This window comes from Bacillus sp. EA-CB0995 (assembly GCF_055814245.1).
Map to the genome: position 1 here is coordinate 1,805,325 of NZ_CP169269.1, position 57,671 is coordinate 1,862,995.

At 37.6% G+C, this 57,671-nt stretch carries 39 protein-coding genes, 13 pseudogenes and 1 riboswitch (2 of these 53 cut by a window edge); all 52 genes and pseudogenes read left to right on the forward strand.

Annotated elements, in window-relative coordinates; translation table 11 throughout:
* Nucleotides 1-650: the 3' portion of a succinate--CoA ligase subunit alpha gene (gene sucD, locus ACEWFJ_RS09515; protein ID WP_473691821.1), read on the forward strand. 253 nt of this gene lie to the left of the window's left edge; 650 of the gene's 903 nt are visible here — the last part of the coding sequence; its start codon lies beyond the left edge, outside the window; its stop codon occupies nt 648-650.
* An 89-nt stretch (nt 651-739) separates the two neighbouring features.
* A pseudogene (dprA, locus tag ACEWFJ_RS09520) lies at nt 740-1,610 on the forward strand (DNA-processing protein DprA).
* A 202-nt stretch (nt 1,611-1,812) separates the two neighbouring features.
* Nucleotides 1,813-3,890 (forward strand): annotated as a pseudogene (gene topA, locus ACEWFJ_RS09525) (type I DNA topoisomerase).
* 51 nt (nt 3,891-3,941) lie between these two features.
* Entirely contained in the window at nt 3,942-5,246 is a 1,305-nt protein-coding gene (trmFO, locus tag ACEWFJ_RS09530) for an FADH(2)-oxidizing methylenetetrahydrofolate--tRNA-(uracil(54)-C(5))-methyltransferase TrmFO (RefSeq protein ID WP_253630206.1), read from the forward strand.
* A 65-nt stretch (nt 5,247-5,311) separates the two neighbouring features.
* A pseudogene (xerC, locus tag ACEWFJ_RS09535) lies at nt 5,312-6,216 on the forward strand (tyrosine recombinase XerC).
* Between the two features lie 43 nt (nt 6,217-6,259).
* Entirely contained in the window at nt 6,260-6,802 is a 543-nt protein-coding gene (gene hslV, locus ACEWFJ_RS09540; protein WP_253630204.1) for an ATP-dependent protease subunit HslV, read from the forward strand.
* A gap of 15 nt (nt 6,803-6,817) precedes the next feature.
* Nucleotides 6,818-8,221: an ATP-dependent protease ATPase subunit HslU gene (gene hslU, locus ACEWFJ_RS09545; protein ID WP_473692415.1), complete on the forward strand. Its 1,404-nt coding sequence runs from the start codon at nt 6,818-6,820 to the stop codon at nt 8,219-8,221.
* 76 nt (nt 8,222-8,297) lie between these two features.
* Nucleotides 8,298-9,077, forward strand: coding sequence for a GTP-sensing pleiotropic transcriptional regulator CodY (gene codY / locus ACEWFJ_RS09550; RefSeq protein WP_090912755.1), 780 nt, complete (start codon nt 8,298-8,300; stop codon nt 9,075-9,077).
* Nucleotides 9,078-9,442: 365 nt separating this feature from the next.
* Nucleotides 9,443-10,128: pseudogene (rpsB, locus tag ACEWFJ_RS09555) on the forward strand (30S ribosomal protein S2).
* Between the two features lie 81 nt (nt 10,129-10,209).
* Nucleotides 10,210-11,097 (forward strand): translation elongation factor Ts, encoded by an 888-nt coding sequence (tsf, locus tag ACEWFJ_RS09560; protein ID WP_429707420.1) that lies wholly within the window; start codon nt 10,210-10,212, stop codon nt 11,095-11,097.
* A 65-nt stretch (nt 11,098-11,162) separates the two neighbouring features.
* Nucleotides 11,163-11,879: pseudogene (gene pyrH / locus ACEWFJ_RS09565) on the forward strand (UMP kinase); the annotation flags it as partial.
* Between the two features lie 7 nt (nt 11,880-11,886).
* Nucleotides 11,887-12,444 carry a ribosome recycling factor gene (frr, locus tag ACEWFJ_RS09570; protein WP_098309690.1) on the forward strand — a complete coding sequence of 186 codons (558 nt, stop codon included), beginning with the start codon at nt 11,887-11,889 and terminating at the stop codon, nt 12,442-12,444.
* Between the two features lie 85 nt (nt 12,445-12,529).
* Complete coding sequence (locus ACEWFJ_RS09575; protein ID WP_098309691.1) at nt 12,530-13,306, forward strand: isoprenyl transferase; 777 nt, start codon at nt 12,530-12,532, stop codon at nt 13,304-13,306.
* A 17-nt stretch (nt 13,307-13,323) separates the two neighbouring features.
* The gene (locus ACEWFJ_RS09580; protein ID WP_230573488.1) at nt 13,324-14,112 is read left to right on the forward strand and encodes a phosphatidate cytidylyltransferase; all 789 of its coding nucleotides are present in this window, start codon (nt 13,324-13,326) and stop codon (nt 14,110-14,112) included.
* Between the two features lie 23 nt (nt 14,113-14,135).
* Nucleotides 14,136-15,278: a 1-deoxy-D-xylulose-5-phosphate reductoisomerase gene (gene dxr, locus ACEWFJ_RS09585; RefSeq protein WP_473691825.1), complete on the forward strand. Its 1,143-nt coding sequence runs from the start codon at nt 14,136-14,138 to the stop codon at nt 15,276-15,278.
* A gap of 18 nt (nt 15,279-15,296) precedes the next feature.
* Nucleotides 15,297-16,553 carry an RIP metalloprotease RseP gene (rseP, locus tag ACEWFJ_RS09590; protein WP_473691827.1) on the forward strand — a complete coding sequence of 419 codons (1,257 nt, stop codon included), beginning with the start codon at nt 15,297-15,299 and terminating at the stop codon, nt 16,551-16,553.
* Between the two features lie 15 nt (nt 16,554-16,568).
* On the forward strand, nt 16,569-18,266 hold the full coding sequence (locus ACEWFJ_RS09595; RefSeq protein ID WP_473691829.1) for a proline--tRNA ligase: 1,698 nt from the start codon (nt 16,569-16,571) through the stop codon (nt 18,264-18,266).
* Nucleotides 18,267-18,350: 84 nt separating this feature from the next.
* Nucleotides 18,351-22,654: pseudogene (locus tag ACEWFJ_RS09600) on the forward strand (PolC-type DNA polymerase III).
* A gap of 340 nt (nt 22,655-22,994) precedes the next feature.
* The gene (rimP, locus tag ACEWFJ_RS09605; protein WP_154711812.1) at nt 22,995-23,465 is read left to right on the forward strand and encodes a ribosome maturation factor RimP; all 471 of its coding nucleotides are present in this window, start codon (nt 22,995-22,997) and stop codon (nt 23,463-23,465) included.
* A 17-nt stretch (nt 23,466-23,482) separates the two neighbouring features.
* Entirely contained in the window at nt 23,483-24,583 is a 1,101-nt protein-coding gene (nusA, locus tag ACEWFJ_RS09610; RefSeq protein ID WP_429707429.1) for a transcription termination factor NusA, read from the forward strand.
* Between the two features lie 11 nt (nt 24,584-24,594).
* Nucleotides 24,595-24,866: pseudogene (rnpM, locus tag ACEWFJ_RS09615) on the forward strand (RNase P modulator RnpM).
* Nucleotides 24,867-25,178: a YlxQ family RNA-binding protein gene (locus ACEWFJ_RS09620; RefSeq protein WP_020059149.1), complete on the forward strand. Its 312-nt coding sequence runs from the start codon at nt 24,867-24,869 to the stop codon at nt 25,176-25,178.
* 4 nt (nt 25,179-25,182) lie between these two features.
* A pseudogene (gene infB, locus ACEWFJ_RS09625) lies at nt 25,183-27,248 on the forward strand (translation initiation factor IF-2).
* Nucleotides 27,245-27,526, forward strand: a complete 282-nt coding sequence (locus ACEWFJ_RS09630) for a DUF503 domain-containing protein (RefSeq protein WP_154711815.1) — start codon at nt 27,245-27,247, stop codon at nt 27,524-27,526. Before infB ends, ACEWFJ_RS09630 begins: the two are co-directional and overlap by 4 nt.
* Before the next feature lie 15 nt (nt 27,527-27,541).
* Nucleotides 27,542-27,898, forward strand: a complete 357-nt coding sequence (gene rbfA, locus ACEWFJ_RS09635; RefSeq protein ID WP_018764703.1) for a 30S ribosome-binding factor RbfA — start codon at nt 27,542-27,544, stop codon at nt 27,896-27,898.
* A gap of 130 nt (nt 27,899-28,028) precedes the next feature.
* Complete coding sequence (gene truB / locus ACEWFJ_RS09640; protein WP_473691832.1) at nt 28,029-28,952, forward strand: tRNA pseudouridine(55) synthase TruB; 924 nt, start codon at nt 28,029-28,031, stop codon at nt 28,950-28,952.
* A 43-nt stretch (nt 28,953-28,995) separates the two neighbouring features.
* The gene (gene ribF / locus ACEWFJ_RS09645) at nt 28,996-29,967 is read left to right on the forward strand and encodes a bifunctional riboflavin kinase/FAD synthetase (protein WP_429716084.1); all 972 of its coding nucleotides are present in this window, start codon (nt 28,996-28,998) and stop codon (nt 29,965-29,967) included.
* A 100-nt stretch (nt 29,968-30,067) separates the two neighbouring features.
* Entirely contained in the window at nt 30,068-30,337 is a 270-nt protein-coding gene (gene rpsO, locus ACEWFJ_RS09650) for a 30S ribosomal protein S15 (RefSeq protein WP_020059143.1), read from the forward strand.
* Nucleotides 30,338-30,497: 160 nt separating this feature from the next.
* Complete coding sequence (pnp, locus tag ACEWFJ_RS09655) at nt 30,498-32,645, forward strand: polyribonucleotide nucleotidyltransferase (protein ID WP_473691834.1); 2,148 nt, start codon at nt 30,498-30,500, stop codon at nt 32,643-32,645.
* 256 nt (nt 32,646-32,901) lie between these two features.
* Nucleotides 32,902-33,800: pseudogene (locus tag ACEWFJ_RS09660) on the forward strand (polysaccharide deacetylase family protein).
* Nucleotides 33,801-33,888: 88 nt separating this feature from the next.
* Nucleotides 33,889-35,132 (forward strand): annotated as a pseudogene (locus ACEWFJ_RS09665) (M16 family metallopeptidase).
* Between the two features lie 279 nt (nt 35,133-35,411).
* Nucleotides 35,412-35,663: a YlmC/YmxH family sporulation protein gene (locus ACEWFJ_RS09670; protein ID WP_429707437.1), complete on the forward strand. Its 252-nt coding sequence runs from the start codon at nt 35,412-35,414 to the stop codon at nt 35,661-35,663.
* Nucleotides 35,664-35,833: 170 nt separating this feature from the next.
* Nucleotides 35,834-36,736: a dipicolinic acid synthetase subunit A gene (gene dpaA, locus ACEWFJ_RS09675; protein WP_098309707.1), complete on the forward strand. Its 903-nt coding sequence runs from the start codon at nt 35,834-35,836 to the stop codon at nt 36,734-36,736.
* A complete protein-coding gene (locus ACEWFJ_RS09680; protein ID WP_230573505.1) occupies nt 36,733-37,332 on the forward strand; it encodes a dipicolinate synthase subunit B in 600 nt (199 codons plus the stop codon). The genes dpaA and ACEWFJ_RS09680 overlap by 4 nt, the downstream gene beginning before the upstream one ends.
* A 149-nt stretch (nt 37,333-37,481) precedes the next feature.
* A complete protein-coding gene (gene asd, locus ACEWFJ_RS09685; RefSeq protein WP_098309709.1) occupies nt 37,482-38,528 on the forward strand; it encodes an aspartate-semialdehyde dehydrogenase in 1,047 nt (348 codons plus the stop codon).
* 22 nt (nt 38,529-38,550) lie between these two features.
* Nucleotides 38,551-39,783, forward strand: coding sequence for an aspartate kinase (gene dapG, locus ACEWFJ_RS09690; protein ID WP_473691837.1), 1,233 nt, complete (start codon nt 38,551-38,553; stop codon nt 39,781-39,783).
* 11 nt (nt 39,784-39,794) lie between these two features.
* Nucleotides 39,795-40,673 (forward strand): 4-hydroxy-tetrahydrodipicolinate synthase, encoded by an 879-nt coding sequence (dapA, locus tag ACEWFJ_RS09695; protein ID WP_098309711.1) that lies wholly within the window; start codon nt 39,795-39,797, stop codon nt 40,671-40,673.
* 485 nt (nt 40,674-41,158) lie between these two features.
* Entirely contained in the window at nt 41,159-42,829 is a 1,671-nt protein-coding gene (locus ACEWFJ_RS09700; RefSeq protein ID WP_473691840.1) for a ribonuclease J, read from the forward strand.
* A 103-nt stretch (nt 42,830-42,932) separates the two neighbouring features.
* Complete coding sequence (locus ACEWFJ_RS09705) at nt 42,933-43,682, forward strand: ClpP family protease (protein WP_473691842.1); 750 nt, start codon at nt 42,933-42,935, stop codon at nt 43,680-43,682.
* Nucleotides 43,679-43,885, forward strand: coding sequence for a YlzJ-like family protein (locus ACEWFJ_RS09710; protein ID WP_154711829.1), 207 nt, complete (start codon nt 43,679-43,681; stop codon nt 43,883-43,885). Before ACEWFJ_RS09705 ends, ACEWFJ_RS09710 begins: the two co-directional genes overlap by 4 nt.
* A gap of 359 nt (nt 43,886-44,244) precedes the next feature.
* Nucleotides 44,245-46,614 (forward strand): DNA translocase FtsK, encoded by a 2,370-nt coding sequence (locus ACEWFJ_RS09715; protein WP_440602743.1) that lies wholly within the window; start codon nt 44,245-44,247, stop codon nt 46,612-46,614.
* Between the two features lie 365 nt (nt 46,615-46,979).
* Nucleotides 46,980-47,082: riboswitch (purine riboswitch) on the forward strand.
* A 236-nt stretch (nt 47,083-47,318) separates the two neighbouring features.
* Nucleotides 47,319-48,044 (forward strand): GntR family transcriptional regulator, encoded by a 726-nt coding sequence (locus tag ACEWFJ_RS09720; protein ID WP_473691844.1) that lies wholly within the window; start codon nt 47,319-47,321, stop codon nt 48,042-48,044.
* Between the two features lie 89 nt (nt 48,045-48,133).
* Nucleotides 48,134-49,215 (forward strand): annotated as a pseudogene (locus tag ACEWFJ_RS09725) (BMP family lipoprotein).
* A gap of 81 nt (nt 49,216-49,296) precedes the next feature.
* A pseudogene (locus ACEWFJ_RS09730) lies at nt 49,297-50,828 on the forward strand (ABC transporter ATP-binding protein).
* Complete coding sequence (locus ACEWFJ_RS09735) at nt 50,821-51,879, forward strand: ABC transporter permease (RefSeq protein ID WP_098309719.1); 1,059 nt, start codon at nt 50,821-50,823, stop codon at nt 51,877-51,879. The pseudogene ACEWFJ_RS09730 and the gene ACEWFJ_RS09735 overlap by 8 nt, the downstream one beginning before the upstream one ends.
* Nucleotides 51,880-52,838 (forward strand): annotated as a pseudogene (locus ACEWFJ_RS09740) (ABC transporter permease).
* Between the two features lie 131 nt (nt 52,839-52,969).
* Complete coding sequence (gene yfmF / locus ACEWFJ_RS09745; protein WP_473691846.1) at nt 52,970-54,244, forward strand: EF-P 5-aminopentanol modification-associated protein YfmF; 1,275 nt, start codon at nt 52,970-52,972, stop codon at nt 54,242-54,244.
* Between the two features lies 1 nt (nt 54,245).
* Entirely contained in the window at nt 54,246-55,532 is a 1,287-nt protein-coding gene (gene yfmH / locus ACEWFJ_RS09750; RefSeq protein ID WP_473691848.1) for an EF-P 5-aminopentanol modification-associated protein YfmH, read from the forward strand.
* Between the two features lie 21 nt (nt 55,533-55,553).
* Nucleotides 55,554-56,267 (forward strand): elongation factor P 5-aminopentanone reductase, encoded by a 714-nt coding sequence (ymfI, locus tag ACEWFJ_RS09755; RefSeq protein ID WP_440602748.1) that lies wholly within the window; start codon nt 55,554-55,556, stop codon nt 56,265-56,267.
* 108 nt (nt 56,268-56,375) lie between these two features.
* Nucleotides 56,376-56,621, forward strand: coding sequence for a DUF3243 domain-containing protein (locus ACEWFJ_RS09760; RefSeq protein ID WP_429707465.1), 246 nt, complete (start codon nt 56,376-56,378; stop codon nt 56,619-56,621).
* A 152-nt stretch (nt 56,622-56,773) separates the two neighbouring features.
* Nucleotides 56,774-57,559 (forward strand): DUF3388 domain-containing protein, encoded by a 786-nt coding sequence (locus tag ACEWFJ_RS09765; RefSeq protein ID WP_473691850.1) that lies wholly within the window; start codon nt 56,774-56,776, stop codon nt 57,557-57,559.
* Nucleotides 57,560-57,580: 21 nt separating this feature from the next.
* Nucleotides 57,581-57,671, forward strand: partial view of a helix-turn-helix domain-containing protein gene (locus ACEWFJ_RS09770; protein ID WP_440602750.1) — the 5' portion only. Its footprint extends 797 nt past the window's final position; only the first 91 of its 888 coding nucleotides appear in the window; its start codon is at nt 57,581-57,583; the stop codon falls past the right edge of the window.

Consider the following 57,671-nt stretch of genomic DNA (forward strand, 5'->3'; position numbering starts at 1 on the left):
CTGTTGATGCAGAGCTTGATTTAGTAGTATGTATCACAGAAGGTATCCCTGTATTGGATATGGTAAATGTTAAGAAATATATGCAAGGCAAAAAGACACGTCTTCTTGGACCAAACTGCCCAGGTGTTATTACGCCAGATGAGTGTAAGATTGGTATTATGCCAGGATACATTCATAAAAAAGGTCATGTTGGTATCGTATCTCGTTCAGGTACGTTAACATATGAAGCTGTACATCAATTAACACAAGAAGGAATCGGTCAATCAACTGCAGTAGGTATCGGTGGTGACCCTGTAAATGGTACAAACTTCATCGATGCAATAAAAGCATTCAATGAAGATGAAGAGACACATGCGGTTATTATGATTGGTGAAATTGGTGGAACAGCAGAAGAAGAAGCTGCTGAGTGGGTAAAAGCGAACATGACGAAACCTGTTGTTGGCTTTATTGGCGGTCAAACAGCACCTCCAGGGAAACGCATGGGCCATGCTGGTGCGATTATTTCTGGCGGTAAAGGTACAGCTGCTGAAAAGATTAAAACGATGGAAGCTTGCGGTATTAAAGTTGCTGAAACACCAGCTGTTATGGGTGAAACTTTAATTTCTGTTTTAAAAGAAAAAGGTTTATTTGAAACTTGTAAAAATTATTAATAGTTTAGAAAGACACCTTCTGTAAAAGAGGGTGTCTTTTATACCTTCGATTGTTTACATAATATTAATTATGGGTAAGGAGAATGAATATGAAACGTGAAAGATTGTTACATCTTCATTACTATTTGGCGGATCAGTGGAAAGTACTCCGGCGTTTACTAGCTATCGATCCTCAGTTAACCGATATTTATTCCTTTCAAGCTCCTCAAATTGAAAAACATCTTGGGCTGCCTATGCAAAAAGCCTCTGCACTTGTTTCGTATCTTCAAAAAACGTCCCCTTCTTTCTATATTCAAAAATTACAAGATGAACACATTTTTTATATAACGATATGGGATGATGACTATCCGAGTTTATTGCGCGAAATTCCTGATCCTCCGTTTGTTTTATATGGAAAGGGAAGAAAAGAATTGCTACAATGGACAAAAAAATTAGCCGTTGTGGGAACGAGAAATCCGTCTTTATACGGAAAAGGAAGCATACAATCTATTTTACAACCGCTTATGAAAAATGAATGGTTAATTGTGAGTGGGCTTGCAAGTGGTATCGATTCAATTGCGCATGAAATTGCAGTAGAGCACCGCTTTGCGACAATTGCAGTATTAGGACACGGCTTACAATATATGTATCCCAAAAAAATCAATCTTTTTATGAAAAATGGAAAGAACAAATCGTACTTGTAACGGAGTATCCCCGCATTATGCACCGCAAAAATGGTATTTTCCGAGGCGAAACCGTATTATAAGTGGACTTTGTCAAGGTGTTCTCGTGGTAGAGGCGAATGCTCGGAGTGGTTCTCTTATTACAGCGGACTTTGCTTTAGAACAAAATAGAGAAGTATTTGCCTTACCAGGTCCTAACTATATTGAGAGTGCTGTGGGAACGAATCAGCTCATCCAACAAGGAGCGAAATTAGTTCAATGTGCAAAAGATGTGATAGAAGAACTTTCAAATTGCTAGTATATTTTATATTTTTATTAAACAATTATTGACAAATAGTAGATTGTCACTGTATGTTATATTCATTGTTGATTGACAAAAACGAGAGAAATCAATAATATTAGTCAATAATCCATCCAAAAAAGTTTTAAGAACTTTGTGGAAGGAGCATTTGTGTGAATAAAGATGAAGACTTGAATCCACCTCTTAAGGAGGCACTAGCATGTCAGATTACCTTGTAATCGTGGAGTCGCCTTCTAAGGCGAAAACCATTGAAAAATATTTAGGGAAAAAATACAAAGTAATCGCGTCTATGGGCCATGTTCGCGATTTACCTAAAAGCCAAATGGGAATAGAAGTGAAAAACAATTTTACCCCAAAATATATTACCATTCGTGGTAAAGGTCCTGTTTTAAAAGATTTGAAGACAGCAGCAAAAAAAGCAAAAAAAGTCTATCTTGCAGCCGATCCAGATCGTGAGGGAGAAGCGATTGCTTGGCATTTAGCAAATACGCTGAATGTAGATATAGAGTCAGATTGCCGTGTTGTATTCAATGAAATTACAAAAGATGCCATTAAAGAATCCTTTAAACATCCTCGCGCGATTAATATGGATTTAGTGGATGCACAACAAGCAAGACGTGTGCTTGACCGACTTGTCGGTTATAATATTAGTCCTTTATTATGGAAGAAAGTAAAAAAAGGATTAAGTGCAGGTCGTGTGCAGTCTGTTGCAGTACGCTTAATTATAGATCGCGAAAAAGAAATTCAAGCGTTTATACCAGAAGAATTCTGGACGATTAAAACTGAATTTGTAAAAGGAAAAGAGACGTTTGAAGCATCCTTCTATGGAATAAATGGGGAAAAAGTAGAATTAACAAATGAACAACAAGTAAATGAAATCATTGAAAAAATGCAAGAAAATGCATTTTCGGTTGAAAGTGTAACGAGAAAAGAACGAAAACGTAATCCTGCATTACCATTTACGACATCTTCTCTGCAACAAGAAGCTGCGAGAAAATTAAATATGCGAGCAAAGAAAACGATGATGCTTGCACAGCAGCTTTATGAAGGTATGGATATTGGAAAGCAAGGAACGGTCGGATTAATTACATATATGAGAACAGATTCAACGAGAATTTCAGAAACAGCGCAACAAGAAGCACGTTCTTATATTGAAGAAGCGTTTGGGGCAGACTACATAGGGACACAAAAAAAGAAAGAGTCGAAAAATGCAAATGCACAAGATGCGCATGAAGCGATTCGCCCTTCATCTGTCTTGCGTAAACCAGATGAATTAAAAAGCTATTTGAGCCGTGACCAATATCGTTTATATAAACTGATTTGGGAGCGATTTGTTGCAAGTCAGATGGCATCTGCTATAATGGATACCGTTACAGCTACATTGATAAACAATTCTGTTCAATTTCGTGCGAATGGATCTGTTGTGAAATTCCCGGGATTTATGAAAGTATATGTGGAAACAAAAGATGATGGAACAGAAGAGAAGGATAGAATGTTACCTAAGTTAGACATAGGAGAAACGGTCTTTTCTAAAGATGTCGAACCGAAACAACATTTCACTCAGCCGCCACCACGTTATACAGAGGCACGTTTAGTAAAAACGTTAGAGGAACTTGGAATTGGTAGACCATCTACATATGTACCGACGCTAGAAACGATTCAAAAACGCGGATATGTAGGGTTAGACAATAAGAGATTTATTCCGACTGAGCTTGGCGAAATTGTAATTGAACTTATTTTAGAGTTTTTCCCGGAAATTATTAATATCGAGTTTACAGCTAATATGGAGCAAAATCTTGATGAAGTAGAAGAGGGAAAAGCAAATTGGGTACAAATTGTTGATGATTTCTACAAAGAGTTTGAACCGCGTTTAGAGAAAGCGGAGAAAGAAATGCGCGAAGTAGAAATTAAAGATGAGCCTGCCGGAGAAGATTGTGAGTTGTGCGGTAACCCAATGGTTTTCAAAATGGGTAAATTCGGAAAGTTTATGGCTTGTTCTAATTTCCCAGATTGCCGAAATACAAAACCGATTGTTAAAGAAATTGGTGTTACATGTCCAAAGTGTAACGAAGGACAAATTATTGAACGACGAAGTAATAAAAAGAAACGTCTTTTTTACGGCTGCGGTACATATCCAGAGTGCGACTTCGTTTCTTGGGATAAGCCGATTGGTCGGAAATGTCCTAAGTGTGAAGGGATGCTTGTTGAGAAGAAGTTGAAAAAGGTGTTCAAGTACAATGTATTTCTTGTGATTATGAAGAAGAACAACAAATGTGAGCCTACCAGCTCACATTTTTTTCGGGACATGAAAAAAGAAAGGTGAGACAAATGACAACACAAGTAGTAAACGTAATTGGTGCAGGTCTTGCAGGAAGCGAAGCAGCTTATCAAATCGCAAAGCGCGGGGTTCAAGTAAGATTATATGAAATGAGACCAGTAAAACAAACACCAGCTCATCATACAGATAAATTTGCTGAGCTTGTATGTAGTAACTCGCTTCGTGCAAATACATTAACAAATGCGGTTGGTGTAATTAAAGAAGAGATGCGCCGTATGGATTCTGTTATTATTCGTGCAGCAGATGAGTGTTCTGTACCAGCGGGTGGTGCTTTAGCTGTAGACCGTCATGAATTTGCGGCGAAGGTAACGGAATATGTGAAAAATCATCCGAACGTAACGGTAATGAATGAGGAAATCACAGAAATTCCAGAAGGACCTACTGTAATTGCAACAGGACCGCTTACTTCACCAGCGCTATCAGCACAACTAAAAGAGCTAACGGGTGAGGATTATTTTTACTTCTATGATGCAGCAGCACCGATTGTGGAAAAAGAAAGCATTGATATGGAGAAAGTATATTTAAAATCTCGTTATGATAAAGGTGAAGCAGCATATTTAAACTGTCCTATGACAGAAGAAGAATTCAACCGTTTTTATGATGCGTTAATTGCTGCGGAAACAGTGCCATTAAAAGAATTCGAGAAGGAAGTTTTCTTTGAAGGGTGTATGCCTGTAGAAGTAATGGCAAGCCGCGGTCGACAAACATTACTATTTGGACCGATGAAACCAGTTGGATTAGAAGATCCGAAAACAGGGAAAACACCGTATGCGGTTGTTCAATTACGTCAAGATGATGCGGCAGGAACATTATACAATATTGTTGGTTTCCAAACACACTTAAAGTGGGGGCCACAAAAAGAAGTGTTACAATTAATTCCTGGACTAGAAAATGCAGAGATTGTACGTTATGGTGTGATGCATCGTAATACATTTATCAATTCGCCAAAATTACTTCGTCCGACATACCAATATAAAAATCGAAATGATTTATTCTTTGCTGGACAAATGACTGGAGTAGAGGGATATGTAGAATCAGCCGCTTCAGGCTTATTGGCAGGTATAAATGCAGCTCGCCTTGTGAAAGGTGAAGAGCCGGTTGTTTTACCGCCAGTAACAGCAATGGGGAGTATGGCAAATTACATTACAACGACGAATGTGAAAAACTTCCAACCGATGAACGCGAATTTCGGGTTGTTTGCACCGCTAGAAAAGAAAATCAAGAAGAAGCAAGAACGCAACGAAGCGTATGCAAATCGTGCATTAGAAACAATTCAAAATTTTGTAAATATTTAGTCAAATTTCTTGCAAAGGCTACTAAATTGTGATACGATTTAGTAGCCTTTATTGAGGTGAAGAGTATGGATGAACATGTGAATAAAATGTTACAATTATTCGTCGGATATTTACAAATTGAAAGAAATTATTCAAAATATACAGTTGAAAGTTATCAGAATGATTTAGAACATTTTGTACAATTTATGAAGCGAGAAGATATTTCCTCTTTTGCGGATATTACGTATGTTGATGTTCGTTTATATTTAACAACTTTGCATAATGAAAAGTTAGCAAGGAAATCTGTAGCGCGCAAAATCTCGAGTTTACGAAGTTTGTACCGTTTTTTGATGCGTGAAGGATATCGGGAAGATAATCCATTTTCACTTGCGTCACTCCCTAAAAAAGAGTGGTCAATCCCAAAGTTTTTGTACGTTGAAGAATTAGAGCAGTTATTTGAAGTTTCTGATACTGATAAGCCGTTAGGACAGCGAGATCAGGCTTTATTGGAGCTCATGTATGCGACGGGTATTCGTGTCAGTGAATGTGTGAAGCTTCAACTTACCGATATTGATTTTTCAATTGGGACGATTTTGGTGATGGGGAAAGGGAAGAAACAGCGCTATGTTCCCTTTGGGAGTTATGCACAAGATGCTTTACTAACTTACATAGAAAATGGGAGAAAACGATTAGAGAAAAAATCGGAGAAACACTCCCAAATGGTGTTTTTAAATGCGAAAGGGACACCGTTAACAGATCGTGGTGTTCGATATATTTTAAATGAACTAATAAAAAAACTTCCCTTACAATGCATATAAGCCCTCATATGTTAAGACATACATTTGCAACTCATATGTTAAATGAAGGGGCAGACTTACGAACTGTACAAGAGCTATTAGGGCATGAAAATTTATCGGCAACACAAATTTATACGCATGTCTCAAAGGAAAGGTTGCGTTCTGTTTACATGATGCATCATCCTCGCGCATAAATTGCTTTTAAAAGCTATAAAAACAAATAAAGGAGTTTTTTCTATGGGAAATTTCCATGCTACAACGATATTTGCAATTCACCATAATGGAGAATGTGCAATGGCTGGTGACGGGCAAGTTACGCTTGGAAATGCTGTTGTTATGAAGCATACAGCTCGTAAAGTGCGAAAGTTATTTCACGGTAAAGTGTTAGCTGGTTTTGCGGGTTCTGTCGCAGATGCTTTTACGCTTTTTGAGATGTTCGAAGGAAAGCTTGAAGAATACAACGGTAATTTGCAGCGAGCTGCTGTAGAAATGGCAAAGCAGTGGCGGGGAGATAAAATGCTTCGCCAATTAGAGGCAATGTTAATCGTTATGGACAAAAATACGTTATTACTTGTTTCAGGAACAGGTGAAGTGATTGAACCTGATGATGGCATTTTAGCGATTGGATCTGGTGGGCATTATGCACTTGCAGCGGGTCGTGCTTTAAAACAGCATGCGGGTGCTCATTTTACAGCAAGAGAAATTGCGAAAGCAAGTTTAGAAATCGCTAGTAATATTTGTGTATATACGAACGAAAATATCATTGTGGAAGAATTGTAGAACTGTAAGGGAGGCATTTTATATGCATTACATTTTACTCCGCGACAAATTGTAGAGAAGCTAGATCAATATATTATTGGTCAAAAAGATGCGAAGAAAGCGGTTGCGGTAGCGCTCCGAAATCGTTATCGCCGCAGTAAATTAGCAGAAGAACTTCGCGATGAAATTGCACCCAAAAACATTTTAATGATTGGGCCGACTGGGGTCGGGAAAACAGAAGTGGCGAGACGAATTGCAAAGCTTGTCGGTGCTCCTTTTATTAAAGTAGAGGCGACAAAATTTACAGAAGTAGGCTATGTTGGTCGTGATGTTGAATCTATGATTCGTGATCTTGTGGAAACTTCTGTTCGAATTGTGAAAGAAGAGAAAATGGTTCATGTTAAGGATAAAGCGGAAGAGCAAGCGAATCAGCGAATTGTTGAAATTTTAGTACCGTATAAACAAAAAGAATCAGGATTTAAAAATCCGTTAGAAATGTTATTTGGTGGGTATCAAAATCAAAATACAACTTCAGCGTCGGAACAGCAGGATGAGCGGGAAGTTGAACAGAAACGAAAAGAAGTAGAAAAACAGCTTGCAGCAGGTTTAATAGAAGATGAAGCGATTACAATCGAAGTGACAGAACAACAATCATCTATGTTTGATATGCTTCAAGGTACAGGGATGGAACAAATGGGTATGAATTTTCAAGATGCGCTTGGAAGTTTTATGCCGAAAAAAACGAAGAAACGTAAACTTTCTGTAAAAGAAGCGAGAAAAGTCTTGACAAATGAAGAGGCACAGCGCTTAATTGATATGGATGAAGTTACACAAGAGGCTGTTTATCGTGCTGAACAGCTTGGAATTATTTTTATTGATGAGATTGACAAAATTGCTGGTAAACAATCGAATAGCGTTGATGTATCACGTGAAGGCGTACAGCGGGATATCTTACCGATTGTGGAAGGATCAACTGTTGTGACAAAGTATGGACCGATAAGAACGGATTACGTTTTATTTATTGCAGCGGGCGCTTTCCATATGTCAAAGCCGTCAGATTTAATTCCAGAACTACAAGGAAGATTCCCGATTCGAGTAGAGTTAACGAAATTGTCAGCAGATGATTTTGTGAAAATCCTTGTAGAGCCAGATAATGCTTTAGTAAAACAATATATAGCATTATTGGAAACGGAAGGTATAGAAATTGAATTTTCTGACGAAGCTATTCGTAAGATTGCCGAGATTGCCTATCAAGTCAATCAAGATACAGATAATATTGGAGCAAGAAGGCTTCATACCGTTATGGAAAAACTTCTTGAAGATTTATCGTTTGAAGCATCTGAAATTACGTTAGAAAAGGTAACGATAACACCTCAGTATGTAGAGGAAAAGTTAGCAACGATTGCTAAAAATAAAGATGTGAGCCAGTTTATTTTGTAATAGTATCATCAGGTGACTCGCCCTAGTTTCCAAGAGATTAAAAGTATATGAATAATATGTAGGAGGAAATTTTGAAATGGAATTATTAGCAAAAACAAGAAAGCTGAATGCGTTATTACAGAGCGCAGCAGGAAAACCAGTAAACTTTAGAGAAATGGCTGACACAATGTGTGAAGTAATTGAAGCGAACGTATTTGTTGTAAGTCGTCGTGGGAAATTATTAGGATATGCAATTCACCAACAAATCGAAAATGAGCGTATGAAACAAATGCTTGCTGAGCGTCAATTCCCAGAAGAGTATACAAAGAACTTATTCAATGTAACTGAAACATCTCCAAACCTAGAAGTAAACAGTGAGTATACAGCGTTCCCTGTAGAAAACAGAGAGTTATTTGGTCAAGGTTTAACAACTATCGTACCAATCGTTGGCGGTGGTGAGCGTCTAGGTACATTAGTATTAGCGCGTCTTGGTCAAGAATTTTTAGATGATGATTTAATTCTTGCTGAATATAGTTCTACTGTAGTAGGTATGGAAATTCTACGTGAAAAAGCAGAAGAAATTGAAGAAGAAGCACGTAGTAAAGCAGTTGTACAAATGGCGATTAGCTCATTATCATACAGTGAACTAGAGGCAATTGAGCATATTTTCGAAGAATTAAATGGAACAGAAGGCCTACTTGTTGCAAGTAAAATTGCTGATCGTGTAGGTATTACGCGTTCTGTAATCGTAAACGCACTTCGTAAGTTAGAAAGTGCTGGTGTAATCGAATCTCGTTCTTTAGGTATGAAAGGAACATACATTAAAGTATTAAATGATAAATTTTTACATGAACTTGCGAAATTAAAAACAAACTAATTTCAAAAGACTAAGAGCTCTTCTGTATAGTGCAGAAGAGCTCTTTTTTAGTGTGCTCAGCAGAAAAAATTTCTAATAAGGGGAACGCTTTATCATTAAAATAGCTTAGAAATAAGGGAGAATGGCAATACTGTAATATGATTCGATAGTAAAAATAAGTAACTGAAAAGAAAGTTTCATAATGTCTGTATTTTCGACTTGATTGTGATATTTTGTTGTGATATAGTTGTCAGTGGTGTCAGTACAAAGTACACACGTTCATTGATTTAAGTGTTGGTGCTACAGTTGTAGTTTCGCTTAAAGATGAAGTGAACGGAGGATATCAAAAACCATTTAGGAGGAACTAAATTATGTCAGTAATTTCTATGAAGCAATTGCTTGAAGCTGGTGTTCACTTCGGACATCAAACTCGTCGTTGGAACCCAAAAATGAAACGTTACATTTTCACAGAGCGTAACGGTATCTATATCATCGACTTACAAAAAACTGTGAAAAAGTTGAAGAAGCATTCAACGTAATGAGAGACATCGCTGCTAACGGCGGTAACGTATTATTCGTAGGTACAAAAAAACAAGCACAAGATGCTATCAAAGAAGAAGCAACTCGCGCTGGTATGTACTTCGTTAACCAACGTTGGTTAGGTGGTACGTTAACAAACTTCCAAACAATTCAAAAGCGTATTAAACGCCTTAAAGACATCGAAAGAATGCAAGAAGATGGCACTTTCGAAGTACTTCCTAAGAAAGAAGTTGTACAACTTAAGAAAGAATTAGAGCGTCTTGAAAAATTCTTAGGCGGCATTAAAGATATGAAAGGTCTTCCAGATGCATTATTCATAGTAGACCCTCGTAAAGAGCGTATCGCAGTTGCTGAAGCACGCAAATTAAACATTCCAATCATCGGTATCGTTGATACAAACTGTGATCCAGATGAAATTGATCATGTAATCCCAGCAAACGATGATGCAATTCGTGCTGTAAAACTTCTTACATCTAAAATGGCAGACGCGATCCTTGAAGCAAAACAAGGTGAAGAAACTGTTACTGCGTAACAAATTTGGAAAGGTGATAAGGGGTTCGGCCTTTTATCACCTTTTTAAGGTATAAATACATATTTTAGGAGGATGAAAAGTATGGCAATTACTGCACAAATGGTAAAAGAACTTCGTGAAAAAACTGGCGCAGGTATGATGGACTGCAAAAAAGCTTTAACAGAAACTAACGGCGACATGGAGAAAGCAATTGATTTCTTACGTGAAAAAGGTATTGCAAAAGCTGCTAAAAAAGCAGACCGCATCGCTGCTGAAGGTTTAACTTTCATCGAAACAAACGGTAACGACGGTTTAATCTTAGAATTAAACTCTGAAACTGATTTCGTTGCGAAAAATGAAGGTTTCCAAACATTAATTAAAGAATTAGCTGCTCACTTATTAGCTAACAAACCTGCTAACATTGAAGAGGCTATGGCTCAAACAATTGCAAACGGCAAAACAGTAGAAGAGCACATCAACGAAGCAATCGCTAAAATTGGTGAAAAACTTACACTTCGTCGTTTTGAAATCGTATCAAAAACTGATGCAGATGCATTCGGTGCTTACCTACACATGGGTGGACGCATTGGTGTATTAACAGTTCTTGAAGGTTCTACAGATGAAGCAGCTGCTAAAGATGTAGCAATGCACATTGCAGCAGTTAACCCTAAATACATCGACCGCGATGCTGTAACAGCTGAAGAAGTTGAGCATGAACGTGAAGTATTAACGCAGCAAGCTTTAAACGAAGGCAAGCCAGAGAAAATCGTTGCGAAAATGGTTGAAGGTCGTCTTGGCAAATTCTTCGAAGAGATTTGCTTACTTGACCAAGCATTCGTTAAAAATCCTGATATGAAAGTTCGTCAGTTCGTTGAGTCTAAAGGCGGCACATTAAAAGGATTCGTTCGCTACGCTGTTGGTGAAGGTATTGAAAAGCGTCAAGACAACTTTGCTGAAGAAGTAATGAACCAAGTAAAAGGCAGCAACTAATAAAGATTGGGGGACACATTGTGTTCCCTTTTTTAAAATAAAGATGTAGGCAATGGAGGTTCATTATGAGTAAGCCAAAATATAATCGTGTAGTATTAAAGCTAAGCGGTGAAGCTTTAGCTGGAGATAAAGGATTTGGAATTAATCCGTCTGTTATTAAATCTGTTGCTGAGCAAGTGAAAGAAATTGCTGAGTTAGACGTAGAAGTTGCAGTTGTTGTTGGTGGTGGTAACATTTGGCGCGGTAAGATTGGTAGCGAAATGGGAATGGATCGTGCAACGGCTGACTATATGGGAATGTTAGCAACGGTAATGAATTCTTTAGCTCTTCAAGACAGCTTAGAGAATTTAGGAGTTCAAACACGAGTGCAAACTTCTATTGAAATGCGCCAAGTAGCTGAGCCTTACATTCGTCGTAAAGCAAATCGTCACTTAGAGAAGAAACGTGTTGTAATTTTTGCAGCAGGTACAGGTAACCCTTACTTCTCTACTGATACAACAGCAGCACTACGTGCAGCTGAGATTGAGGCAGATGTTATTTTAATGGCGAAAAATAATGTAGATGGCGTATATAGTGCGGACCCAACAATTGATGAAACAGCAACAAAATACGAATCACTTACATATTTAGATGTCTTGAAAGAAGGCTTGGGTGTAATGGATTCTACAGCTTCTTCTTTATGTATGGATAATGATATTCCGTTAATTGTATTCTCCATTATGGAAGAAGGCAACATTAAACGCGCTATTCTGGGCGAAAATATTGGAACAATTGTGAGGGGAAATAATAATGGGACAACAAGTTTTAAGCAATACAAAAGAAAAAATGGAAAAAGCAACTGCTGCATATTCTCGTGAACTTTCAACAGTTCGTGCAGGACGCGCAAGTGCTTCTGTATTAGATAAAGTACAAGTAGATTACTACGGTGCACCAACACCTGTTGTACAATTAGCAAATATTACAGTGCCAGAAGCACGTTTACTAGTTATTCAGCCATACGATAAGACATCTATCGGTGATATTGAAAAAGCAATTTTAAAAGCTGACTTAGGATTAAATCCTTCTAATGATGGTTCTGTCATTCGTATTGCATTCCCTGCATTAACGGAAGAACGTCGTCGTGAACTTGTGAAAGTTGTGAAAAAATATTCTGAAGATGCAAAAGTAGCTGTTCGTAACGTTCGCCGTGATGCAAATGATGAGTTGAAAAAACTTGAGAAAAACGGTGAAATTACAGAAGATGATTTAAGAGGGTACACAGAAGATATCCAAAAAGAAACGGATAAATATATCGCAAAAGTTGACGATATTACAAAAAACAAAGAAAAAGAAATTATGGAAGTGTAATCGCGAAGCTTTCGCAAATATGACCCTCTTCTTAAGGGGGTCTTTTTACACTTTTAGGCATATGTCTGCTCGTTGGAGGGTTTGAATGATGTTTAAAAAACTTCCTTTTTTTAAAGGCAATAAGATCGCGTCGTTTGATCATCTCGTAGAAGAAGCAAAAAAAGGAGAAATTCCAGCGCATATTGCAATCATTATGGATGGTAATGGAAGATGGGCGAAAAGAAGGGCGATGCCTCGCATTGCAGGTCATCATGAAGGAATGCAAGTCGTAAAGAAAATTACGAAATTTGCTAGTAAGCTCGGTGTCAAAGTACTGACCCTTTACGCCTTTTCTACAGAGAACTGGAAAAGACCGAAATTAGAAGTGGATTATTTAATGAAACTTCCTGAAGAATTTTTAGGTGCATTTTTGCCAGAGCTCATTGAAGAAAATGTACAAGTACGTGTGATAGGACAAAAGGATCGTCTTCCAACTCACACGCGCAGGGCGCTGGAAAAAGCGATTGAAGATACGAAAGATAACACGGGTTTAATCTTAAATTTTGCGTTAAACTATGGAAGTCGTGATGAAATTGTGTCTGCTGTGCAAAATATGGTTAGGGATAGTGAAGAAGGAAAACTTCGTTCTGCAGAAATAACAGAAGATACTATTTCTTCGTATTTAATGACAAGAACATTGCCTGATCCTGATTTACTAATCCGAACAAGCGGTGAAATCCGTATTAGTAATTTTATGCTATGGCAAATTGCTTATACGGAACTTTGGTTTACCGATGTAAATTGGCCGGATTTTACAGAAGAACATTTATTACAGTCTATTACTGACTTCCAAAATAGAGGTCGCAGATTTGGAGGCGTGTAGAAAGAGAGGGTTTGGTAGTGAAACAGAGAATGATTACTGGAGTGATTGCTGCCGCGCTATTCATTCCCATCGTATTTTACGGTGGCGTGCCTTTTACAATTTTAGTGTATGCATTAGCTTCTGTTGGATTATATGAATTAATTCGAATGAATAAGCTAACGATTATTTCTGTGCCAACAGTTTTAGCAGCATTATTGCTGTGGACTATTTTAGTTCCAAGTAATGTAACGGGCGTATTTGAAACAATTGGTTTAACGAAAGTGGACATTACATTTGTAATTGTCTTATTGCTTTTATCATATACTGTCCTTTCTAAGAATACATTTACTTTTGACAATGCTGCATTTTTATTGATGGCAACAACTTATGTTGCAATGGGGTTCTTTTATTTGAATGAAACTCGTATTGCAGGAATTCAATATGTATTTTATGCATTGTTTGTGATTTGGGCAACGGATTCTGGTGCTTACTTTATTGGAAAAGCAATCGGGAAACGCAAACTTTGGCCAGAAATTAGTCCAAATAAAACGATAGAAGGTTCTATCGGCGGTATTTTATGTGGAATTGTTGTTGCTCTTGTGTATAATGTATTTTTACCGGTTCATTCAAATATAAGTGTCCTTATTGCAGTTACAACTGCAATATCGGTATTTGGCCAAATTGGAGACTTAGTAGAATCGGCATTTAAACGTCATTATGGTGTGAAAGATTCAGGTACAATTTTACCAGGACACGGTGGTATTCTCGATCGAACTGACAGCTGGTTATTTGTATTACCGTTATTACATTTCTTACATTTCATTTAATGAACGAACGAGGAGTTGGAGTAATGAAAACCATTAGTTTATTAGGTGCAAGTGGATCAATTGGAACGCAAACATTAGATGTATTGCGCTCGCACCAAGACCAATTCCGTCTCGTTGCTTTTTCTGTTGGGAGAAACATTGAGTTTGCTCAGCAAATGATTCAAGAGTTTTCTCCTGAGATTGTGTCTGTACAACAAAAGGAAGATGCTTGGCGATTACAAACAGTTTGTGGAAATACGAAAATTGTATATGGAGATGAAGGGCTGCTTGAAGTTGCACTTCATCCAGATGCAGAAATACTTGTAAACGCTGTTGTTGGTAGTGTCGGATTACTACCGACATTACGAGCAATTGAGGCGAAAAAAACGATTGCAATTGCAAATAAAGAAACATTAGTAACAGCAGGGCATTTAGTTATGGAAGCTGCAAAAAAGCATAACGTACCTTTACTTCCTGTAGATAGTGAGCACTCTGCTATTTTTCAATGCTTAAACGGAGAAAATGAGAAGCGTATTTCTCGATTAATTTTGACAGCATCAGGTGGAAGTTTCCGAGATAAAACGAGGAATGAACTTCAACATGTGACAGTAGAAGATGCACTTCGTCATCCAAACTGGTCTATGGGTTCGAAAATTACAATTGATTCTGCTACAATGATGAATAAGGGATTAGAGGTTATCGAAGCGCATTGGCTTTTTAATATCCCTTATGAGCAAATCGATGTTGTATTACATAAAGAAAGTATCATTCACTCAATGGTTGAGTTTGAAGATCGCAGTGTAATGGCGCAGCTTGGTACACCAGATATGCGTGTTCCAATTCAATATGCACTTACTTACCCTGATCGTTTTTCACTTTCAAACGCTAAACAGCTGAATTTATGGGAAATTGGAACATTACATTTTCAAACAATGGATATGGAACGTTTCCGTTGCCTTCGATTTGCATATGAAGCTGGGAAAACGGGAGGAAGTATGCCAACTGTGATGAATGCAGCTAATGAAGCCGCTGTAGAAGCTTTTCTGCAAAAGAAAATCAGTTTCTTAACAGTAGAAGACCTCATTGAAAAAGCAATGCACCATCACAATGTCATTGCGCGTCCAAGCTTAGAAGAAATTCAGGAAATCGATGCTGCCACAAGACGATTTGTGATGGAACAAATTTAGCAAAGGTGGTTATGGAACTTGAATACAGCGATTACCTTTATTTTAATTTTCGGTGCACTCGTGTTTTTCCATGAACTTGGACATTTGTACTTTGCCAAACGTGCTGGCATTTTGTGTCGTGAATTTGCCATTGGTTTTGGTCCAAAATTGTTCTCGTTTGAAAAAAATGAAACAGTTTATACAGTTCGTTTACTTCCACTTGGTGGTTATGTACGAATGGCTGGAGAGGATCCAGAAACAATTGAACTAAAACCGGGTACAAAAGTTGGACTTGTGTTAAACGAAAAAGAAGAGGTTACGAAAATTGTTTTGGATAATCGTGAAAAATATCCAAATGTTCGTGTTGTTGAAGTGGAACAAGCTGACTTGGAACATAAGCTAATCATATCTGGATATGAAGAGTATGAAGAAGATTTACAAACATTTCGGGTTTACGAGAAAGCTCGTTACGTTTCAGCAGGAGAGGAGACACAGATTGCGCCGTTTAATAGGCAATTTGGCTCAAAAACGTTAGGACAACGAGCGCTTGCTATTGTTGCTGGTCCAGCAATGAACTTTGTCCTTGCTTTCGTTTTATTTATTATCATTGGTTTTGTACAAGGAATTCCTGTAGATAAACCAATGATTGGAAAAGTGGTATCTGGTAGCGTGGCGCAGAAAGCTGGATTACATGAAGATGACATCGTTACGTCCATTAATAATGAACCAACAAATAGTTGGAAAGATGTAGTGAATATCGTTCGTGAAAATCCTGGAAAAGAAATTACGATGAATGTAACACGTGATAGTCAAAAAGTAACGATACAAGTTACTCCTGCTGCTGAAAAAGAAGGGGACGTTACAGTTGGTAGAATTGGAGTGCAATCGCCTGTTGAGAAGTCTCTATTTGGTTCAATTAAAGCAGGATTTGATGAAACATATAAATGGACAAAACTCATTTTTGGTTCCCTTATGCAGCTAATTACAGGACATTTCTCTATTAATGATTTATCTGGCCCAGTGGGGATTTATAATTTAACAGGTCAAGTTGTAGAGTATGGTACTATTCGTGTTCTTAGTTTAACAGCTGTTTTAAGTATAAATCTTGGTTTGTTTAACTTATTACCTATTCCTGCACTAGACGGGGGACGCCTTTTCTTCTTCTTAATTGAAGCGCTCCGGGGAAAACCGATTGATCGTCAAAAAGAAGGAATGGTTCACTTTATTGGTTTTGCTTTATTAATGTTACTTATGTTAGTTGTGACATGGAATGATATACGGAAGTTTTTCTTATAAAAGAGGTGCTATGAAATGAAACAAAGTATGATATTTAGTCCTACATTGCGTGAAGTACCAGCTGATGCGGAAATTAAAAGCCATCAGCTCCTATTACGCGCAGGATTTATGCGTCAAAATGCTTCGGGTATATATAGCTTTTTACCGCTTGGTCTGAAAGTTTTGCATAAAGTAGAGCATATTGTTCGCGAAGAAATGGAGAAGGCTGGTGCAATAGAATTGTTAATGCCAGCTCTTCAAGCAGCTGAATTATGGCAAGAATCTGGACGCTGGTATTCATATGGTTCAGAATTAATGCGTATGAATGATCGGAATAATCGTGAGTTTGCGTTAGGAGCAACACATGAAGAAGTTATTACGGATCTTGTACGTGATGAAATCAAGTCATATAAAAAATTACCTTTAACACTTTATCAAATTCAAACAAAATTCCGTGATGAACAGCGACCTCGTTTTGGTTTGCTACGCGGAAGAGAGTTTTTAATGAAGGATGCATATTCCTTCCACGCGACGCAAGAGAGTTTAGATGAAGTATATAACCGTCTTTTCCAAGCGTACTCTAACATTTTCACACGTTGTGGTTTAAATTTCCGTGCTGTTATCGCTGACTCTGGAGCAATGGGCGGAAAGGATACACATGAATTTATGGTGTTATCAGATGTAGGAGAAGATACAATTGCATATTCTGATACATCTGATTATGCTGCAAATATTGAGATGGCACCTGTTATTGCTTCTTGTGAAAAGAGCGATGAAGTAGAAAAAGAGCTTGAAAAAGTAGCAACGCCAGATCAAAAATCAATTGAAGAAGTATCTGCGTTCTTAAATATTGAGGCATCAAATTGTATTAAGTCTATGGTCTTTAAAGTAGATGAGAAATTTATTGTTGCTCTTGTTCGCGGAGACCATGAAGTAAACGATGTTAAGGTGAAAAACCTATTCGGTGCTTCTGCTGTCGAACTTGCATCTCATGAAGAAGTAAAAGAATTATTAAACTGTGAAGTTGGCTCTTTAGGTCCAATTGGTGTAACAGGAGTAGAAGTAATTGCTGATCATGCTGTACAAACTATCGTAAATGGATGTTGCGGAGCAAATGAAGAAGGTTTCCATTACGTGAATGTAAACCCAGAACGTGACTTTAAAGTAAGCCAATACACAGATTTACGTTTCATCCAAGAAGGAGACCTTTCTCCAGACGGCAAGGGAACAATTCGCTTTGCTCGCGGTATTGAAGTGGGACATGTATTTAAACTTGGTACACGCTATAGTGAATCTATGAATGCGACATTCTTAGATGAAAACGGTAAAACACAACCAATTATTATGGGTTGCTACGGAATTGGTGTATCTCGTACAGTTGCTGCGATCGCTGAGCAATTTAATGATGAGAATGGCTTAGTTTGGCCAAAGGCAGTTGCACCATTCCATGTACATGTGATTCCAGTAAATATGAAATCTGATGCACAGCGTGAAGTCGGTGAAAATATTTACAATTCATTACGAGAGCAAGGGTATGAAGTATTATTAGATGACCGTGCAGAACGTGCAGGCGTAAAATTTGCTGATGCAGACTTATTTGGTCTTCCAGTTCGAGTAACAGTTGGTAAAAAAGCCGATGAAGGCATTGTCGAAGTAAAAGTACGTGCAACAAATGAATCTGCAGAAGTGAAAGTGGAAGAACTTCACACATACATTGTTAATATTTTAAAATAAGAAGAGGTACCTCGCTATGAGGTACCTTCTCTTGCTATGAGAAGAGCCATGGGAGTTTTTTGATATGATGAAAGGAGGCTGCATATGTCGTTAACAAACGAACAACAAGAGCGTTTTCGAATTTTGCTTGAGCAATTACAAATTCCTGAAAATCTTGTAAATGAATATTTGCAAGGTGGCGGTATTCAAAAATTACTTGTTGATAAAGCGAATAAGAGCTGGTGTTTTTATTTGCAAGTTTCACGTATTTTACCAGCGCAAGTGTATGAATTATTAGAAGCGCAATTGCAAAGGTCATTTTCACATATTGCGAAAACATCGTTTATGTTAGAAACAGAAAATAAGAACTATACAGAAGCAGATGTCCAAGCATATTGGCCAATTTGTACAAATAAAATTACATTTTCTCCAATGTTTGCTTATTTAAAAGAGAAGCCGCCTCAAACGAATGGTGTGAAATTATTATTAGATGTAAATAACGATTTAGAAGCACAGACGGTTAAGAAAAATCTTGCGAAACCAATTGGAGATCAATATGAGGTGTTTGGGTTTCCGCGTTTTCAGCTTGAAACAAATGTAAAGCAAAATGATGAGGAAGTTCAAAGATTTCGTGAGCAAACACAGCAAGAAGATCGTCAGCGTGTAATGCAAGCGATGGAAGAAATGGCAAAACGACAAGCGGAAGAACAAAATGAAATGGTGCATGAGGGACCTATTGTTCTTGGCTACTTGATTAAGCCTGATGAAGAAATTACACCACTTCGTGAAATTCAAGATGAGGAAAGAAGAAAAACAGTACAAGGTTATGTATTTGATGTTGAAACGAAAGAACTGCGAAGCGGGCGTACGTTATTGACATTAAAGATAACTGATTATACCGATTCCATTATGATTAAAATGTTCTCACGCGATAAAGAAGATATTCCGCTTTTGCAATCATTGAAAAAAGGAATGTGGGTAAAAGCGCGTGGATCCGTTCAAAACGATACGTTTGTTCGAGACTTGGTCATGATTGCAAACGATATTAATGAAATAACAGGGCCGTCTCGGAAAGATAAAGCACCTGAGGGAGAAAAAAGGGTAGAGCTTCATATGCATACTCCGATGAGCCAAATGGATGCTGTAACATCTGTATCGACACTTGTAAGTCAAGCGGCAAAATGGGGACATGAAGCAGTAGCGGTGACAGATCATGCTGTTGCACAAGCTTTTCCTGAGGCGTATTCTGCTGGGAAAAAAGCGGGAATTAAAGTGATTTTTGGTGTAGAAGCGAACCTTGTTAATGATGGTGTACCAATTGCGTATAATGAAGAACATCGACTACTTGCTGATGAGACATATGTTGTATTCGACGTTGAGACGACAGGGTTATCAGCCGTATATGATACGGTTATTGAGCTTGCTGCTGTGAAAATAAAAGGCGGAGAAATTATCGATCGTTTTGAATCCTTTGCAAATCCACATCAACCTTTATCAGCAACAATCATCGAATTAACAGGTATTACAGACGATATGTTAACGGATGCACCAGAAGTAGAAGAAGTGTTTAAAAAGTTTGAACAGTGGATTGGTGATCATACACTTGTCGCTCATAATGCAAGCTTTGATATGGGGTTCTTAAATGTTGGATTTAAGAAAAGTGGTCTAGAAAAACGAAAAACCCAGTTATCGATACGTTAGAGTTGGCGCGTTTCTTATTTCCAGAGATGAAAAATCATCGTTTAAATACGTTATGTAAAAAGCTTGATATTGAATTAACACAACATCACCGTGCCATTTATGATACAGAAGCAACTGGTTATTTGCTTGTGAAAATGCTAAAAAGTGTAATCGAAAAAGGATTTGAATATCACGATCAGTTAAATGACAGTATGGGACAAGGTGATGCGTATAAACGTGGACGTCCAAGTCATGTGACGCTGCTTGCAACATCGGATGAAGGGCTGAAGAACTTATATAAACTTGTTTCTTACGCGCATCTTCAATACTTCTACCGTGTACCGCGTATTCCGCGCTCTTTATTAAAGAAATATCGCGAAGGTATATTAGTTGGTACAGCTTGTGATAAAGGCGAAGTATTTGAAGCGATGATGCAAAAGGCACCAGAAGAAGTAGAGGAAGTTGCACAGTTTTATGACTACATCGAGGTTATGCCTCCAGAAGTGTTACGACATTTGGTGGAGCTTGAGCTCGTTCGTGATGAAGGTCAATTAAAAACAATTATTTCCAACTTAGTAAAGTTAGGTGAGACATTAGACAAGCCTGTTGTTGCAACAGGAAATGTACACTATCTAAATCCTGAAGATGCAATGTATCGTAAAATTTTAGTAAGTTCGCAAGGCGGAGCAAACCCATTAAATCGTCATTCATTGCCGCCTGTATATTTCAGAACAACAGATGAAATTTTGGATTGCTTCTCCTTCTTAGGAGAAGAGAAAGCAAAAGAAATTGTTGTAACAAATACGAAAAAAGTCGCATCGATGATTGGTGAAGTGAAGCCTGTAAAAGATGACCTTTACACTCCAAAAATTGAAGGTGCCGATGATGAAACGCGGGATATGAGTTACGAAATGGCGCGGAGTATTTACGGGGATGAACTTCCAGAAATTGTAGAAGCCCGTTTAGAAAAAGAATTGAAAAGTATTATTGGGCATGGATTTGCTGTTATTTATTTGATTTCACATAAGTTAGTAAAGAAATCTCTTGTTGATGGCTATCTTGTTGGTTCACGTGGTTCAGTTGGTTCGTCATTTGTTGCGACAATGATGGAGATTACAGAGGTAAATCCTTTGCCGCCGCATTATGTTTGTCCAAATTGTAAACAATCACAGTTCTTTAATGATGGTTCGGTTGGTTCTGGATTTGATTTACCTGATAAAGATTGTCCAAACTGCGGAACTGCATATAAAAAAGATGGTCATGATATTCCGTTCGAAACGTTCCTAGGCTTTAAAGGAGATAAAGTTCCGGATATTGATTTGAACTTCTCAGGAGAATATCAACCTCGCGCTCATAACTATACGAAAGTGCTGTTTGGTGAAGATAATGTATATCGTGCCGGAACAATTGGTACAGTTGCTGAAAAAACGGCGTATGGTTATGTGAAAGGTTATGCATCAGACCATAATTTAACGATACGAGGAGCAGAAGTGGATCGTCTTGTAGCGGGTTGTACTGGTGTTAAGCGAACGACGGGGCAACATCCAGGTGGTATTATCGTAGTCCCAGATTACATGGATGTCTTTGATTTTACACCTATTCAATTTCCAGCAGATTCTTTAGATGCCGAATGGAGAACAACACATTTTGATTTCCATTCTATCCATGATAATTTATTAAAACTTGATATACTTGGACACGACGATCCGACAGTTATTCGTATGTTGCAGGATTTGAGTGGAGTTGATCCAAAGACAATTCCGACTGATGATCCAGAAGTAATGAAAATTTTCTCAGGTACAGAATCGCTTGGCGTAACAGAAGAGCAAATTAACTGTAAAACAGGTACGCTTGGTATACCGGAATTTGGTACAAAATTCGTTCGTCAAATGTTAGAGGAAACAAAGCCAACGACATTCTCTGAGCTTGTTCAAATTTCTGGGTTATCACACGGCACAGATGTATGGCTCGGAAACGCAAATGAGTTAATCTATGATGGTACATGTACACTGAGTGAAGTAATTGGTTGTCGTGATGATATTATGGTGTATTTAATTTACCAAGGCTTAGAACCATCCTTGGCATTTAAAATTATGGAATCTGTACGTAAGGGAAAAGGTGTGCCTCCAGAGTGGGAAGAAGAAATGCGCAATAATAATGTGCCAGGATGGTATATTGATTCATGTAAAAAGATTAAGTACATGTTCCCGAAGGCCCATGCGGCGGCATATGTACTAATGGCTGTGCGCATCGCATATTTCAAAGTGCATTTTGCGCTCTTGTTCTATGCGGCATATTTCACAGTTCGTGCAGATGATTTTGATTTAGATGCAATGGTAAAAGGTTCAGCATCCATCCGTGCTAAAATTGATGAAATTACTCAAAAAGGATTAGATGCATCGCCGAAAGAGAAAAGTTTACTAACAGTATTAGAGATGACGCTAGAAATGTGTGAACGTGGTTATTCATTCCAAAAGGTTGATTTATATCGCTCCAGTGCAACTGATTTTATTATTGATGGGGATACATTGATTCCGCCATTTAATGCAATACCTGGTCTTGGTACAAATGCTGCACTAAATATCGTAGCAGCACGTAAAAATGGCGAGTTCTTATCGAAAGAGGATTTACAGCAGCGCAGTAAAATTTCAAAAACAATTATTGAGTATTTAGACAGTCAAGGTTGTTTAGGAGAACTACCGGATCAAAACCAGCTATCTCTGTTCTAATAGGCAGGAAAAGTCTTTGCAAAACCGTGGTTGCTATGCTATACTAGTAAGCGAGATAACCATGTCATGTATATTTTTTAAAAAAAGAGTGGGGAAACCCACTCTTTCGTGTTACTATCTATGTTTCTGCGCCGAGATGATAGATGAGGCGCTGCTGTCGTATATACATATTTTGTTACAAGTTTTACTTCTTAAATTTGGTAATACTAAGACAGATATTCCCTGCTTATTGGCAGGGGCTTTTGTTAGCTAACGAGAAAGAATATATAAGCTGCGTTGGTTAACTATACGCAGAGTGAAATCTTTCAGACGGCACATGGCGGCAGAAAGGAGGCTGTTTATGGATAAGAAAGTTACAGAAATTGTTGAAGCACTTGCGCAGCCAATTGTCGAAGAGCTTGGTCTTGAGCTTGTAGATGTAGAGTATGTGAAAGAAGGAAAAGATTGGTTTTTACGCGTATCCATTGACTCTGATACAGGAGTAGATATTGAGGAATGCGGCGCGGTAAGTGAGCAATTAAGTGAAGCTTTAGATAAAGAGGATCCAATTCCTCATCTTTACTTTTTAGATGTATCCTCTCCAGGAGCGGAGCGTCCATTAAAGAAAGAAAAAGATTTCCAGCAAGCAGTAGGAAAACAAGTTGCGATTAAAACATATGAGCCAATCGATGGTGAGAAAATGTTTGAAGGAAAACTACTCGCGTACGATGGAACAACAATCACATTACTATTAACAATTAAAACACGTAAAAAAGAAATCCAAATTCCAATGGATAAAGTTGCCAATGCGCGACTTGCAGTTACGTTTTAGTAAGAAGGGGGATCCTCATGAGCACTGAGTTGTTAGATGCTTTGCTCGTATTAGAACAAGAAAAGGGTATAAGCAAAGATATTATTATTGATGCTATTGAAGCAGCTTTAATCTCTGCTTATAAACGAAATTTTAACCAAGCGCAAAATGTTCGCGTTAGCTTCAACCCTGAAGTTGGAACTATTCAAGTATTAGCGCGTAAAGATGTAGTGGAAAATGTATTTGATCCACGTCTTGAAATTTCTGTTGAAAAAGCGAGACAAATTAATCCAAACTATCAAGAGGGCGATGTATTAGAACTTGAAGTTACGCCCAAAGATTTCGGACGTATCGCAGCACAAACAGCAAAACAAGTTGTGACGCAACGTGTACGCGAGGCAGAGCGTGGCGTTATTTATTCTGAGTTTAGCGATCGTGAAGAAGACATTATGGTTGGTATTGTACAACGTCAAGATGCTCGCTTTATTTATGTAAGTTTAGGAAAAGTAGAAGCGCTTTTACCTGTAAGTGAGCAAATGCCAAACGAACAATATAAACCGCATGATCGCATTCGTGTTTTCATTACAAAAGTAGAGAAAACAACAAAAGGGCCACAAATTTATGTATCTCGTACACATCCAGGTCTTTTAAAGCGTCTGTTTGAAATTGAAGTGCCAGAGATTTATGATGGAACTGTAGAAATTCGTTCTGTAGCACGTGAAGCTGGAGATCGTTCTAAAATCTCTGTGTACTCTGAAAACATAGATGTAGATCCAGTAGGTTCTTGTGTAGGGCCGAAAGGACAACGTGTACAACGCATTGTAGATGAGCTAAAAGGTGAAAAAATTGATATTGTTCGCTGGTCAAATGATCCAGTTGAATATGTAGCAAATGCATTGAGTCCATCACAAGTTGTAAAAGTGCTTGTAAACGAAGAAGAAAAAGCAACCACTGTAATTGTTCCAGATCATCAGCTTTCTTTAGCGATTGGTAAGCGTGGTCAAAATGCACGACTTGCAGCGAAGTTAACTGCCTGGAAAATTGATATTAAAAGTGAGTCTGATGCGAAACAACTAGGACTTTTAACAGAAGAAGATATGATGATCGCATTCGATTCTGCTGAAGACGAAATCGAATAGAGGTGATGAACGTGAGCAATCGAAAAGTTCCGTTACGAAAATGTGTTGTAACACAAGAGATGAAATCAAAACGCGAGCTCATTCGCATTGTTCGTTCCAAAGAGGGAGTCGTGTCTATTGATTTAACAGGCAAACAATCAGGACGCGGTGCATACTTATCAAAAGATAAAGAATGCATTTCTCAGGCGAAAAAAAGAATGTCTTGGAACATCACCTAAAAGCGAAAATTGATGACTCTCTTTATGAAGAGCTAATTGAGCTTGTTGAGAAGGAGTCGAAGTAAGTGTCCAATTGGAAATCGTTTTTAGGGCTAGCTAATCGGGCCCGAAAGATTATATCGGGTGAAGAGCTTGTTTTAAAAGAAGTTCGAGGCGGTAAGGCAAAGCTCGTATTGCTTTCTGAAGATGCGTCAGCAAATACAACAAAGCGTATTACGGACAAAACAACGTTCTACAACGTACCAATGAGAAAAGTCGAAAATCGACAAGAGTTAGGGCATGCGATTGGGAGAGAAGAACGAGTCGTTGTAGCGGTGTTAGATGACGGCTTTGCTAAGAAGCTGCTTAGCATGCTCGATACAACTTACCGGGGGTGAAGGTATGAGTAAAATTCGAGTATATGAATATGCAAAAAAACACAATATCTCAAGTAAAGATATTATTACAAAACTAAAAGAAATGAATATTGAGGTATCAAATCATATGGCGATGTTAGATGATGAAGTAGTAAACAAGTTAGATAATCAATATAATGATGGAGCAGAAAAAACTTCTGTTGCAGATGAGTTTGAAGTAGAGGAAAAAGTTGTTCGTAGCAAAAAGAACAGCAATAAGAATAAGAAAAAGGTAAAGGGAATCAAGACAAACGTCAAGAAAACTTTGCTGGAAGACAACAAACGCAAACGGTAGAAACACCAGATAAAATCACTTTCTCTGGTACACTTGCTGTAGGCGAATTGGCAAAAAAATTAAGTAAAGAGCCGTCTGAAATTATTAAAAAGCTCTTTATGCTTGGAATCATGGCAACAATTAACCAAGATTTAGATAAAGAAACAATTGAGCTGATTGCTAGTGATTACGGTATTGAAGTAGAAGAAGAAGTGATTGTTAGTGAAACAGAATTTGAAACGTTTATGGACGAGCAAGACGATGAAGAAAACTTAAAAGAACGTCCGGCTGTTGTTACAATTATGGGACACGTTGACCATGGTAAAACAACATTACTTGACTCTATTCGTAATTCAAAAGTAACTGCTGGTGAAGCTGGCGGAATTACACAGCATATCGGTGCATACCAAGTGGAAGTAAACGACAAAAAAATTACGTTCTTAGATACACCAGGTCACGCAGCGTTTACAACAATGCGTGCACGCGGTGCACAAGTTACGGATATTACAATTCTTGTTGTGGCAGCTGATGACGGTGTTATGCCACAAACGGTTGAAGCGATTAACCACGCGAAAGCAGCTGGAGTACCAATTATCGTTGCTGTGAATAAAATGGATAAACCATCAGCAAATCCAGACCGTGTAATGCAAGAGTTAACTGAATATGAGTTAGTTCCAGAAGCTTGGGGCGGCGATACAATCTTCGTACCAATCTCTGCCATTAAAGGTGAAGGAATTGACAACTTGTTAGAAATGATTCTTCTTGTAAGTGAAGTAGAAGAATATAAGGCAAATCCAAATCGCTATGCAACTGGTACAGTAATCGAAGCACAGCTTGATAAAGGTAAAGGAACAATCGCGACATTACTTGTTCAAAACGGTACACTTCGAGTAGGAGACCCAATCGTTGTTGGTACATCATTCGGCCGTGTTCGTGCGATGGTAAATGATATTGGTCGTCGTGTAAAAGTTGCTGGTCCGTCTACTCCTGTTGAAATTACAGGCTTAAACGAAGTACCACAAGCAGGCGATCGCTTTATGGCATTTGCTGATGAGAAGAAAGCGCGTCAAATCGGTGAATCACGTGCGCAACAAGCATTGGTTGCACAGCGCGGTGAAAAATCTAAATTAAGCCTTGAAGATTTATTCCAACAAATTCAAGAAGGCGATGTAAAAGAAATTAACTTGATTGTGAAAGCAGATGTACAAGGTTCTGTAGAAGCAATGGCAGCATCACTTCGTAAAATTGATGTTGAAGGCGTAAAAGTGAAAATCATCCATACTGGCGTAGGTGCAATTACAGAATCTGATATTATTTTAGCTTCTGCATCTAATGCAATCGTAATCGGATTTAACGTACGTCCTGATGTCAATGCGAAACGTACAGCTGAATTAGAAAACGTTGATATTCGTTTGCACCGTATTATTTATAAAGTAATCGAAGAAATCGAAGCAGCAATGCAAGGTATGCTAGATCCTGAATTCGTAGAAAAAGTAATTGGTCAAGCAGAAGTTCGTCAAACGTTTAAAGTAACGAAAGTTGGAACAATTGCAGGCTGTTACGTAACTGATGGTAAAATCACACGTGATAGCGGCGTACGTATCATTCGTGATGGCGTAGTTATTTTCGAAGGACAGCTTGATACGTTAAAACGTTTCAAAGATGACGTAAAAGAAGTTGCACAAAACTATGAGTGTGGTATCACAATTGAAAGATATAATGATCTTAAAGAAGGGGACATCATTGAGGCGTACATTATGGAAGAAGTGAAGCGATGATTATCGCTTCACTCTCATTTGAGTGTATGATTTATGATGTGCATTCTTTAAAAGAGAAACGAGCAATTTTACAGCGTATTTTAACTCGTGTGAAACAAAGGTACAATGTATCTGTTTCAGAAGTTGGACACCAGGATGTGTGGCAACGTACAGAAATTGCAATCGTTTCCGTATCCTCAAATCGTGTTGTCTGCGAAAAAGAAATGAATCGTGTACTTGCGTATATTGACTCATTTCCCGAGATTGAACGTACGATAACACAATTGGAATGGTATTGAATGAGGTGATTAGTTATGAAGCTACGTGCAAATCGCGTGGGCGAGCAAATGAAGAAAGAATTAGGCGAAATTATCAGTCGCAAAATTAAAGATCCACGTATCGGTTTTGTGACGGTAACAGATGTGCAAGTAAGTGGGGATTTACAGATTGCTAAAGTATATATTTCTGTTTTAGGAGACGAACAACAGAAAGAAAATACATTAAAAGGCTTAGCGAAGGCAAAAGGATTTATTCGTGCTGAAATTGGGCAGCGTATTCGTCTTCGTAAAACACCTGAAATTACCTTTGAATTTGATGAGTCTATCGCTTATGGACATAGAATTGACACGCTTTTACATGAAATTAATAAAGACGGTAAACGCGAAGAATAATGGATAGACAATTGTCTATCCATTTTTTCAATAGGAAGTAATTTTTGCATACAAGTGCGTGTTCAAAAAGGAGAATATTTACCGAACTTTTTGAACATCCTCTACAACAGTATAACGATGAGGTGAACATATGGAAGGTGTATTGCTATTACATAAACCAAAAGGGATGACATCGCATGATTGCGTATTTAAGTTAAGAAAAATATTAAGAGAGAAACGCATAGGGCATACAGGAACTTTAGACCCGGATGTAACAGGTGTATTACCGATTTGTGTAGGACGTGCTACAAAAATTGCACAGTTTTTAACGAGTGAAACAAAAACATATGAAGGTGAAGTCACGCTAGGCTTTTCGACGACTACAGAAGATGCTTCGGGTGAAATTGTTGAAAAACAGGATGTAAATCGTATTATTACACGTAAAGAAGTAGAATCCGTATTAGCAGAGTTAACGGGAACACTTGAACAAGTACCACCGATGTACTCAGCTGTAAAAGTAAATGGAAAGAAATTATATGAATATGCAAGGGCGGGAATAGAAGTAGAGCGTCCAGTTCGTACAATTACAATTCATGACTTTACTTTACTTGATGACCGTGAGGTGTTTGAGGGTGCAACAGTTTCCTTCCATTTTCGAGTGACTTGTAGCAAAGGAACATACGTGAGAACATTAGCTGTGATGATTGGGGAAAAGCTTGGATTTCCAGCGCATATGTCAGATCTTGTACGAACAGCATCAGGAGAGTTTCACTTAGAAGATTGCATATCATTTGAAGAAATTGAGCAAAACGTGCACAATGGAACAGTGGAATCTATCTTTATTTCCATTGATGAAGCATTACATAAGTTTCCAAAAATAATTGTTAATGAAGAACAAGCAGAAAAAGTAAAGAATGGTATGTTCTTACCGAATAACGAGCAATTGATCGCGCCATTTATTACAGTCTTTGATGAAAATAAACGCTGTTTAGCGATTTATGAGCATCATCCAAAACGTCCAGGGATGTTGAAACCAATGAAAGTACTTGTGAATAATCAAGAATTACAGCTATAATGAATAATTAGAAGGATTATTATAGAAAAAGGTGAATTCAAGCGTGAAACTCATTCATTTAACTCATCCTCATGCATTAAATAAAGCGGAAATAGAGTCTACTGTAATGGCATTAGGGTATTTTGATGGTATTCACTTAGGTCATCAACGTGTCATTCATACTGCAAAAAAGGTGGCGGAAGAACGAGGATTTAAAAGTGCTGTTATGACTTTTCATCCACATCCGTCTGTTGTATTAGGGAAAAAGGAAGCGCATGTAGAGTATATTACGCCTTTACGAAGTAAAGAAAAAGTAATTGCAAGTTTAGGAATTGATATTTTATATGTTGTGAAATTTGACGAAGCATTTGCAAATCTATTGCCACAACAATTTGTAGATGATTATATCATTGGGCTGAATGTACAGCATGTTGTAGCAGGCTTTGATTATTCATATGGACGTTTAGGAAAAGGGACGATGGAAACTTTGCCATTTCATGCAAGAGGGGAGTTTACACAAACCGTGATTGAAAAAGTAGAATTTCAAGAAGAAAAAGTAAGTTCCACATTATTGCGAAAACATATTCGCAATGGAGAAATGGAACAAATACCATCTATTTTAGGCAGACCATATACTGTTGAAGGAACAGTTGTTCATGGAGATAAGCGCGGACGCCAAATTGGTTTTCCGACAGCAAATATTGCTCTAAATGATGAATATCTTTTACCGCCTGTTGGTGTATACGCCGTTCGAATGAAAGTAAATGATGAGTGGCATGAAGGTGTATGTAATATAGGATATAAACCGACTTTTAAGGAAAGTGAAAAGCAGCTTTCTATTGAAGTGCATCTTTTTGAATTTCAACGTGATATATATGATGAGTCTGTTGTTGTAGAGTGGCATATGCGAATTCGCGAAGAAAAGAAATTTAATGGTATTGATGAGTTAGTTGCACAAATTGCAAAAGATAAAAAAGTAGCAGAAGATTATTTTAACCGTGCAAATAATATACTTGCTTTTTCGAATGAAAAGTAGTATTCTATCTTATGTACTTTAAAATAACCATTGCTTGGCATTACGACTCACCGACGTTTGCTAGGTAATTGGGGATTTATTACTTAGGAGGTGAAATAGGATGGCTTTAACACAAGAGCGTAAAAATGAAATCATTGCACAATTTAGAACTCATGAGACTGATACTGGTTCTCCAGAAGTTCAAGTTGCTGTCCTAACGGAGCAAATTAACACTCTAAATGAGCACTTACGTACTCACAAGAAAGATCATCATTCACGTCGCGGTCTTTTAAAGATGGTTGGTAAACGTCGTAACTTACTTACTTACCTTCGTAACAACGACATCACTCGCTACCGTGAACTAATCACAAAGCTTGGATTACGTCGATAGTCGAAAAAGCGGGAATATTCCCGCTTTTTTGTTAGGTAAAAATATATCTTCGACTCTTGATAGCTTACTGAATTTTCGGTAATACTAGAGGAAGAATATTGTGATATATTATTCATTTACATAGAAGAACTGAATACTTTAAATTGAGAGGGGTACTTAAATGAGTCACGAAAAGCAAGTCTTCTCGATAGATTTGGCTGGTCGTCAGCTAACAATTGAAACAGGTCAGCTTGCAAAGCAAGCAAATGGAGCAGTATTAGTGAGATATGGCGACACAGCGGTTCTATCTACAGCAACTGCATCAAAAGAGGCAAAAAATGTAGATTTTTTTCCACTAACAGTAAACTATGAAGAGCGTTTATATGCAGTAGGGAAAATTCCAGGCGGTTTTATTAAACGTGAAGGTCGTCCAAGTGAAAAAGCAATCTTAGCGAGCCGTTTAATTGATCGTCCAATTCGTCCTCTTTTTGCTGATGGCTTCCGTAATGAAGTACAAGTTGTCAGCATCGTTATGAGTGTGGATCAAGATTGCTCTTCAGAAATGGCAGCTATGCTTGGTTCTTCATTAGCGTTATCGATTTCAGATGTTCCGTTTGAAGGTCCGATCGCTGGTGCGACAGTTGGTCGTATTGATGGAGAGTTTATTATTAATCCAACAGTTGAACAACAAGAGAAAAGTGATATTCACCTTGTTGTTGCTGGAACAAAAGATGCTATTAACATGGTAGAAGCAGGTGCAGATCAAGTACCTGAAGAAACAATGTTAGAAGCAATTATGTTCGGTCATGATGAGATTAAACGCTTAATCGCTTTCCAAGAAGAGATTGTACAAGCAGTTGGTAAAGAGAAAACAGAAGTTAAACTGTATGAAGTTGACGCTACAATCAACCAAGATGTACGTGAAATAGCAGAAAAAGATATGCTTGCTGCTATCCAAGTTCATGAGAAACATGCACGTGAAGATGCAATTAATGAAGTGAAAAAACGTGTAATTGAGCATTATGAAGCGAATGAAGCTGATGCAGAAACATTAGGACAAGTAAGTGAGATTTTATATAAAATTGTAAAAGAAGAAGTACGTCGTCTTATTACAGTTGAAAAAGTGCGTCCGGATGGTCGTAAAGCTGATGAAATTCGTCCTTTAGCATCAGAGGTAGGAATTTTATCTCGTACGCATGGTTCTGGTTTATTTACACGTGGACAAACGCAAGCACTAAGTATTTGTACGTTAGGTGCATTAGGCGATGTACAAATTTTAGATGGTCTTGGTGTAGAAGAATCAAAACGCTTTATGCATCATTATAACTTCCCGTCCTTTAGTGTCGGAGAAACAAGACCAATGCGTGGTCCAGGTCGTCGTGAAATCGGTCATGGTGCATTAGGTGAGCGTGCTCTTGAGCCAGTTATTCCATCTGAAAAAGACTTCCCGTATACAGTTCGTCTCGTATCAGAAGTATTAGAATCAAATGGTTCTACTTCGCAAGCAAGTATTTGCGGAAGTACATTAGCGATGATGGATGCAGGTGTTCCACTTAAAGCACCAGTTGCTGGTATTGCAATGGGACTTGTGAAGTCTGGTGAACACTACACAATTTTAACAGATATCCAAGGTATGGAAGACCACTTAGGTGATATGGACTTTAAAGTAGCTGGTACAGCTAAAGGTGTAACAGCACTTCAAATGGATATTAAAATTGAAGGTTTATCTCGTGAAATTTTAGAAGAAGCATTGCAACAAGCAAAAGTTGGACGCATGCACATTCTGGATCATATGTTATCTGTTATTGCTGAGCCTCGTACAGAGTTATCTCAATATGCTCCTAAGATTGTTACAATGACAATCAATCCGGATAAAATCCGTGATGTTATTGGGCCAAGTGGAAAACAAATTAACAAGATTATTGAAGAAACAGGCGTGAAAATTGATATTGAACAAGATGGTACAGTCTTTATTTCATCTATTGATCAAGAAATGAATGAAAAAGCGAAGAAAATTATCGAAGATATCGTTCGTGAAGTACAAGTAGGTGAAATTTACTTAGGAAAAGTAAAACGAATTGAAAAATTCGGTGCTTTCGTTGAATTATTCAGTGGGAAAGACGGTCTTGTTCATATCTCTGAACTAGCACTTGAGCGTGTAGGCAAAGTAGAAGATGTTGTAAAAATTGGTGATGAGATTTCAGTAAAAGTTATCGAGATTGACAAACAAGGTCGTGTAAACTTGTCTAGAAAAGTATTGCTTAAAGAAGAGCAAGAAAAAGAAGCAGCAAAACAAGAAGCAGCAAAGCAAGAACAAGAACAAGAATAAGCTAAAAGCCAAGGAATTCCTTGGCTTTTTTATTATGTATAAAACCTTGGGATATATCTCGAGGTTTTTTTGTATATAACAGAGTATAGTTTTAACGAGAACGTTTAAATTAACAATGATAAGAAAAGGAGATTTTTACTATTCTGCTTTAACGAGCTGTAAATCCAGTCTTAGCATTTAGGGAAAGAGGAGAAGTGAGATTGGACTAAACAGCACGCCTAATGATAGAAGTTTCATTTTACTGGAGGGTACTTTTATGAAAACTCGCATCATTTTACTTATAGTTATTTTATTGTTCTCAGCTCAGCATTTTTCGCATATATCATATGCAAAAGACCATTTGTACGAAGAGATTGAAGAAAAAGCGAAAGTATATACGATTCCAGCACAAAATGCATGTATTGATAAAGTATGGAAAGCAACGCCGGGTTACAATGGAAAAGCAGTAGATATAAGAGCTTCCTATGATAACATGAAGAGGAAGGGTAGCTTTGATGAGAAACAGTTGGTATATCGAGAGGTATCGCCTCAAGTGCATTTAGAAGATTTATCTCCCGCTCCTATTTATAGAGGGAATCCAAGTAAAAAAATGGTTGCGCTTACTATTAATGTTGCCTGGGGGAACGAATATCTTTCTCGGATGTTAGAAGTACTGCAAAAACATCAGGTTACAGCAACTTTTTTCTAGAAGGAAGATGGGTAAAAGAAAATTTACGTTTTGCAAAAATGATTGCAGATGCAAATCAGGAAGTGGGAAATCATTCGTATACGCATCCTGATATGAGTACATTGTCGGTTGATGCAATTTATGAACAATTGCAAAAAACGAATCAAGTCATTGAAGCAGCGACGAATCAAAAGGTACGCTGGTTTGCACCACCAAGTGGTAGTTTTCGTGAGGATGTTGTCCATACTGCTGCAAAACTAAAAATGGGAACGATTATGTGGACGGTAGATACAATTGATTGGAAACGACCAGAACCGCATGTGTTGCTACAGCGAGTGTTAAGTAAAGTACATCCCGGTGCCATTATTTTAATGCATCCTACTTCTTCTTCAGCAGAATCACTTGATACATTGATTTCAAAGTTAAAAGAGAGAGGGTATACGGTAGGGAATGTATCAGCTTTAGTAGACGAAAAGCGTATTGATTAAACACATTTGCATGACATTCGCTGCTAAACTTGTTATGATTATATAATAGAATCTTTTTACAGAGAATTTGTCAATAGGAGGAAGGCATTTGATCAAAAAATATACGTGTAAAAATGGAGTAAGAATCGTAATGGAGAATATTCCAACAGTACGTTCTGTTGCAATTGGAGTATGGATTCATGCGGGATCACGAAATGAAAATGAAAAGAATAATGGGATTTCTCACTTTTTAGAACACATGTTTTTTAAAGGAACGAAAACACGTAGTGCTAGAGAAATTGCAGAATCCTTCGACAGCATTGGCGGACAAGTTAATGCGTTTACATCAAAGGAATACACATGTTACTATGCAAAAGTATTAGATGAGCATGCGAAATACGCACTTGATATTTTAGGGGACATGTTCTTTAATTCAACGTTTGTTGAAGAAGAATTGAAAAAGAAAAGAACGTTGTGTTCGAAGAAATTAAAATGTATGAAGATACACCAGATGATATTGTTCACGATATGTTAACGAAAGCGACGTATGAAACGCATCCGCTAGCATATCCGATTTTAGGAACAGAGCAAACCCTTGACACATTTACAGGTGATACGCTTCGTCAATATATAAAAGATCATTATACGCCAGAAAATGTCGTTGTTTCCGTCGCTGGTAATATTGACGAATCCTTTGTTCAAATCGTCGAACAATATTTTGGAAATTATGAAGGAACGACAAATCGCGAACAAGTACATAAGCCTGTTTTTCACCCGAATAAAGTAGCGCGCAAAAAAGAAACAGAACAAGCTCATTTATGTTTAGGATTTAATGGATTACAGATGGGTGACGAAAATATTCATAATTTAATTGTATTAAATAATATTTTAGGTGGCAGCATGAGTAGCCGTCTGTTCCAAGAAGTGCGTGAGCAACGTGGGTTAGCATACTCTGTATTTTCTTATCATTCTTCTTATGAAGATACAGGGATGTTAACAATTTACGGAGGAACGGGTAGTCAGCAGCTAGATACGCTGTACGAAACTATTCAGCAAACACTAGATATACTAAAAGATAAAGGAATTACAGAAAAAGAATTACTTAACAGTAAAGAGCAACTAAAAGGAAATCTTATGTTAAGTTTAGAAAGTACAAATAGTCGTATGAGCCGCAATGGTAAAAATGAGTTGCTGCTGAAAAAACACCGCTCTTTAGATGAAATTATTGAAAGTGTAAACAGTGTTACAAAAGCGGATGTAGATACGCTGATTCGTAATATGTTTACAGACGAGTTTTCTGCAGCGCTTATTAGTCCAAATGGAGAGCTTCCAAAAGGAATAAGTAAAAAATAAATATGTTTATGAAACCGTTTCTTATTAAGGAGAAACGGTTTTTTATATACATGGGGGCAAAACTGGTAGGCATTTTTTTTACAAGACTAGAATAGGTACTTAATATAAAGTGAAACTTCCCCCACTGAGGGTTAGTTGAACCAATCGGGCATTTACGGGCAGTTATACCCGACCTATCTTCTTTGCTTCTCTCTCAATCTTGAGGTGGGGGTTTTACTGCCTGTTAATGCGGGATAAAAGAAATCTTCAAATTAGACCGTTTTATAAGGAGAGGATGGAATGCGATTAAGTGAATTGAGCGGGAAAGAAATTGTTGATTTACAGCGTGCGGAAAGAATGGGAGTACTTGGGCATGCGGACTTAGAGATTGATGAGAGAGATGGTAAAGTTCAAGCGCTCATTATTCCTGTTGGGAAATGGGGAGGGTTCAAACGAGGGCAACAAGAAGTGCGTGTGGAGTGGAGTAGAATTAAAAAAGTAGGGCAGGATATGATTATTTTTGATCTTGCTAATTATTCAGATCCTGTTTAAAAGATGACCATTGTGGTTGTCTTTTTTTATTGTGGAAATCCATAGATGTAAATCATCCGTACTTTTGGTTTTTCAATCACCTTATACTCGTATATTACATATGATGTGGAGGAAAACGAAAAAAGTAGGCGCTTTTCTTATAATGAGAGAAAAAGAAGGTGAAGTAAAGGATGTTGACTGATATCCATATTGCTGTCATAGGAGGAGATGCACGGCAGCTTGAAGTTATTCGTAAGCTAGTTGAGCTTGATGCAAAACTCTCATTAGTAGGCTTTGATCAACTTGATCATGGATTTACAGGAGCAGCAAAAGAGAGTATGCAGAATCTTGATTTTACTTCTTTAGATGCCATCATTTTGCCGGTAGCTGGAACTGATGCAAACGGACAAATCGATACAATTTTTTCTAATAAAAAAGTGATAATTACGAAAGAGCAAATTGAAAACACACCAGCACATTTTACGATATATTCAGGTATTAGTAACACTTACTTAGATACAATTGCTTCTTCTACGAATCGAAAACTTATCAAATTGTTTGATCGTGATGATGTGGCAATTTATAATTCAATTCCAACGGTTGAAGGGACCATCATGATGGTCATTCAACATACAGATTATACAATTCATGGCTCTAAAGTAATGGTATTGGGGTTTGGGAGAACTGGAATGAGTGTAGCGAGAGCATTTCAGTCGCTAGGAGCAAAAGTGAAGGTAGGTGCTCGGCGCTCTGAACATATCGCTCGTATCACAGAGATGACATTTACGCCATTTCAAATGCGAGATATAGAGCAAGAGGTGCAAGATGCCGATATTGTAATTAATACAATTCCGTATCTTGTTGTAACAGCAAGTGTAATTTCAAAAATGCCAGCTCATACATTGATTATCGATTTAGCTTCTAAACCAGGCGGAACAGATTTCCGGTATGCGGAAAAGCGAGGCATTAAAGCATTGTTAGCACCTGGACTGCCAGGAATTGTTGCACCAAAAACAGCAGGGCAAATTCTTGCGAACGTCCTTTCTAATTTATTAATGGCAGATATAGAAGTGAGAAAGGAGAAGAAAAAATGAGTGTAAAAGGCAAACGAATTGGTTTTGGATTAACAGGTTCGCATTGTACGTATGCAGAAGTCATGCCGTATTTAGAGAAGCTTGTTGCAGATGGAGCCGAAGTGTTACCTATCGTATCGTACACATTGCAAACGACAAATACGAGGTTTGGTGAAGGGGCAGAGTGGGTTGAAAAGATAGAAACTATTACAGGTCATAAAGTAATTGACTCTATCGTAAAAGCAGAGCCGCTTGGTCCGAAAATTCCGCTAGACTGTATGGTTATAGCTCCGTTAACAGGGAATACGATGAGTAAGTTTGCAAATGCAATGACAGATTCTCCTGTATTAATGGCAGCGAAAGCGACACTAAGAAATGGTAAACCTGTTGTATTAGCTGTTTCAACAAATGATGCTCTCGGATTAAACGGAGTGAATATGATGCGTTTGATGGCAACGAAAAATATTTATTTTGTACCGTTTGGGCAAGATGCACCGCATAATAAACCGAATTCTATGGTAGCGCGTATGGAATTGTTGCAAGATACAATGGTTGAAGCGATGGAAGGGAAACAGCTGCAACCTGTTGTTGTAGAAAAATTCAGATACATGAATTAAAAAACAAAAAACAGACAATTTTTTTCATGAAACCATCATTCTTCTCGCAGAATATGATAAAATTAATTCTATTAAGAATTAGAAGGAGTATTTGTTACTCCTTTTTATTCTAAGTATAGAAGGATTGGTACCTAGAAAGGGGCATGGTGATGGAAAAGAAAAAATCTTTTCATGTCGCTGTAGTTGGAGCAACCGGCGCAGTTGGTGAACAAATGTTAAATACTTTAGAGCAACGTGATTTTCCAATTGGAAAATTAACGTTACTTTCATCTAAACGTTCTGCAGGCAAAACGCTTTTATTTAAAGGAGAAGAAGTAACAGTACAAGAAGCTACTCCTGAAAGCTTTGAAGGAGTGGATATTGCACTCTTTAGTGCAGGTGGATCTGTATCAAAACAATTAGCACCAGAAGCAGCAAAGCGCGGTGCAATCGTTGTTGATAATACTAGTGCGTTCCGCATGACAGAAAATGTTCCGCTTGTTGTACCAGAAGTAAACGAAAAAGACTTATTAGAACATAACGGAATCATTGCAAATCCAAACTGTTCTACAATTCAAATGGTAGTTGCTCTCGAACCAGTTCGTCAGCACTTTGGTTTAAAACGAGTAATCGTTTCCACATATCAAGCTGTATCAGGTGCAGGGGCTGCTGCAATTGAAGAGCTTCATGAACAATCACAAGCCATTTTAAACGGCGAAGAAGTAAAAGCAAATGTTTTACCTGTAAAAGGTGATGAAAAACATTATCAAATTGCATTCAATGCGATTCCACAAATTGATAAGTTCGAAGATAATGGCTTTACATTTGAAGAAATGAAAATGATTAATGAAACGAAGAAAATTATGCATATGCCAGAGCTTGAAGTAGCGGCAACATGCGTACGCTTACCAGTTGTATCAGGTCACTCTGAATCTGTTTACATTGAAGTGGAAAAAGAAGGTGTAACAGTAGAAGAACTGCGTAATCTGTTAGCGAACGCAGAAGGAATTGTACTGCAAGATAATCCAGCAGAACAAGTATACCCAATGCCGGCAACTGCAGTTGGTAAAAACGAAGTATTCGTTGGTCGTATCCGTAAAGATTTAAACAATGATAAAGGATTCCATCTTTGGGTCGTATCTGATAACTTATTAAAAGGTGCTGCATGGAACTCTGTTCAAATTGCAGAACGATTAGTGAAATTACAATTAGTGTAAACGGCTAAAAGAAGGTGCAAAAATGAAAATTATTGTCCAAAAATTCGGTGGAACATCTGTGCGTGATGAAAACGGTCGAAAGCATGCTCTTCATCACATTCAAAAATCATTGAAAGAAGGCTATAAAACTGTGGTTGTTGTATCTGCGATGGGCCGTATAGGTGAGCCTTATGCAACGGATACATTATTAAGCCTTGTAAATGAGAAGCAATCGTTTATTTCAAAACGCGAGCAAGACTTATTGTTGTCTTGCGGGGAGCTAATTTCGGCGATTGTGTTTTCAAATATGCTAAATGAAAATGGTGTGAAGGCTGCAGCGTTTAACGGTGCACAAGCTGGATTCATTACAAATGATGACTTTACCAATGCAAAGATCATTGAGATGGATTGTGAGCGCATTTTGAAGGAATTAGAAGAAGTTGATGTAGTCGTCGTAACGGGATTCCAAGGCCGAACGAAAGAAGGCGATACGACAACACTTGGACGCGGAGGTAGTGATACATCAGCATCAGCGTTGGGTGTTGCACTTCATGCTGAGTATATTGATATTTTTACAGATGTAGAAGGTGTAATGACTGCTGATCCACGTATTGTAAAAGATGCGCGTCACCTTGAAAATGTAACATATAATGAAATTTGTAATATGGCATATCAAGGTGCAAAAGTCGTTCATCCGCGTGCAGTTGAAATTGCGATGCATGCAAAAGTGCCACTGCGTGTGCGTTCAACATATTCTGATAGCGAAGGAACTCTGATTGCAGCGTATGATGGTGCGACAAAAGGTCGCGATGTACAAGAGCGTCCTGTAACTGGTATTGCTCATGTTTCAAATGTAACGCAAATTAAAGTGTTGGCCAAGGACGGGGCATACGATTTACAAACAGAAGTGTTCAAAGAAATGGCAAATGAAAAGATTAGCGTAGATTTAATTAATATTTCTCCTACTGGTGTAGCATACACAGTTAGTGATGAGGTTACAGGCCGAGCTGTCGAAGTACTGCATAAACTTGGATATAATCCAATTGTAACTGAGCACTGCGCGAAAGTATCCATTGTTGGAGCTGGTATCGCAGGTGTTTCGGGTGTTACTGCAAAAATTGTAACAGCATTAGCTGAAAATGGTGTTCAAATATTACAATCTGCAGATAGCCATACAACAATATGGGTGCTTGTTAAGGAAGAGAAACTAGTAGATGCTGTAAATGCGCTTCATCGTGCATTTGAGCTTTCAAAAGAAAAGCAACTGGAATTATAAGGAGTGAGACCATGATAGATTTTGGGACAATTGCAACGGCGATGGTCACACCATTTGATAAGAATGGAAATATCGACTTTGTAAAGACAACAAAATTGGTAAATTATTTAATTGATAACGGTACAACCGCAATCGTTGTAGGGGGAACAACAGGTGAGTCTCCTACATTAACATCTGAAGAAAAAGTAGCGTTATATCGCCATGTTGTATCTGTTGTCGATAAAAGAGTGCCTGTAATTGCTGGAACTGGTAGCAATAATACACATGCTTCTACGGAGCTTACGCAAAAAGCAGAAGAAGTAGGTGTAGATGCGATTATGCTAGTTGCACCGTATTATAATAAACCAAGTCAAGAAGGTATGTATCAGCACTTTAAAACAATTGCTGAAAGTACAAAACTGCCGGTTATGTTATATAACGTTCCAGGCCGATCTATTGTACAAATTTCTGTTGATACAGTTGTTCGTTTATCACAAATTCCAAACATTGTTGCAATCAAGGATGCAGGCGGCGATGTATTAACAATGACAGAAATCATTGAAAAAACAGATGATAATTTTGCTGTATACAGCGGTGATGATGGCTTAACATTGCCAGCGATGGCAATTGGAGCGAAAGGTATTGTATCTGTTGCTTCTCATGTTATTGGTAACGAAATGCAAGACATGATTGCAGCATTCCAAACTGGTGATATGAAAACAGCACAAACGCTTCATCAATTGTTAGTAAGAGTGACGAATGCACTATTTATGGCACCGAGTCCAACTCCTGTCAAAACAGCACTGCAAATCGTAGGGTTAGATGTTGGTTCTGTTCGTTTACCTCTTCTACCATTAACTGAGGCAGAAAGAACGCAATTACTTGAAGTTATACAATCTATTCCTCGTTAATAGAAAAGAAAAGTGGCTTAGTGTTGTACTAAGTCACTTTTTTGTGTTTCGTACTGTATCCCGCATTAACGGGCAGTAAACCCCCTATCTACAAAGAAAATCCCCACGGGTGGAAGTTTCACTTTATTACTTAGATGAAGTGGTGAAATGAATCCAGTTTATCATCGTGTACACATTCTTCTCTTTTCTTTCTTATAATTTAACTTGTGTTCTATTTCTTGTATCAGTTATAATATGGCTAAGTAGCTTAGTACGGGTATGCTTAGCAAAAATGGGAAAACTTTACGGATTATCGGATTTTGTATGAAATTACATAAAACATTTGATTTATATAATGAAAGAGAGGTGGAACCTGGTTTAAAAACGAAAAAACGTGATATCGCATAGCGATAAGACCTTCGTTTTAATGATGGTGGAGTTTCCCCTGGTTTCTCTACAATGTTAGTGGGATCAGTTTTTACAACATTTTTAAACCAGGCAACAACATGAAGAAAAAAGAGATAGATACTGTAAAAGTATTCGCTCTCGGTGGAGTGGGCGAAATTGGAAAAAATATGTACTGCGTTGAAATTGACTCTGAAATTTTTATTGTAGATGCGGGACTTATGTTTCCGGGAGAAGAGATGTTTGGAATAGATATTGTTATTCCTGACATCACATATTTAGTGGAAAATAAAGAGCGAGTAAAAGGACTATTTTTAACACATGGCCATGAAGATCATATTGGTGGTATTGTCTATGTGTTAAGAAAATTAGATATTCCGGTTTATGGAACAAAGCTGACGAATGGTCTCGTGAAAGAAAAATTAGGGGAAGCGGGTATGTTAGGTCGCGTTGATTTAAAAACGATTGATTCTAATGCTACGGTAGAATTCGATACAACAACTGTTTCCTTCTTTAATACAACACACAGTATTCCAGATGCAGTAGGGGTTTGCTTCCATACTTCACAAGGTGCAATTGTATATACTGGTGATTTTAAATTTGACCAAACTCCTGTTGGGAATAATGGTTCAGATATTGGGAAAATGGCACAAATTGGAAATGAAGGTGTGCTTTGTTTACTATCTGATAGTACAAATGCAGAGCGCCCTGGCTATACGGGATCTGAGAGAGAAGTCGGTTTGGAGATTTCTAAAGTATTTTATAATTCAGAAGGTCGTATTATTGTGGCTTCATTTGCTTCTAACGTTCATCGTATTCAACAAGTTTTTGATGCAGCGTATGAAACTGGGCGTAAGGTAGCGGTAGTTGGACGAAGTATGGTAAAAGTTGTTGATATTGCGTATAATCTAGGGTATTTAAATATTCCAGACGGTATGTTAATTTCACTACAGGATGTTGATAATTATCCTGAGAAAAAGGTGACGATTTTAACGACTGGTAGCCAAGGTGAGCCAATGGCTGCTCTTTCTAGAATGGCAAGACAAGCCCATAAACAAATTTCAATTCGTAAAGGTGATACAGTCATTATTGCTGCATCCCCAATTCCAGGGAATGAAACATCTGTTTCAAGAACAATTGATTTACTGTTTAGAGCAGGTGCGGATGTCGTATATTACGGAGAAAAGAAAGTCCATGTTTCCGGGCATGGTAGTCAAGAAGAATTGAAACTAATGTTAAACTTAATGAGACCGAAATATTTTCTGCCTGTACATGGTGAATTCCGTATGCAAAAGGCGCATGCCCGTTTAGCTCAAGATGTTGGCGTTCACTCAGATCGTATTTTTATCACGGAAAAAGGTGAAGTGATTTCCTTCACAGATGGAGAGGCAAAACCTGCCGGCAAGGTTCCTGCAGGAAATGTATTGATTGATGGATTAGGCGTTGGTGATGTTGGAAATATCGTTTTGCGTGATCGTAAAATGTTATCACAAGATGGTATTTTAGTCGTTGTTGTAACGCTTGGAAAAGATGAGAAAAAGATTATTTCTGGACCAGAAATTATTTCGCGAGGATTTGTTTATGTTCGTGAATCAGAGGCGTTAATTGAAAAATCAACTGATATTGTACGTACAATTGTAGAACAATCTATCAAAGAATATTCTATTGAATGGTCAACGTTAAAACAAAATATTCGTGAGCTACTTGGACAATTTTTATTTGAAAAAACAAAGAGAAAACCGATGATTTTACCAATTATCATGGAAATATAAGAGATGGCTGCCTATTTGTAGGCGGCTTTTTCTTTCATCCTCTGTCGAATGAAATTTATAACTTAAGAAATAATAGTTATATACGTGAGAAAGGGGATTCGATATGGTAGAGCGTGATGAAATGAAAAATGAAGAAAAAGAGGCCGAGACAAAAGAAAAAACGAAAGAAGCTTCTGTGCTAGAGAAAATTCAGCAACTTGGACAGACGAATGTCCCGCAATTAAATGAATCGCGTATTCATTGTTTAACGATTGTAGGGCAAATTGAAGGGCATGTACAATTACCGCCGCAAAATAAAACAACGAAATATGAACATGTTATTCCTCAAATTGTAGCAATTGAACAAAATCCTAAAATTGAAGGGCTATTAATTTTGTTAAATACAGTTGGAGGAGATGTAGAAGCTGGGCTTGCAATTTCTGAAATGATTGCTTCGCTTTCGAAACCAACCGTATCGATTGTTCTTGGTGGAGGTCATTCAATTGGTGTGCCGATTGCTGTGTCAACAGATTATTCATTCATTGCAGAAACAGCAACAATGACGATCCATCCTATTCGTCTTACAGGTCTTGTGATAGGTGTTCCGCAAACATTTGAGTATTTAGATAAGATGCAAGAGCGTGTCATTCGTTTTGTCACAAAGCATTCAAAAGTAACAGAAGATCGTTTTAAGGAGCTAATGTTTGCGAAAGGGAATTTAACACGAGATATTGGTACGAATGTTGTAGGTGGAGATGCGGTGAAATATGGTTTAATTGATGATGTTGGAGGGATTGGCCAAGCGGTCAAAAAATTAAATGAATTAATTGACGCAAAAGCATCATCTGAACAAAGCGGGGCGTTATTACAATGATTTTATATACCATTATGCCAGAGCAACTCGTGTATCCAATGGATCATACAGAATTTGCAAGGCAGAAAATTGTACATGTAGATGGTATTGATATGGTTGTTGAAATGGGGAATGAAAATGATTATTCTGTTGTACGAGTATTAAGTACAGATCCCCAGCATTTTTTACAATATGAACCGGGGCAGAAAATATCCTTTTCGTAAAAGCAGGATTTTGTTTATGAGCTATGGTATAATATAAAAAACAAGAAGGTGGAGCAGCCGTGTATAGGCTGCTTTCTTCAATTTATCCCGCTATTCTCGGGGAATTATCACCTGCTTCAAGATTTTAAGAAAACAAAGAAGATAGGATTGGGATAATTTCCCGTAAAATCTCGATTGGTCGGGCTAACGATGTGAGGGATGAAAACCCTGCATTCATGGAGGTTTTACTTTATTCGTATTCGGCTTTAAATTATCCACTGATAAGATAATGTGAAGAAAATTCACTGCCATTAGAGCGGGATTGAAACTACACTTGTTTTACAAAAGTTATATTTTGAATTGGAATTTGAGGTGAAGAAATGGCAAAACAAAAGCAAAGAGGGACGAAAACAAAAGCAAGACGTACCATAAAGCCAACTTTGTACTACGAAATCGTCGGTTTGGCTCTTTTTGCGCTCTCCATCATTACAATTATGCAGCTAGGTGTTGTCGGAAAAGCATTCGTGCTATTTTTTCGCTTTTTCTTTGGGGAATGGTACATACTTGGAGTACTCGGAGTTATTGCTCTTTCTATAGCGTTTGTTATAAAACGAGAGTGGCCAAATTTATTGCACAAACGATTGATTGGTATATATTTAATCACATTAGCTGTGCTCATGTTTAGTCATATTACATTAGTCAACCTTCTAACAAAAGATGGGGCGGTACAAAGTTCATCTGTTATTGTGACTACGAAAGATTTGTTTTTTCATGAAATGAAAAAAGGAGTCGACACGGTTCATTTAGGCGGAGGGATGTTTGGGGCTATTATGTTTGCGACATGTTACTTTTTATTTGATGAAGTTGGCGCATACATAATTGGAATGATTCTCATTTTACTTGGTGTACTATGTATTACAAATAAACATATAGGCGAGGTGCTTGCACCGATTGGGCGAATACTCAGAGGGCAATTTGAATCGATGCAAGGTGATTACAAAGAGTGGCAAACAAAACGTGCTGCTGAGAAAACGGAAAAGAAAAAGACCGTTCGTACGCGAAGTGAACGTCATGTGCAAGAAGTGCCGGAGTTAGAAGAGAGTGTAGAAGAGGTTGAAGTAGTGCCGCCGATTATATCAAACTTTACTGAAAACTATACAACACCAGATCCAATAAGAAATGAATCGCTTACTTCTGAAACAAATCTAGAAGAATCTCTGCCTATGCAAGAGGAGCAACCGAAGCGGCAGAAAGGTGGGAAAATTGTTGAATCTCTTGCTGGAGAGACAGCGGCGCCACCAATGCATTTTTCAGATGTTGAAAATAAAGATTATAAGTTGCCTTCTTTAGAACTATTAAAGTTTCCAAAGAATAAGCAAGTGACCAATGAAAATGAAACGATTTATGAAAATGCACGTAAGTTGGAACGAACATTCCAAAGCTTCGGTGTGAAAGCGAAAGTAACAAAGGTTCATAGAGGACCAGCCGTTACAAAATATGAAGTGTATCCTGATATGGGAGTTAAAGTAAGTAAAATTGTTAGTTTAAGTGATGATTTGGCATTAGCTTTAGCGGCAAAAGATATTCGAATTGAAGCCCCAATTCCTGGGAAATCAGCTGTTGGGATTGAAGTGCCAAATTCAGAAGTTGCAATCGTTACTTTAAGAGAAGTGTTAGATTCGAAAGCGAATAATCATCCAGAAGAAAAGTTATTAATTGGACTTGGGCGTGACATTACAGGAGAAGCTGTATTAGCCCGTCTGAATAAAATGCCTCATTTACTTGTAGCGGGAGCAACTGGTAGCGGAAAGAGTGTATGTATAAACGGAATTATCACAAGTATCTTAATGCGCGCTAAGCCGCACGAGGTGAAACTCATGATGATTGATCCGAAAATGGTAGAGTTAAATGTATACAATGGTGTTCCGCATTTATTAACGCCTGTTGTAACAGATCCGAAGAAAGCATCGCAGGCGCTAAAAAAAGTTGTCAATGAAATGGAGCGTCGCTATGAATTGTTTGCTCATAGTGGAACGCGTAATATTGAAGGGTATAACGAGTATATAAAGCAACATAACGAACATTCTGAAGCGAAGCAACCCGAACTTCCTTATATTGTTGTTATAGTGGACGAGTTGGCAGATTTAATGATGGTTGCTTCTTCCGATGTAGAGGATGCGATTATGCGTCTTGCACAAATGGCACGTGCAGCTGGTATTCATTTAATTATTGCAACGCAGCGTCCATCTGTGGATGTTATTACTGGTGTTATTAAAGCGAATATTCCATCGCGAATTGCCTTTGCAGTTTCTTCTCAAATTGATTCAAGAACTATTCTTGATACAGGGGGAGCAGAGAAATTATTAGGACGCGGTGATATGCTGTTTGTACCAATTGGTGCTTCTAAACCAGTTCGTGTGCAAGGAGCATTTCTATCAGATGAGGAAGTAGAGAAAGTAGTAGAATATGTTGTTACGCAGCAAAAAGCACAGTATCAAGAGGATATGATCCCGCAAGATGTACCAGAAACAACGCAAGAAGTAGAGGATAGTTTATATGATGAAGCAGTTCAGCTTGTTGTCGATATGCAGACAGCGTCAGTTTCTATGTTACAGCGGAGGTTCCGTGTCGGGTATACGCGGGCGGCACGTTTAATTGACGCGATGGAAATGAATGGTATCGTGGGACCGTATGAAGGAAGTAAGCCCCGTGAAGTATTAGTAAAAGATATTCAAGAGAAAAGTTCGTAATAAAGTGAAACTTCCATCAGCCGGAGAGGCTTTATTCCCTGCTGATGGAAAGCCCGCCCAATCGGGCTCTTATGGGCAGTTATTCCCCATCTATCTTCTTAGCTTTCTCTAAATCTTGGGGTGGGGGCTTACTGCCCGTTAGTGCGGGATAAAGTGAAAATTTCATGAATGGGGATTGCCTGTTCATGTGAGATAAAGAAGCCGATTAGAAACACTTCTAGTCGGTTTCTTTATTAAATAAAAATGACAACGCTTACTAATGTTGTGTTTCGATGAGAATACGAATGGTTATATATTTTTTTATTTCAACGTTCGATTTTTTTATTGGATTGTATTGACAGTAATCATATCAAGTGGTACGATTACTTCGAAATCAAAATAAACCTCATATAATCTTGGAAATAAGGTCCATAAGTTTCTACCTAGCAACCATAAATTAGCTAGACTATGAGGAAAAAGTGTAAATACAAGGTGTATCATAACTTTGTCCCTGACTTTTTCAGCATATGAGAAATGTAGGTGTACAAAGTTTTTTTTATGGGTTAAAGAAAGAAAATTTAACCTAAAAAAATTATTAGCATTTATTCGACAAATTGCAATTTTCTTATTTTTATTCAGGGGCATCCATGGTATATTAATTGTGGAAAAAAGAGAAAAGAGGTCTTACATCAGAGGTCGAATAAGTGAAGTGCGAGGGGAGTCTTATGTCAGTAAAGTCAGATAGTCGACATTTGTATTTACGAGTGATTGACCACATTAAAGAAAAGATTAAAAACGGGGTGTATAAAGAGAAACAAAAGCTACCATCCGAATTTGATCTAGCAAAAGAGTTAGGCGTCAGTAGAGCGACATTACGAGAAGCGCTTCGAATCTTAGAAGAAGACAACGTTGTTATTCGCAGGCACGGTGTAGGGACGTTTGTAAATGCAAAACCTTTGTTTTCTTCAGGAATTGAACAATTATCTAGTATTACAGATATGATTGCTAGTGCAGGGAAAGCGCCAGGTACAGTGTTTTTATCATCATCAATAGGCAATTTAACAGAAGAAGAAAAAGAGAAGTTTCATAGTGAAGATGATTTTGAAACACTTATGATTGAACGCGTTCGTACAGCAGACGGGGAACCTGTTGTATATTGTGTTGATAAGTTGCCAAAAGAAGTTCTTCCTGATTTGTCAGAATACAAAGAAGAATCATTACTTACTGTCATTCATAAAAACACAAATAAACGCATTACGTATGCTGTTGCTCATATTGAACCGCTCGGTTATCATCCGAAGATATCGCCGATTCTAGAGTGTGAGCCAGAAACAGCACTACTTGTATTAAAGCAAATGCATTATGATCAAAATGATGAACCAATTTTATATTCTATTAACTATTTTCGAGCAGATAAATTTAGCTTTCACGTGTTAAGAAAACGGATGTAAAATGTCCCCTTTTTAGGGGGGTGACAGCAAGAAAACGGGGACATGGTCATATAGGTAGAATGATACATATTTTAGGAGGGGTTTCTAGTATGAAGAAAAAAGCGGGGATTTTATTATCATTAACGTTAGCAGCAAGCACGATGTTAGGAGCTTGCGGTAACACTAATAAGGAAAGTGACAAAAAAGAGGGAAAAGGAAATAATAACTTTAAGGTTGGTATGGTTACAGACGTTGGTGGAGTAGATGATAAATCATTTAACCAATCTGCTTGGGAAGGTTTAACTGCATTTGGTAAAGAGAATAAGTTAAAAGAAAACGAAGAATATCGTTATCTGCAATCTTCTAAAGAATCAGACTACGTTCCTAACCTAACAAAGTTTGGGAAACAAATTACGACTTGACATTCGGAATTGGATTCTTAATGCAAAAATCAATTGAAAAAGTAGCGGGTCAATTCCCAAAAAATCAATTCGCGATTGTTGATGCTGTAGTAAATAAACCGAACGTAACAAGTATTACATTTAAAGACCATGAAGGTTCTTTCCTTGTTGGTGTAGTGGCAGCAATGACAACGAAATCAAACAAAGTTGGCTTTATCGGTGGTGTAAAGAGTCCATTAATTGAAAAATTTGAATCTGGTTTTAAAGCTGGGGTAAAAGCAGTAAATCCGAACATTGAAATTGTATCTCAATATGCTGAAGCATTTGATAAGCCAGAAAAAGGTTCTGTATTAGCTTCTGCTATGTACGGCCAAGGCGTTGACGTAATTTATCATGCATCTGGTGCAACGGGTAACGGTGTGTTTACAGAAGCGAAAAACCGTAAGAAAAAAGGTGAAAATGTTTGGGTAATCGGTGTTGACCGTGATCAAACACAAGAAGGTATGCCAGAGAATGTAACATTAACTTCAATGGTAAAACGTGTTGATGTTGCAGTGGAAAAAGTTTCACAAGAAGCAAAAGATGGTAAATTACAAGGTGGTAAAACAGAAGAGTTTGGCTTAAAAGATGATGGTATCGGGATTGCAAAAACAACTGATAACGTGAAAAAAGTAAATCCAGAGATTTTAACAAAAGTAGAAGATTATAAAAAGAAAATCATAAACGGTGAAATTAAAGTGCCATCTACTCCAGATGAGTACAAAACATATGAGGCTTCTCTTAAAAAATAATGTTAGAGAAATAGCAAAGGTTAGTTCTTAGAACTAACCTTTGTATATATAAAGAACTTTGTCCTGTCAAGGAGGAATAACATGGAATACGTAATTGAGATGAACAATATTACAAAAGTATTCCCGGGGATTGTAGCGAATGATAATATTACGCTGCAAGTGAAACAGGGAGAAATTCATGCTTTACTTGGAGAAAACGGTGCTGGAAAATCAACACTTATGAATGTTTTGTTTGGATTGTATCAACCAGAACAAGGAGAAATTAAAATTAAAGAGCAGCCTGTGAAAATTACGAATCCGAATGTAGCGAATGATCTTGGAATTGGTATGGTGCATCAGCACTTTATGCTTGTTCATAATTTTACAGTCACGGAAAATATTATTCTAGGAAATGAACCGAAGAAAAACGGTAAAATTGCTATTGATGAAGCAGCGGAAAAAATTAAAAAATTATCTGAGCAATACGGACTAGCGGTAGACCCATATGCGAAAATAGAAGATATTTCTGTTGGAATGCAACAACGTGTAGAAATTTTGAAAACGCTCTATCGCGGGGCGGAGATTTTAATTTTTGATGAACCTACAGCTGTATTAACACCGCAGGAGATTCAAGAGCTTATTCATATTATGAAAAAGCTTGTACAAGAAGGGAAATCTATTATTCTTATTACACATAAGTTGAAAGAAATTATGGAAGTATGTAATCGTTGTACAATTATTCGTAAAGGAAAAGGAATTGGTACGGTAGACGTTGCAAATACAGATGAAAACAAGCTTGCAGAATTAATGGTCGGACGTCAAGTGAATTTTAAAACGGAAAAGTCAGACGCCAAACCACGTGAAAATGTACTTACGATTTCTAATCTTGTTGTGCACGATGCACGTCAGTTACCTACCGTAAAAGGACTTGACTTAACTGTTCGTGGAGGAGAGATTGTTGGTATTGCAGGAATCGATGGAAATGGACAAAGTGAATTAATAGAAGCGATTACTGGTTTACGAAAAGTTGAGTCAGGCTCTATTACGTTAAGAGAGAAGGACGTGACGAATTGGCCAGTTAGACGCATTACAGAAGAAGGCGTTGGACATATTCCAGAAGATCGTCATAAACATGGGCTCGTTCTTGATTTTTCTATTGGAGATAATATGGTACTTCAAACATATTATAAAAATCCGTATTCAAAAAAGGTATTTTGAATTTTTCGAAAGTATATGAAAAAGCAAAGTCGTTAATTCAACAGTTTGATGTTCGTACACCGAGTGAGCATACACCGGCACGGGCGTTATCTGGGGGAAACCAGCAAAAGGCAATTATTGCTCGTGAAGTGGACCGTGATCCGGATTTATTGATTGCTGCACAGCCAACACGCGGTTTAGATGTCGGGGCAATTGAATTTATTCATAAAAAGCTAATTGAACAGCGTGATAAAGGAAAAGCAGTTTTACTACTTTCGCTAGAGCTTGACGAAATTTTAAATGTAAGTGACCGTATCGCTGTTATTTATGAAGGGAAAATTGTGGACATTGTGAATGCAAAAGAAACAAATGAACAACAACTAGGTCTGTTAATGGCTGGGGGAAAGAAGAAAGAGAAGGTGAATACAAATGGCTAAAAAGTTTTTAACGGAGCGAACAATTAATATGGTAGTACCTGTATTATCCGTTATTTTTGGTTTACTTGTTGGAGCCATTATTATGATTACGAGCGGATACGATCCAATCGCCGGCTATGCTGCATTATGGGATGGAATGGTTGGAAATCCACGTGCGATAGGGGAAACACTTCGAACGATGATTCCACTTGCTCTTGCGGGTTTATCGGTAGCATTTGCGTTCCGTACAGGTTTGTTTAATATCGGGGTAGAAGGACAATTATTAGTTGGGTGGCTCGCTGCTGTTTGGTTCGGTTATGCTGTTTCTCTACCAGCCTTTCTCCATATTCCATTATCGATATTAGTTGCAGCCCTTGCTGGCGGACTGTGGGGATTTATTCCTGGATATTTAAAAGGGAAATTCAAGGTAAACGAAGTTATCGTTACAATTATGATGAACTATATCGCGCTTTACGTAACTTATGATATTATTAAACGTTTTTTACATGAAGGAAATGAAAAATCGTATGATATACAAGCAAGTGCGTCTCTAGCTTCTTCTTGGTTATCATCTTTAACAGGAGGCTCTCGCCTGCACTGGGGAATTATTGTAGCAATTATTATGGCGATTATTATGTGGTTTTTATTAGAACGAACAACATTAGGTTACGAGCTCAAATCAGTTGGATTTAATCAACATGCCTCCAAATATGCAGGGATGAAAGTGTCGCGTAATATTATATTGTCAATGACAATTGCTGGTGCGTTTGCTGGAATTGGCGGTGCGATGGAAGGGCTTGGAACGTTCCAAAGTATGACAGCGATGTCTTCTTTTACAGGAATAGGATTTGATGGTATCGCTGTTGCTCTTCTTGGTGCAAATAATGCATTTGGTATTTTATTAGCAGCACTTTTATTTGGCGGTCTGAAAAGTGCTGCACCGCAAATGAACTTTGAAGCGAATGTTCCATCTGAACTAATTAATGTCATTGTTGCTTGTATTATTTTCTTTGTAGCATGCAGCTACGTTTTACGATGGGCACTTTCTCGTTTTAGCAAGGAGGGGAAATAAATGAGTTTCCTAGATATTGTAGCCATTCTTGTCACAGGTACGTTATATACAGCAGCACCGCTTATTTTTACAGCACTTGGAGGCGTATTTAGTGAACGTTCTGGTGTTGTTAACATTGCATTAGAAGGTTTAATGTTGTTTGGTGCGTTTGTTGGAGTTGTTACAACTTTATTAATGGGGGATACATGGGGAGCAATGACGCCGTGGATTGCGCTTATTTTTGCAGCGATTGGCGGGGGATTATTTGCACTTCTTCATGCGGTTGCATCAATTACATTCCGCGCTGATCAAGTTGTCAGCGGAGTAGCGATTAACTTTTTAGCGTTAGGATTAACAGTGTTTGCGATTAAAAAGATTTTTGGAAAAGGTCAAACTGATTTTATCCAATATCGTATTGAAAAAATTGATATTCCTGGCCTTTCTGATATTCCTGTTATTGGAAAAGTGTTTTTCTCTGATGTACCATTAACCTCTTATATTGCAATCATTTTAGCATTTGTAGTTTGGTATGTGATTTATAAAACACCATTTGGCTTACGATTACGTGCTGTTGGGGAACATCCGATGGCAGCTGATACAATGGGTATTAATGTTTATAAAATGCGCTATATTGCTGTTTGCTTATCAGGTATGTTTGCAGGTGTCGGCGGTGCTGTATTTTCAACATCTATCTCAAATAACTTTTCTGGCGCTACAATTACAGGCCAAGGGTTTTTAGCGTTAGCAGCAATGATTTTTGGAAAATGGCATCCAATTGGGGCTCTAGGTGCAGCGTTATTTTTGGATTTGCACAATCACTAGGCGTTGCAGGTGGTACAATTCCTGTTTTAAATCAAATTCCAAGTATCTTTTTAACGATATTACCATATGTATTAACAATTTTTGCACTTGTCGGTTTTGTTGGGCGTTCCGAAGCTCCGAAAGCGCTTGGAACACCATATGAAAAAGGAAAACGCTAAAAGCTAAAAAGCTCGCACATTAGTGCGAGTTTTTTTACATACAATAACGTTAATACATGAGAAAAGTTGCAATTTCTTTTGTGAAAACTGTATATTGAAGAAGAAAATTCCTTTTTAGAGGAGGTTTACCAATGGAGCTTATAAAACAAGAAACACATGAATTAGGTGGATTACGCCTACATATTATTCCAACAGAAAAATATAAAACGAATACATTTGTATTGCGCTTGAAGGCACCGTTATGTGAAGAAACAGTAACAGAACGGGCATTACTTCCTTATGTATTACAAAGTGCTACACAAACACACCCATCTGTTATTCGTATTCGTCAATATTTAGAGGAGTTATATGGCTCTTCATTAGCTGTAGATGTAAGTAAAAAAGGTGAAGATCATATTATTTCTATTTATATAGATGTTGCTAATGAAACGTATTTACAAGAAGCGCCCCCGCTCTTTGAAAAAGCACTTGCTATGCTTGCTGATATTTTACTAAGACCAGCAACAGAAGGTAATGGTTTTTTACAGACGGTTGTGGAAAGTGAGAAACGTGCGCTTGTGCAGCGTATCGAATCTACGTTTGATGATAAAATGCGTTATGCTAATGAACGCCTCGTCGAAGAAATGTGTAAAGTAGAGCCATATCGCTTAAGTGCAAATGGTCAAAAAGAGCGTGTTTCTGCTATTACAAGCGAGACGCTGTATCAATACTATAAAAAAGTCTTAGAAGAAGATGAAATGGATTTATATATTATAGGTGATATTGAAGCGGGGGCTCTTGACCTTGTGAAACAATATTTCTCTGTTTCTAAACGTGAGGCGAAAGAAAGAAATGTAATGTTGCATAAGAAAAATGAAGAAGAGCAAGAAGTTGTAGAAAAACAAGAATTAAAACAAAGTAAATTAAATGTTGGATACCGCACATATATTACGTATCGTGACGAAGACTATTTTGCTTTGCAGTTATTTAACGGTTTGTTTGGTGGTTTTTCACATTCTAAATTATTTGTTAATGTACGTGAGAAAAACAGTTTGGCATACTATGCTGCTTCTCGTTATGAAAGTCACAAAGGACTTCTGTTCGTGATGTCTGGAATTGAGGGCAAAAATTATGAAAAAGCTGTTACGATTATTAAAGAACAAATGACAGCGATGCAAAATGGTGATTTTACTGATGAGGAAATCGTACAAACAAAAAGTGTAATTAAAAATCAAATCTTAGAAACAATTGATACGCCGCGCGGTCTTGTAGAACTTCTGTATCATGAAATAATTGCAAATTATAATCGCCCTGTAGGAGAATGGTTAACAGGGATTGAACGGGTAACGAAAGATGCAATCGTGAACGTGGCTAATAATATCCAGCTAGATACAATTTATTTCTTACACGGGACGGAGGGTGTTTAAGATGGAAAGAATCGTGTACGAACAATTAAAAGAAACGCTATATTACGAGAAACTTTCGAATGGTTTAGAAGTATATATTCTTCCGAAGCAAGGCTTTAATAAAACGTATGCAACATTTACGACAAAGTATGGTTCGATTGATAATGCGTTTATGCCGCTTGGAAAAGATGAGATGCTCCGTGTACCAGATGGGATTGCACACTTTTTAGAGCATAAATTATTTGAAAAAGAGGATCATGATGCGTTTCAATTATTTAGTAAACAAGGAGCTTCTTCAAATGCATTTACATCTTTTACAAGAACTGCATATTTATTTTCTTGCACATCAAACGTTGAAACAAACTTAGAAACATTGTTGGATTTCGTACAAGAGCCGTACTTTTCTGAACAAACGGTTGAGAAAGAGAAGGGAATTATCGGTCAAGAAATTCAAATGTACCAAGATAATGCTGATTGGCGTTTATATTTTGGATTAATTGACAGCTTATATAGGAAACATCCTGTAAAGATTGATATCGCTGGAACAATTGATTCTATTAGCAAAATTACGAAAGATTTACTGTATGAATGCTATCATACATTTTATCACCCAAGCAATATGTTATTATTTATTGTTGGCTCTATTGACCCAGAGAAGACAATGGATTTAGTACGTGAAAATCAAGCGAAGAAAAATTATACCGCTCAATCTGAAATTGTTCGGTCTTTTGATGAAGAACCAGAACAAGTAAACGAGAAAAAAATGGTTATTACAATGCCAGTACAAACACCAAAATGTTTAGTTGGTGTGAAAACACAGGACTTAAAGAAAGAAGGAAAAGACCTGCTAAAACAAGAAATTGCCTTAACTCTTCTGTTAGATTATTTATTTGGAAAAGGTTCTACTCATTATGAGACGTTATATAATGAAGGTTTAATTGATGATACGTTTTCGTACGATTATACAGAAGAAAGCAGTTTCGGTTTTGCAATGATTGGCGGAGATACGAAACAGCCGGATAAGCTAGCGAAGCAAATAACTGATATTTTATTGCAAACAAATTATGATAAGTTATGCGGTGAAACATTAGAGCGTGTGAAGAAGAAGAAAATAGGTGGTTTTTTACGTTCGTTAAATTCATCAGAATATATTGCGAATCAATTCACACGATATGCATTTAACGGTTCTAGTTTGTTTGATGCATTATCTGTTTTGGAAAGTTTATCAATTGAAGATTTACAAACAGTCGCGAAGAGCTTTTTAAAAGAAGAAAGAGTAAGTGTTTGTAAAGTTCTTCCAAAGAAATAATGTAGTAGAGAGAGGAACAGGATGAAGAAATATGCGTTAGTTACCGGGGGAAGTGGAGGAATCGGTTCTGCCGTTGTAAGGCGGCTAGTGAAAGATGGGTATACGGTATATGTCCATTATAACCAAAGTGAAAAGAAAGTTTTGGAGTTACAGCTTGAACTAGAAGGTATTATTCCAGTTCAAGCTAATTTATCAGAAGTGGATAGTGCTGAGCGTCTATGGTCTCAAATTCATCATCCAATTGATGCTGTAGTATATGCAGCTGGAAAAAGTATCTTTGGATTAACGACAGATATTACCGATAAACAATTAAATGAGATGGTGGAGCTGCAAGTAAAAAATGTATATAAACTTATTTCGTTTGTACTTCCTTCAATGATTCGAAATCGGAGTGGAAATATTGTCATTATCTCCTCCATATGGGGACAAATAGGTGCTTCATGTGAAGTGTTATATTCTATGGTAAAAGGAGCACAAAATTCGTACGTAAAAGCTCTGGCAAAAGAAGTTGCATTAAGTGGTGTACGAGTGAATGCTGTTTCTCCCGGCGCAATTGAAACAGAGATGCTACGTGTATTTTCAGATGAAGAAAAGCAAGATATTGCAGAAGGAATTCCACTTGGACGATTAGGAATGGCAGAGGAAGTTGCAAACACAGTTGCATTTATAGTTTCTCCTCAAGCATCTTATATAACAGGTCAAATCATTGGGGTTAATGGGGGCTGGCATTGTTAAGCGCTTAAAGTAAGGAGCATTGTATTTTGTTTTCTGTTCATACATAAAAAAGGACATAATAACAAATAGTAAACATGACTCCATTACTTTATAGTGAGGTGCTTAACAATGACAGTGTTAGAAAACTTTGAACAATGGAAAGGCTTTTTAGGAGAACGTTTAGAGCAAGCGCAAGGAAAAGGGTTAGATGGCGGTGCGATTAATGACATGGCTTATCGCATTGGTGATTATTTAGCAAATGAAGTAGAAGCGCGTAATGACCAAGAAAAATTATTGATGGAGCTGTGGAAAGTTGCAGATGAACAAGAGCAACACACAATCGCAAACTTAATGGTGAAAATGGTAAAACACTAAGTAAGAAAAAGGGAGGAGGAATCCTCTCTTTTTTGTTGATGTTGAAAATCTCTAGATTAAATCGAGTTCTATTATACATTTCGCTTTCCTATTGGGGGAAAATCATATAATATAGTACATAGGTGTAAAGTAAGCAAGGGGAGTGTCATCAAATGATTGAATGGTATTTTGAATATGAAATACATAAAAACCGACCTGGCTTGCTTGGCGACGTTTCTTCGTTGATCGGTATGCTTGGTATTAATATCGTAACAATTAATGGGGTAGATAATGCTCGGCGTGGACTATTGTTAATGTGTGATAATCAAGAACAAATTTCTAGACTTGAATCAATTCTAAATACGATGGATAATATAACCGTAACGAAATATCGTTCACCGAAGCTTCGTGATCGGTTAGCAGTTCGACATGGAAGGTATATACAGCGGGATGCGGATGATAAGAAAACATTTCGTTTCGTTCGTGATGAATTAGGCTTGCTTGTGGATTTTATGGCGGAACTCATGAAAAAAGAAGGCCATAAATTAATTGGAATTCGCGGAATGCCGCGCGTTGGAAAAACAGAGTCTATCGTTGCGGCGAGTGTTTGTGCAAATAAACGGTGGCTTTTTGTATCATCGACTCTCATTAAACAGACGGTTCGTAGTCAATTAATTGAAGATGAATATAATGATAATAATATCTTTATTTTAGATGGAATTGTTTCAACGAAGCGCGCAAATGAACGACATTGGCAGCTTGTTCGTGAAATTATGAGATTGCCATCAACAAAAGTTGTAGAGCATCCAGATATATTTGTGAGTCAGTCAGAATATACACTTGATGATTTTGATTACATTATTGAGTTGCGAAATGATTACGATGAAGAAATTCATTACAGCCTAGTAGATGAAATTGAACAAGGAAATCAGAATAATTTTTCCATGTTTGACTTTTAAAGAAATATTGAGGTGTTAGCATTGACGGAATTAGGACAAAAGCTGAAAGAGGCAAGAGAACTGAAAGGTTTTTCCATCGATCAGTTGCAAGAAGTTACGAAAATTCAAAAAC

What these genes read in the sequence shown, in the direction of transcription:
- trmFO (WP_253630206.1), top strand. Translation starts at nt 3,942, where the DNA reads ATGACAACACAAGTAGTAAACGTAATTGGTGCAGGTCTTGCAGGAAGC.
- hslV (WP_253630204.1), top strand. Translation starts at nt 6,260, where the DNA reads ATGGGAAATTTCCATGCTACAACGATATTTGCAATTCACCATAATGGA.
- codY (WP_090912755.1), top strand. Translation starts at nt 8,298, where the DNA reads ATGGAATTATTAGCAAAAACAAGAAAGCTGAATGCGTTATTACAGAGC.
- tsf (WP_429707420.1), top strand. Translation starts at nt 10,210, where the DNA reads ATGGCAATTACTGCACAAATGGTAAAAGAACTTCGTGAAAAAACTGGC.
- frr (WP_098309690.1), top strand. Translation starts at nt 11,887, where the DNA reads ATGGGACAACAAGTTTTAAGCAATACAAAAGAAAAAATGGAAAAAGCA.
- ACEWFJ_RS09575 (WP_098309691.1), top strand. Translation starts at nt 12,530, where the DNA reads ATGATGTTTAAAAAACTTCCTTTTTTTAAAGGCAATAAGATCGCGTCG.
- dxr (WP_473691825.1), top strand. Translation starts at nt 14,136, where the DNA reads ATGAAAACCATTAGTTTATTAGGTGCAAGTGGATCAATTGGAACGCAA.
- ACEWFJ_RS09595 (WP_473691829.1), top strand. Translation starts at nt 16,569, where the DNA reads ATGAAACAAAGTATGATATTTAGTCCTACATTGCGTGAAGTACCAGCT.
- rimP (WP_154711812.1), top strand. Translation starts at nt 22,995, where the DNA reads ATGGATAAGAAAGTTACAGAAATTGTTGAAGCACTTGCGCAGCCAATT.
- nusA (WP_429707429.1), top strand. Translation starts at nt 23,483, where the DNA reads ATGAGCACTGAGTTGTTAGATGCTTTGCTCGTATTAGAACAAGAAAAG.
- ACEWFJ_RS09630 (WP_154711815.1), top strand. Translation starts at nt 27,245, where the DNA reads ATGATTATCGCTTCACTCTCATTTGAGTGTATGATTTATGATGTGCAT.
- rbfA (WP_018764703.1), top strand. Translation starts at nt 27,542, where the DNA reads ATGAAGCTACGTGCAAATCGCGTGGGCGAGCAAATGAAGAAAGAATTA.
- truB (WP_473691832.1), top strand. Translation starts at nt 28,029, where the DNA reads ATGGAAGGTGTATTGCTATTACATAAACCAAAAGGGATGACATCGCAT.
- rpsO (WP_020059143.1), top strand. Translation starts at nt 30,068, where the DNA reads ATGGCTTTAACACAAGAGCGTAAAAATGAAATCATTGCACAATTTAGA.
- pnp (WP_473691834.1), top strand. Translation starts at nt 30,498, where the DNA reads ATGAGTCACGAAAAGCAAGTCTTCTCGATAGATTTGGCTGGTCGTCAG.
- ACEWFJ_RS09670 (WP_429707437.1), top strand. Translation starts at nt 35,412, where the DNA reads ATGCGATTAAGTGAATTGAGCGGGAAAGAAATTGTTGATTTACAGCGT.
- dpaA (WP_098309707.1), top strand. Translation starts at nt 35,834, where the DNA reads ATGTTGACTGATATCCATATTGCTGTCATAGGAGGAGATGCACGGCAG.
- ACEWFJ_RS09680 (WP_230573505.1), top strand. Translation starts at nt 36,733, where the DNA reads ATGAGTGTAAAAGGCAAACGAATTGGTTTTGGATTAACAGGTTCGCAT.
- asd (WP_098309709.1), top strand. Translation starts at nt 37,482, where the DNA reads ATGGAAAAGAAAAAATCTTTTCATGTCGCTGTAGTTGGAGCAACCGGC.
- dapG (WP_473691837.1), top strand. Translation starts at nt 38,551, where the DNA reads ATGAAAATTATTGTCCAAAAATTCGGTGGAACATCTGTGCGTGATGAA.
- dapA (WP_098309711.1), top strand. Translation starts at nt 39,795, where the DNA reads ATGATAGATTTTGGGACAATTGCAACGGCGATGGTCACACCATTTGAT.
- ACEWFJ_RS09700 (WP_473691840.1), top strand. Translation starts at nt 41,159, where the DNA reads ATGAAGAAAAAAGAGATAGATACTGTAAAAGTATTCGCTCTCGGTGGA.
- ACEWFJ_RS09705 (WP_473691842.1), top strand. Translation starts at nt 42,933, where the DNA reads ATGGTAGAGCGTGATGAAATGAAAAATGAAGAAAAAGAGGCCGAGACA.
- ACEWFJ_RS09710 (WP_154711829.1), top strand. Translation starts at nt 43,679, where the DNA reads ATGATTTTATATACCATTATGCCAGAGCAACTCGTGTATCCAATGGAT.
- ACEWFJ_RS09715 (WP_440602743.1), top strand. Translation starts at nt 44,245, where the DNA reads ATGGCAAAACAAAAGCAAAGAGGGACGAAAACAAAAGCAAGACGTACC.
- ACEWFJ_RS09720 (WP_473691844.1), top strand. Translation starts at nt 47,319, where the DNA reads ATGTCAGTAAAGTCAGATAGTCGACATTTGTATTTACGAGTGATTGAC.
- ACEWFJ_RS09735 (WP_098309719.1), top strand. Translation starts at nt 50,821, where the DNA reads ATGGCTAAAAAGTTTTTAACGGAGCGAACAATTAATATGGTAGTACCT.
- yfmF (WP_473691846.1), top strand. Translation starts at nt 52,970, where the DNA reads ATGGAGCTTATAAAACAAGAAACACATGAATTAGGTGGATTACGCCTA.
- yfmH (WP_473691848.1), top strand. Translation starts at nt 54,246, where the DNA reads ATGGAAAGAATCGTGTACGAACAATTAAAAGAAACGCTATATTACGAG.
- ymfI (WP_440602748.1), top strand. Translation starts at nt 55,554, where the DNA reads ATGAAGAAATATGCGTTAGTTACCGGGGGAAGTGGAGGAATCGGTTCT.
- ACEWFJ_RS09760 (WP_429707465.1), top strand. Translation starts at nt 56,376, where the DNA reads ATGACAGTGTTAGAAAACTTTGAACAATGGAAAGGCTTTTTAGGAGAA.
- ACEWFJ_RS09765 (WP_473691850.1), top strand. Translation starts at nt 56,774, where the DNA reads ATGATTGAATGGTATTTTGAATATGAAATACATAAAAACCGACCTGGC.